Origin of the sequence: Stenotrophomonas sp. S39 (assembly GCF_016624665.1) — a bacterium.
Taxonomy (GTDB): Bacteria; Pseudomonadota; Gammaproteobacteria; order Xanthomonadales; family Xanthomonadaceae; genus Stenotrophomonas.
Window position 1 is genome coordinate 1 of sequence record NZ_JACVTT010000016.1, and the last position, 56,889, is coordinate 56,889.

At 67.3% G+C, this 56,889-nt stretch carries 50 protein-coding genes (1 of these 50 only partly in view); 23 read left to right on the plus strand and 27 right to left on the minus strand.

The genetic code is table 11. From position 1 onward, the window contains the following. Window positions 1-466: 466 nt before the first annotated feature. Entirely contained in the window at window positions 467-1,834 is a 1,368-nt protein-coding gene (gene purB / locus IAE41_RS06580; protein ID WP_108758264.1) for an adenylosuccinate lyase, read from the minus strand. Between the two features lie 232 nt (window positions 1,835-2,066). Between purB and IAE41_RS06585 the strand changes: the two genes are divergently transcribed. Then, complete coding sequence (locus IAE41_RS06585) at window positions 2,067-3,506, plus strand: class II fumarate hydratase (RefSeq protein WP_200732528.1); 1,440 nt, start codon at window positions 2,067-2,069, stop codon at window positions 3,504-3,506. A 76-nt stretch (window positions 3,507-3,582) separates the two neighbouring features. On the opposite strand, the gene IAE41_RS06590 is transcribed toward IAE41_RS06585, so the two are convergent. The 6 genes from IAE41_RS06590 to IAE41_RS06615 all read right to left on the minus strand — a co-directional run bounded on the left by IAE41_RS06590 (window position 3,583) and on the right by IAE41_RS06615 (window position 7,929). Then, the gene (locus IAE41_RS06590) at window positions 3,583-4,008 is read right to left on the minus strand and encodes a hypothetical protein (protein WP_108769290.1); all 426 of its coding nucleotides are present in this window, start codon (window positions 4,006-4,008) and stop codon (window positions 3,583-3,585) included. 106 nt (window positions 4,009-4,114) lie between these two features. Then, complete coding sequence (locus tag IAE41_RS06595; protein WP_200732529.1) at window positions 4,115-4,732, minus strand: hypothetical protein; 618 nt, start codon at window positions 4,730-4,732, stop codon at window positions 4,115-4,117. 31 nt (window positions 4,733-4,763) lie between these two features. Continuing rightward, window positions 4,764-5,651 (minus strand): DUF2807 domain-containing protein, encoded by an 888-nt coding sequence (locus IAE41_RS06600; RefSeq protein ID WP_200732530.1) that lies wholly within the window; start codon window positions 5,649-5,651, stop codon window positions 4,764-4,766. Between the two features lie 21 nt (window positions 5,652-5,672). Continuing rightward, window positions 5,673-6,698 carry a hypothetical protein gene (locus tag IAE41_RS06605; RefSeq protein WP_200732531.1) on the minus strand — a complete coding sequence of 342 codons (1,026 nt, stop codon included), beginning with the start codon at window positions 6,696-6,698 and terminating at the stop codon, window positions 5,673-5,675. Next, window positions 6,695-7,570, minus strand: coding sequence for an ABC transporter ATP-binding protein (locus IAE41_RS06610; RefSeq protein ID WP_200732532.1), 876 nt, complete (start codon window positions 7,568-7,570; stop codon window positions 6,695-6,697). The genes IAE41_RS06605 and IAE41_RS06610 overlap by 4 nt, the downstream gene beginning before the upstream one ends. After that, window positions 7,570-7,929 carry a GntR family transcriptional regulator gene (locus IAE41_RS06615; RefSeq protein WP_079222416.1) on the minus strand — a complete coding sequence of 120 codons (360 nt, stop codon included), beginning with the start codon at window positions 7,927-7,929 and terminating at the stop codon, window positions 7,570-7,572. Before IAE41_RS06615 ends, IAE41_RS06610 begins: the two co-directional genes overlap by 1 nt. Before the next feature lie 618 nt (window positions 7,930-8,547). On the opposite strand from IAE41_RS06615, the gene IAE41_RS06620 reads away from it, so the two are divergent. From IAE41_RS06620 to IAE41_RS06640, 5 genes are all read left to right on the plus strand, one after another. Continuing rightward, entirely contained in the window at window positions 8,548-9,135 is a 588-nt protein-coding gene (locus tag IAE41_RS06620; protein WP_108746983.1) for a glutathione peroxidase, read from the plus strand. A 96-nt stretch (window positions 9,136-9,231) separates the two neighbouring features. After that, window positions 9,232-10,209 (plus strand): FKBP-type peptidyl-prolyl cis-trans isomerase, encoded by a 978-nt coding sequence (locus IAE41_RS06625; protein ID WP_108746982.1) that lies wholly within the window; start codon window positions 9,232-9,234, stop codon window positions 10,207-10,209. Between the two features lie 22 nt (window positions 10,210-10,231). After that, on the plus strand, window positions 10,232-11,581 hold the full coding sequence (locus IAE41_RS06630) for a UDP-glucose/GDP-mannose dehydrogenase family protein (RefSeq protein WP_200732533.1): 1,350 nt from the start codon (window positions 10,232-10,234) through the stop codon (window positions 11,579-11,581). Then, window positions 11,574-11,813, plus strand: coding sequence for a SlyX family protein (locus tag IAE41_RS06635; RefSeq protein WP_079222411.1), 240 nt, complete (start codon window positions 11,574-11,576; stop codon window positions 11,811-11,813). The genes IAE41_RS06630 and IAE41_RS06635 overlap by 8 nt, the downstream gene beginning before the upstream one ends. 10 nt (window positions 11,814-11,823) lie before the next feature. After that, window positions 11,824-12,510 (plus strand): DUF2058 family protein, encoded by a 687-nt coding sequence (locus tag IAE41_RS06640; protein ID WP_200732534.1) that lies wholly within the window; start codon window positions 11,824-11,826, stop codon window positions 12,508-12,510. Between the two features lie 48 nt (window positions 12,511-12,558). Here IAE41_RS06640 and IAE41_RS06645 read toward each other — a convergent pair whose 3' ends face one another. The 4 genes from IAE41_RS06645 to IAE41_RS06660 all read right to left on the minus strand — a co-directional run bounded on the left by IAE41_RS06645 (window position 12,559) and on the right by IAE41_RS06660 (window position 18,539). Next, window positions 12,559-13,746 (minus strand): MFS transporter, encoded by a 1,188-nt coding sequence (locus tag IAE41_RS06645; protein ID WP_200732535.1) that lies wholly within the window; start codon window positions 13,744-13,746, stop codon window positions 12,559-12,561. Window positions 13,747-13,826: 80 nt separating this feature from the next. Next, complete coding sequence (metH, locus tag IAE41_RS06650; protein ID WP_200732536.1) at window positions 13,827-16,511, minus strand: methionine synthase; 2,685 nt, start codon at window positions 16,509-16,511, stop codon at window positions 13,827-13,829. After that, window positions 16,508-17,593, minus strand: a complete 1,086-nt coding sequence (locus IAE41_RS06655; RefSeq protein ID WP_200732554.1) for a homocysteine S-methyltransferase family protein — start codon at window positions 17,591-17,593, stop codon at window positions 16,508-16,510. The genes metH and IAE41_RS06655 overlap by 4 nt, the downstream gene beginning before the upstream one ends. A 16-nt stretch (window positions 17,594-17,609) precedes the next feature. Next, window positions 17,610-18,539, minus strand: coding sequence for a metalloregulator ArsR/SmtB family transcription factor (locus IAE41_RS06660; RefSeq protein ID WP_079222406.1), 930 nt, complete (start codon window positions 18,537-18,539; stop codon window positions 17,610-17,612). Window positions 18,540-18,702: 163 nt separating this feature from the next. Between IAE41_RS06660 and IAE41_RS06665 the strand changes: the two genes are divergently transcribed. Continuing rightward, a complete protein-coding gene (locus tag IAE41_RS06665) occupies window positions 18,703-19,851 on the plus strand; it encodes an acyl-CoA dehydrogenase family protein (RefSeq protein WP_079222405.1) in 1,149 nt (382 codons plus the stop codon). A 234-nt stretch (window positions 19,852-20,085) separates the two neighbouring features. Continuing rightward, entirely contained in the window at window positions 20,086-20,373 is a 288-nt protein-coding gene (locus IAE41_RS06670; RefSeq protein ID WP_200732537.1) for a hypothetical protein, read from the plus strand. A gap of 139 nt (window positions 20,374-20,512) precedes the next feature. Here IAE41_RS06670 and IAE41_RS06675 read toward each other — a convergent pair whose 3' ends face one another. The 3 genes from IAE41_RS06675 to IAE41_RS06685 are packed head-to-tail and all read right to left on the minus strand — an operon-like array spanning window position 20,513 to window position 25,614. Then, the gene (locus IAE41_RS06675; RefSeq protein ID WP_200732538.1) at window positions 20,513-23,683 is read right to left on the minus strand and encodes a multidrug efflux RND transporter permease subunit; all 3,171 of its coding nucleotides are present in this window, start codon (window positions 23,681-23,683) and stop codon (window positions 20,513-20,515) included. Between the two features lie 15 nt (window positions 23,684-23,698). After that, a complete protein-coding gene (locus IAE41_RS06680) occupies window positions 23,699-24,958 on the minus strand; it encodes an efflux RND transporter periplasmic adaptor subunit (RefSeq protein ID WP_200732539.1) in 1,260 nt (419 codons plus the stop codon). Next, window positions 24,958-25,614 (minus strand): TetR/AcrR family transcriptional regulator, encoded by a 657-nt coding sequence (locus IAE41_RS06685; protein ID WP_079222402.1) that lies wholly within the window; start codon window positions 25,612-25,614, stop codon window positions 24,958-24,960. The genes IAE41_RS06680 and IAE41_RS06685 overlap by 1 nt, the downstream gene beginning before the upstream one ends. A 275-nt stretch (window positions 25,615-25,889) precedes the next feature. Between IAE41_RS06685 and IAE41_RS06690 the strand changes: the two genes are divergently transcribed. From IAE41_RS06690 to IAE41_RS06700, 3 genes are all read left to right on the plus strand, one after another. After that, window positions 25,890-30,866 (plus strand): NAD-glutamate dehydrogenase domain-containing protein, encoded by a 4,977-nt coding sequence (locus IAE41_RS06690; RefSeq protein WP_200732540.1) that lies wholly within the window; start codon window positions 25,890-25,892, stop codon window positions 30,864-30,866. Between the two features lie 203 nt (window positions 30,867-31,069). Beyond that, window positions 31,070-31,843 carry an NAD kinase gene (locus tag IAE41_RS06695; protein WP_079222400.1) on the plus strand — a complete coding sequence of 258 codons (774 nt, stop codon included), beginning with the start codon at window positions 31,070-31,072 and terminating at the stop codon, window positions 31,841-31,843. A gap of 48 nt (window positions 31,844-31,891) precedes the next feature. Then, the gene (locus IAE41_RS06700; RefSeq protein ID WP_033831508.1) at window positions 31,892-32,836 is read left to right on the plus strand and encodes a 5'-nucleotidase; all 945 of its coding nucleotides are present in this window, start codon (window positions 31,892-31,894) and stop codon (window positions 32,834-32,836) included. A gap of 132 nt (window positions 32,837-32,968) precedes the next feature. On the opposite strand, the gene IAE41_RS06705 is transcribed toward IAE41_RS06700, so the two are convergent. The 12 genes from IAE41_RS06705 to asnS all read right to left on the minus strand — a co-directional run bounded on the left by IAE41_RS06705 (window position 32,969) and on the right by asnS (window position 43,497). Then, window positions 32,969-33,520 (minus strand): DUF2939 domain-containing protein, encoded by a 552-nt coding sequence (locus tag IAE41_RS06705; protein ID WP_079222399.1) that lies wholly within the window; start codon window positions 33,518-33,520, stop codon window positions 32,969-32,971. Window positions 33,521-33,562: 42 nt separating this feature from the next. Beyond that, window positions 33,563-34,555, minus strand: coding sequence for an aldo/keto reductase (locus tag IAE41_RS06710; RefSeq protein WP_200732541.1), 993 nt, complete (start codon window positions 34,553-34,555; stop codon window positions 33,563-33,565). Further along, a complete protein-coding gene (locus IAE41_RS06715) occupies window positions 34,555-35,241 on the minus strand; it encodes a DUF2461 domain-containing protein (RefSeq protein WP_079222397.1) in 687 nt (228 codons plus the stop codon). Before IAE41_RS06715 ends, IAE41_RS06710 begins: the two co-directional genes overlap by 1 nt. Next, entirely contained in the window at window positions 35,238-36,677 is a 1,440-nt protein-coding gene (gene sbcB, locus IAE41_RS06720; protein ID WP_200732542.1) for an exodeoxyribonuclease I, read from the minus strand. Before sbcB ends, IAE41_RS06715 begins: the two co-directional genes overlap by 4 nt. Next, a complete protein-coding gene (locus IAE41_RS06725; RefSeq protein ID WP_200732543.1) occupies window positions 36,677-38,044 on the minus strand; it encodes an NAD(P)/FAD-dependent oxidoreductase in 1,368 nt (455 codons plus the stop codon). The genes sbcB and IAE41_RS06725 overlap by 1 nt, the downstream gene beginning before the upstream one ends. Window positions 38,045-38,075: 31 nt before the next feature. Beyond that, entirely contained in the window at window positions 38,076-39,350 is a 1,275-nt protein-coding gene (gene kynU, locus IAE41_RS06730) for a kynureninase (protein WP_200732544.1), read from the minus strand. 170 nt (window positions 39,351-39,520) lie between these two features. After that, complete coding sequence (locus IAE41_RS06735; RefSeq protein ID WP_200732545.1) at window positions 39,521-40,042, minus strand: 3-hydroxyanthranilate 3,4-dioxygenase; 522 nt, start codon at window positions 40,040-40,042, stop codon at window positions 39,521-39,523. 19 nt (window positions 40,043-40,061) lie between these two features. Continuing rightward, entirely contained in the window at window positions 40,062-40,724 is a 663-nt protein-coding gene (gene can, locus IAE41_RS06740) for a carbonate dehydratase (protein WP_079222393.1), read from the minus strand. Window positions 40,725-40,795: 71 nt separating this feature from the next. Continuing rightward, window positions 40,796-41,434: an FMN-binding negative transcriptional regulator gene (locus IAE41_RS06745; RefSeq protein WP_200732546.1), complete on the minus strand. Its 639-nt coding sequence runs from the start codon at window positions 41,432-41,434 to the stop codon at window positions 40,796-40,798. A gap of 10 nt (window positions 41,435-41,444) precedes the next feature. Further along, window positions 41,445-41,762, minus strand: coding sequence for a hypothetical protein (locus IAE41_RS06750; protein ID WP_200732547.1), 318 nt, complete (start codon window positions 41,760-41,762; stop codon window positions 41,445-41,447). Between the two features lie 7 nt (window positions 41,763-41,769). Beyond that, entirely contained in the window at window positions 41,770-42,069 is a 300-nt protein-coding gene (locus IAE41_RS06755) for a hypothetical protein (RefSeq protein ID WP_079222390.1), read from the minus strand. 33 nt (window positions 42,070-42,102) lie between these two features. Then, window positions 42,103-43,497 (minus strand): asparagine--tRNA ligase, encoded by a 1,395-nt coding sequence (gene asnS, locus IAE41_RS06760; RefSeq protein WP_079222389.1) that lies wholly within the window; start codon window positions 43,495-43,497, stop codon window positions 42,103-42,105. A 129-nt stretch (window positions 43,498-43,626) separates the two neighbouring features. Between asnS and IAE41_RS06765 the strand changes: the two genes are divergently transcribed. From IAE41_RS06765 to zipA, 7 genes are all read left to right on the plus strand, one after another. After that, a complete protein-coding gene (locus tag IAE41_RS06765; protein ID WP_079222388.1) occupies window positions 43,627-43,965 on the plus strand; it encodes an iron-sulfur cluster assembly accessory protein in 339 nt (112 codons plus the stop codon). Window positions 43,966-44,056: 91 nt separating this feature from the next. Beyond that, the gene (locus IAE41_RS06770) at window positions 44,057-44,599 is read left to right on the plus strand and encodes a CbrC family protein (protein ID WP_200732548.1); all 543 of its coding nucleotides are present in this window, start codon (window positions 44,057-44,059) and stop codon (window positions 44,597-44,599) included. 165 nt (window positions 44,600-44,764) lie between these two features. Continuing rightward, on the plus strand, window positions 44,765-45,202 hold the full coding sequence (gene rpsF, locus IAE41_RS06775) for a 30S ribosomal protein S6 (protein WP_006376493.1): 438 nt from the start codon (window positions 44,765-44,767) through the stop codon (window positions 45,200-45,202). An 11-nt stretch (window positions 45,203-45,213) separates the two neighbouring features. Then, window positions 45,214-45,444 carry a 30S ribosomal protein S18 gene (gene rpsR / locus IAE41_RS06780; RefSeq protein WP_002804494.1) on the plus strand — a complete coding sequence of 77 codons (231 nt, stop codon included), beginning with the start codon at window positions 45,214-45,216 and terminating at the stop codon, window positions 45,442-45,444. A 105-nt stretch (window positions 45,445-45,549) separates the two neighbouring features. Beyond that, complete coding sequence (gene rplI, locus IAE41_RS06785) at window positions 45,550-46,002, plus strand: 50S ribosomal protein L9 (protein ID WP_079222386.1); 453 nt, start codon at window positions 45,550-45,552, stop codon at window positions 46,000-46,002. A 232-nt stretch (window positions 46,003-46,234) separates the two neighbouring features. Then, window positions 46,235-49,738: a chromosome segregation protein SMC gene (gene smc / locus IAE41_RS06790; protein ID WP_200732549.1), complete on the plus strand. Its 3,504-nt coding sequence runs from the start codon at window positions 46,235-46,237 to the stop codon at window positions 49,736-49,738. A gap of 46 nt (window positions 49,739-49,784) precedes the next feature. Further along, on the plus strand, window positions 49,785-50,522 hold the full coding sequence (gene zipA / locus IAE41_RS06795; protein ID WP_079222384.1) for a cell division protein ZipA: 738 nt from the start codon (window positions 49,785-49,787) through the stop codon (window positions 50,520-50,522). A gap of 94 nt (window positions 50,523-50,616) precedes the next feature. Here zipA and IAE41_RS06800 read toward each other — a convergent pair whose 3' ends face one another. Beyond that, window positions 50,617-51,732 (minus strand): pyridoxal phosphate-dependent aminotransferase, encoded by a 1,116-nt coding sequence (locus tag IAE41_RS06800; RefSeq protein ID WP_200732550.1) that lies wholly within the window; start codon window positions 51,730-51,732, stop codon window positions 50,617-50,619. Between the two features lie 232 nt (window positions 51,733-51,964). Here IAE41_RS06800 and ligA point away from each other — a divergent pair, with 232 nt between their 5' ends. The 5 genes from ligA to mtnA form a co-directional block, all read left to right on the plus strand. Continuing rightward, the gene (ligA, locus tag IAE41_RS06805) at window positions 51,965-54,436 is read left to right on the plus strand and encodes an NAD-dependent DNA ligase LigA (protein WP_200732555.1); all 2,472 of its coding nucleotides are present in this window, start codon (window positions 51,965-51,967) and stop codon (window positions 54,434-54,436) included. A 52-nt stretch (window positions 54,437-54,488) separates the two neighbouring features. Beyond that, window positions 54,489-54,974, plus strand: a complete 486-nt coding sequence (locus IAE41_RS06810) for a GNAT family N-acetyltransferase (protein ID WP_079222381.1) — start codon at window positions 54,489-54,491, stop codon at window positions 54,972-54,974. Further along, window positions 54,971-55,927 carry an EF-P lysine aminoacylase EpmA gene (gene epmA / locus IAE41_RS06815; RefSeq protein ID WP_200732551.1) on the plus strand — a complete coding sequence of 319 codons (957 nt, stop codon included), beginning with the start codon at window positions 54,971-54,973 and terminating at the stop codon, window positions 55,925-55,927. Before IAE41_RS06810 ends, epmA begins: the two co-directional genes overlap by 4 nt. Before the next feature lie 132 nt (window positions 55,928-56,059). Further along, window positions 56,060-56,800: a DUF3011 domain-containing protein gene (locus tag IAE41_RS06820; RefSeq protein ID WP_108758456.1), complete on the plus strand. Its 741-nt coding sequence runs from the start codon at window positions 56,060-56,062 to the stop codon at window positions 56,798-56,800. A 47-nt stretch (window positions 56,801-56,847) separates the two neighbouring features. After that, a protein-coding gene (gene mtnA / locus IAE41_RS06825) for an S-methyl-5-thioribose-1-phosphate isomerase (RefSeq protein ID WP_200732552.1) crosses the window boundary here: on the plus strand, window positions 56,848-56,889 show its start. The gene runs 1,023 nt beyond the window's last position; only the first 42 of its 1,065 coding nucleotides appear in the window; it begins with the start codon at window positions 56,848-56,850; its stop codon lies beyond the right edge, outside the window.

The window sequence follows — 56,889 nt, forward strand, 5'->3', positions numbered from 1 at the left end:
CCACCCGCCCGGCCCCTGACAGTTTCCTGCGCGGCCCGCCACGGAATGGAAGAAGAAAAGCAAAGGCAACGCGGGTCGCGCGCTGCGCTTGCTCGTGCTGTCGTTCATGCGACTGTAGATCCACGCCATGCGTGGATGGAGCTTTCCCGAGCAAGTTCATCCACGCATGGCGTGGAACTACATGAGCATCCTCCACCGGAAACCGGAATTGTCAGGCGCCCAAAAACAAAGAGGGACGCGGCGAAGCCGCGTCCCTCTTTCAAGTTCCGTCCCGACAACGTCATCCACGCATGGCGTGGATCTACTCATCCGTCACCGGGAAACTGTCAGAGGTGGGGCGGGTTGGGTTCGCGGGACCGCAGGCGCCATGGATGGCGCCTACGAGCCCCCATGTTTGACGTTAGCAGTTGCTGTTGCAGTTGCCTGCCGCAGGCAGCGCCCGCGGCCGCCGCCGCAAAGGAACCCCTCAGATCTTGCGAGCCAGCGCCTCAGCCAGGCCCGTGTAGCTGCCCGGGGTCATCTCACGCAGCGACTGCTTGGCATCCTCCGGCAGCGCCAGCGTCTCCACGAACGCCCGCATCGACTCCGCCGTGATGCCCTGCCCACGGGTCAGCGCCTTCAGCTGCTCGTACGGGTTCGGCAGGCCGTGGCGGCGCATCACCGTCTGCACGGCCTCGGCCAGCACTTCCCAGGCCGCGTCCAGATCGGCATCCAGGCGCTGCGGGTTCACTTCCAGCTTGCCCAGGCCCTTGGCCAGCGAATCCAGCGCCACCTGGCCGTGGCCGAAGGCGGTGCCCAGTGCGCGCAGCACCGTGGAATCGGTCAGGTCACGCTGCCAGCGGCTGATCGGCAGCTTCGCGCTGAAATGCTCGAACAGCGCGTTGGCGATGCCGAAGTTGCCCTCGGCATTCTCGAAATCGATCGGGTTGACCTTGTGCGGCATCGTCGACGAACCGACTTCGCCTTCCTTCAGGCGCTGCTTGAAGTAGCCCAGCGAGATGTAGCCCCAGATGTCGCGGGCCAGGTCGATCAGGATGATGTTGGCGCGGCGCGCGGCATCGCCGATCTCGGCGATGTTGTCGTGCGGCTCGATCTGCGTGGTGTACGGGTTGAACACCAGGCCCAGGCTGGTCACGAAGCGCTCGGCGAAGGCCGGCCAGTCCACGTCCGGGTAGCTGGCCACGTGGGCGTTGTAGTTGCCCACCGCGCCGTTGATCTTGCCGGTCAGCTCGACCGCGGCGATCTGCCGGCGCTGGCGCTCCAGGCGGGCGACCACGTTGGCCAGCTCCTTGCCCAGGGTGGTCGGCGAGGCGGTCTGGCCGTGGGTGCGCGACAGCATCGGCTGTGCGGCCTGGGCGTGGGCCAGGGTGCGCAGGGTGGCGGCGACGCCGTCCAGGCTCGGCAGCAGCACTTCGCGGCGGGCCTGTTCCAGCATCAGGCCGTAGCTGAGGTTGTTGATGTCCTCGCTGGTGCAGGCGAAGTGCACGAACTCCAGCGCCGGGGCCAGCTCGGCGTCGTCCTTCAGCTGTTCCTTGATGAAGTACTCCACCGCCTTGACGTCATGGTTGGTGGTGCGCTCGATCTCCTTCACGCGCGCAGCCTGGGCCGGGGTGAGGTTGGCGGCGAGGGCGCGCAGGCGGGTGGTGGCCGCCTCGGAGAACGCGGCCAGTTCGACGATGCCCGGCTCGGCGCCCAGGGCCAGCAGCCACTCGACCTCGACCGTGATGCGGGCCTTGATCAGGCCATATTCGGAGAAGATCGGGCGCAGGGCATCGACCTTGCCGGCATAACGGCCATCGAGCGGGGACAGGGCGAGCAGGGCGTAATCGGACATGTCGGCAGGGCTGGGGCGAGCGGCGGGGGCCATATTCTACGACGCTGCGGGCTGCCGCGCTTCGCGCTCGCCGGCCAGCGGCCGGCGCTACCGATCGGACGGTGCGACCCATCGGCGGCGTTCCATGCTGCGGACAAGGGAGTATCGTTGGCACAGCCGCCAGCCCCGGGAAGCGACCCGCTGCCAGCCGCCGCTTCCCTTTCCCCAACAGAAGTAGTGCGGAGTTGATGCAATGAGCAAAGCTGCAAGCAAGGGTGGAACCGCGAAGTTCCGTATCGAACACGACAGCATGGGCGAACTGCAGGTACCTGCCGACGCCCTGTGGGGCGCGCAGACCCAGCGTGCCGTGGAGAACTTCCCGGTCTCGGGCCAGCGCATGCCGCGCGGTTTCATCCGCGCCCTGGGCCTGGTGAAGGGCGCTGCCGCCGGCGTCAACGCCGAGCTGGGCCACCTGCCCAAGGTCGTGGCCAAGGCCATCCAGGTGGCCGCCGCCGAAGTGTCGGCCGGTCAGTGGGACGCGCATTTTCCCATCGACGTCTACCAGACCGGTTCGGGCACCTCCTCGAACATGAATGCCAACGAGGTCATCGCCACCCTGGCCAACCGTGCCGGCAAGGCGGGCAAGACCGTGGTGCACCCCAACGACCACGTCAACCAGGGGCAGAGCTCCAACGATGTGATCCCCACGGCGTTGCGCGTGTCGGCGGTGCTGGCCGTGCATGAGCATCTGCTGCCGGCGCTGGTGCACCTGCGCAAGACCCTGGACAAGAAGGGCCGCAGCCTGCGCAAAGTGGTCAAGACCGGCCGTACCCACCTGATGGATGCGATGCCGCTGACCTTCGAGCAGGAATTTGGCGCGTGGTCGGCGCAGCTGGCCTCGGCACAGGAGCGCATCGAAGACAGCCTCAAGCGCGTGCGTCGCCTGCCGCTGGGCGGCACCGCCATCGGCACCGGCATCAATGCCGATCCGCGCTTCGGCGAGCAGGTGGCCAAGGCCCTCAAGCAGCACACCGGTGTCAAGTTCGACAGCGCGGCGAACAAGTTTGAAGGCCTGGCCGCGCAGGACGATGCCGTGGAACTGTCCGGCCAGCTCAATGCCCTGGCCGTGGCCCTGATCAAGATCGCCAACGACCTGCGCTGGATGAACGCCGGTCCGCTGGCCGGGCTGGGCGAGATCGAACTGCCGGCCCTGCAGCCGGGCAGCTCGATCATGCCGGGCAAGGTCAACCCGGTCATTCCCGAGGCGACCGTGATGGCCTGCGCGCAGGTGATCGGCCACCACACCGCGATCACCGTGGCCGGGCAGACCGGCAACTTCCAGCTCAATGTCACCCTGCCGCTGATCGCGGTGAACCTGCTGGATGGCATCGGCCTGCTGGCCAACGTGTCCGTCCTGCTGGCCGACAGCGCGATCAAGGGGCTGAAGGTGCGCGAGGACCGCGTGGCCGAGGCGCTGGCGCGCAATCCGATCCTGGTGACCGCGTTGAACCCGATCATCGGCTATGAGAAGGCGGCGGCCATCGCCAAGCGGGCCTACAAGGAACAGCGCCCGGTGCTGGATGTGGCGCTGGAGGACAGTGGCTTGGACGAGGCCGAACTGCGCCGCCTGCTGGACCCGACCGCGCTGACCGCCGGTGGCATCCAGGCCGGTGGTGGTGGCGCCGGCGGTTGATCGGGTAGCGCCGGGCCATGCCCGGCGGATTGCCGGATAAACAAAAACGCCGCCCCTCGGGGCGGCGTTTTTCGTGTCAGCGACGGTCGGCGACGATGTTGCCGAAGGTCTCGGTGTAGTCCTTGAACTCCGGAATGGTCTGCACCAGGTCCGGCGGAATCACCTCCATGCCCTCCGGTGGCTGGATCTTCACCGGCTGCATGTTCGGATCGGCCGGGGCCGCCACCAGGGTGTTCTGGCGCAGCACCTGCAGCTTGCCGAACATGGTCTGCAGCATCTGCCGCTGGCCATCGTTCAGCGGGATCTGGATCTCGTCCACCTTCATCGTGCCGTCGGGCAGGATGATGATGTTCGGCGCCGGCTGGCGGCGCACCGTCACCATGCTTTCGCTGACGGAGATCTTGGGCTTGCCGCGCTCGGCGCGGTGGTTGCGGTAGTCCTGGTCGCAGCCGGCCAGGCCCAGGCAGAGCAGGGCGACCAGCAGCAGCAACAGCTTTTTCATGGCGGTTCTATCGGGTGCATCGGGGGCCGCCATTGTAAGCCCGGGCGGCCCGGCACGGCCGGCAACGGGTCAGGTTGCCGGCCGGGTGCGGCGAAGTGTCACAGGGTCAGCGGTTGACCACGGTGTTGGTGTTGCAGTCGTCGATGTCGCGCTGGTCCATGGTGGCGTAGGGCTGGAACGCCGGCAGGTCGCGGGCCAGTGCCTGCTGGCTGGCCAGCATCGCCGGCAGCCGGTTGCACAGCTGCTTGGCCTGGGCTTCGATCTTCTCGGCCTCGGCATTGATGCGCTTCTCGATGCCGTCGGTGTCGCCACTGAATACGCCCTTGATCGCTTCGCTGGCGGCGCTGGCGCCCAGCTTGGCACCGGCCACGCCGATCTCCATGCCGTCCTGGGCGATGCCGGCGATATGGCCGCGATAGTCCAGCAGCTGGCGACGCTGTGCCGGCGTGGTCTCCACTTCCTTGCCGGCGATCAGCAGGCGGCCATCCGGGGTGATCTCCGCACGCGGCTGCTTGTCCGAGGAAATCTTGATGTTGCCCTTGGCGATTTCCTCACGGGCCTTGTCGGTGGCTTCCTTGACGCTCTTGCCGATCTCGCCGGTGGCATCGGCCACGGCCTTGCCCGGCGACGTGTCCGACGGCGAAGAGGAAGACGAGGACGTGCCGCCACAGGCGATCAGCGGCAGGCACAGCAGGACGGCAGGCATCAGGCGCAGCAGGTTCATGGCGTTCTCCTCAAGGCAATGGATGGATGGCTTACTTGCCGCGCGGCAGGGTGACCTTGCCGCCGATGTCGCGATGGCGGACGTCACCGCTGCCACTGTGGTCGACGGTCAGGTTGCCGCCGGCGCCGTTGACGGTGATGTCGCCCGAGCCGTGGCTGCGCACGTGCACGTTGCCGCCGGTCTGGTCGATGTCCACGTCGCCGGAACCGACCACGCCGATCTCCACGTTGCCCTTCACCTGGCGGAAGCCGATGTCGCCCGAGCCGACCGTTTCCAGCCGCGCGTTGCCGCGCACGTCGCTGATCTTCAGGTCACCCGAACCCACGGTGCCGACCACGGCGTCGCCGCCGATGTTGCGGGCCTTGACGTCGCCCGAACCCAGCGACAGCAGGTTCAGCGATGCGGCGCCGTCGATGTCCAGGTCGCCCGAGCCGACCGCAGCATGCACGCTGCCCCGCGTGCCGCGGGCGATGCCATCACCGGAGCCGACATCCATGCTCAGCGACTGCGCGTTGTCCACGCTGGCATCGCCGGAACCGATGCGGAACTGCAGCGGCAGGTTGTCCGGCACGCTGCCACGGATGTCCAGCCAGGCATGGAAGTTGCCCAGGCTGATGCCGGGCTGGCTGTCACGGCGCAGGCTGACCACCAGCTTGTCGCCTTCGCGGCGCTGGTCCAGCCGCAGCTGGTCCAGCAGCTCCTGGCTGGACGCGCAGGCGCGGCCTTCCAGCTGGCCACCGCCGGCATTGGCGACCACCTTCAGGTCGTGCTGGTTGACCTCGAACACCACGGCCTTGGCACCGGCCGTGTCCAGCTTCAGCGAGCGCGGCGCGGAGAGCTTGCAGTTCGGTGCGTCGGCGGCCTGCACCGACAGTGGCAACAGCAGCAACAGGGCACTACAGGCGAGCAGGGTACGCATGGTGGTCTCTCCGGGAAGGGATCAGATTTCGCCGGCGCGCTTGCGCAGGCGGATGGCCAGGATGATGAAGGCGACGCCGAACGCTGCACCGATCCACAGGTCGGGCATGGCCAGGGTCTTCAGCTGCTCGGCCGGGCTCATCAGCGCGGCCAGCGACTCGACGTTCTTGGCCTTGTCGTTCGCGCTGAGGCGGTAGACCAGGTCCACGCCGGGCACCGTGCCCAGCAGCAGGCGGGCGACGATGTGCTGCCAGAACCAGCCGGTGGTCATGTCGAACACATGCATCAGCTTGGTGGTGCTGACGATGATGCCGGCGAACAGCGGCAGCATGACCGCCCACAGGAACGGCTTGCTCTTTGCCCAGGCCGAGCACAGCAGCAGCCAGCCGGCGGTCGGCAGCGCCCACAGCGCGTACACCGGGATGGCGGCGAGCAGGCCGGCGCTCAGGGACACCGGGCTGGCCGGGCCCCAGATCAGCGTGGTCGGGCTGCCGCCGTGGGTGACCGCGACGATACTGATGATCAGCAGGAAGCCGAACATGGTGGCGACGGCGGCCAGGGTGGCCACCAGCGGCGCGATGACCAGGGCGCTGATCACCTTGGACAGCACGGTCTGGGTGTCCGACAGCGGCAGCGACTTCCAGAACAGGATGCTGCGGTCGCGGCGGTCGTCGTAGAGGGCGCCCAGGCAGTAGAAGAACACCACGAAGGCCAGCACCAGGAAGGGCCAGGTGGAGCTGAGCAGCAGGGTCAGGTCCAGGCCGTTGCCGAGGTCGGCCATGTCCTTGGCGCTGATCTTCTGGGTCAGCAGGGCCAGGTCCAGGCCGTTGATGTTCACGTCCTCGCCATCGACGTGCAGGCCGCCGTCGCGGGCGGCGCGGTGCAGGGCGAACAGGCCCAGTCCGATGCCCACCGCGCTCATCAGCAGCGAGACGATGCCGGCGATCAGCGGGGCGTACAGGAAGCCGCCGCGGTTCTCCCAGTATTCGCGCTTGAGCAGCCAGCGCAGGGTGCCTGCGGGGCTGACCGGATGGTTGACGGCATTCATGCGTAGGTCCCCTTCATGACAGCGACGAACAGATCGGCCAGGCCCGCGTTGCGGGTCTCGCCCAGGGTGGAAAGCTGGCTGCGCGGCACGCCGTCAAACAGCAGCACGGTCTTGCCGAAGGCCTGGGCGCGCTCGTCGATCGGCTTCAGTGCGCGGGCGGTTTCCAGCTGGTCTGCACCCACCAGCAGCTCGGTGTAGCGTTCGCCCACCTCGTCCATCTCCGCGCTGAGGACCACGCGGCCATCGCGGATGAACATCACGTCGCTGAGGATGTGCTCGATCTCTTCCACCTGGTGGGTGGTGACGATGATCGTCTTCTGCTCGTCGAAGTAGTCCTCCAGCAGGCGCTGGTAGAACTCCTTGCGGTACAGGATGTCCAGGCCCAGGGTCGGCTCGTCCAGCACCAGGATGCGGGCGTCGATGGCCATCACCAGGGCCAGGTGCAGCTGCACGATCATGCCCTTGGACAGCTCGCGCACGCGCTGCCTGGGCTGCAGCTTGGTGTTGGCCAGGAAGCGTTCGCAGCGTGCGCGGTCGAAGCGCGGGTGGACGCCGGCCACGAAATCGATGGCCTCGCGCACCTTCAGCCAGCGCGGCAGCACGGCCACGTCGGCGATGAAGCAGATGTCCTTCATCAGTTCATCGCGGTGCGCCCGCGGGTCGCGGCCCAGCACCGACAGCTCGCCCTCCACCGAGGTCAGGCCGAGGATGGCCTTCAGTGCGGTGGTCTTGCCGGCGCCATTGGGCCCGATCAGGCCGACGATGCGGCCTGCGGGAATGGAGAAGCTGGCGTTGTCGAGGGCAACGGTGTTCTTGTAGGCCTTGCGCAGGCCCTTGGCGGTGATGACGGTTTCGCTTGCGACGGTACTCATCAGATCTTCCCCTGGGGCAGCAATTCGTCGAGGCTCAGGCCCAGGCGCTGGATGCGCTCCAGGACCGCCGGCCATTCTTCATTGAGGAAGCGCTCACGCTCGCTGCTGCGCAGCTGCGTGGCGGCCTGCTCGGTCATGAACATGCCCAGGCCGCGGCGCTTCTCGACCAGGCCTTCATCGGCCAGTTCCTGGTAGGCGCGCGAAACGGTGATGGGATTGAGCTGGTAGTCGGCGGCCACCTGGCGCACCGAAGGCAGGGCGTCGCCCGGCTTGAGGATTCCGTCGAGCATCATGGCGATCACGCGCTCCTTCAGCTGGCGGTAGATGGGAGCGCCGTCGCTCCACTGGATGTCGCTCATATTCAGCTCCGTGGGGTCAGCGGCTGTGCGAACGAGAAGTACGGCATGGACAGGGAGCTGTGCAGCCGACGCGGGGGAGGGGGAGAGGGTTCGGCGTTCCCGGCCGTGAAGGGTGCTGCGTCCTGCGGGGTGTTGTCGGGGGAGGAGGAGGGCGCCGGCGGTGCCGGCAGGGCCAGCCAGAGCAGGGCCAACAGCGTGGATACGGCCGTGACCGCAGGGGCGGCATGGCGGCGTCGCATCTGGATGTTCATGGTTTCCCCCTGTCTCAGGTGACTGGTGTTGTATGCAACTATAACACCGGCACGCTGTCGTGCAAGACCCGCTGCAACCCAACTGATGGCAGGGGTGGTCACGGGACCGCAATATTACTTCAAGTTATTGATCTGATTGGAGAACGGGCTTCGCACAGCCGTGTTTTCCGGACCCGCGTCCATTCAGCAACATCGATGCTATGTCATCGGCGCTGCGCTGGCGGGCCCCGGGGACGGCAGCCGCCACGCCGCGCAAAGTGAGGCGGCCCCAGCAACGGCAGGCGCTCCGGGCCCCGGTGCTATAGTTCGGCCGATTCCCGGCCGGAGCTGGCCGGAGCCCTGAAACAGCTACCGCGGAACGACCCTCATGCCTCTGCCGACTGCTCTCCCGCGCCGCCTTCGCGGCCTGTCCCTGTTGACCGTGCTGGCCTTCGGCCTGGCCGGGTCGGCCAGCGCCCTGGCCGCCGACCTGCTGGATGTCAGCTACCGCCCGCTGGCCGGCAAGCAGCAGGTCAACCTGGAAAAGCGCTACCACGGCCAGGTGCTGCTGGTGGTCAACACCGCCAGCAAGTGTGGCTACACCCCGCAGTACGAAGGCCTGGAGGCGCTGCACAAGCAGTACGCCAGCAAGGGCTTTGCCGTGCTCGGCTTCCCGTCGAATGATTTCAAGGGCCAGGAGCCCGGCGATGAGAAGCAGATCCAGGATTTCTGCACGCTGACCTACGGCGTCAAGTTCCCGATGTTCGAGAAGGTGCACGTGGTCGGTGCCGAGGCCACGCCGCTGTACCAGCGCCTGACCGCTGCCACCGGCGTTGCCCCGGGCTGGAACTTCCACAAGTACCTGGTGGGCCGCGATGGCAAGGTCATTGCCCAGTTCGCCAGCAAGGTCACTCCGGATGATCCGCAGCTGAAAGCGGCCATCGACAAGGCGCTGGCTGCGCCGGCCACCCATTGAATGACGGCACGCACGCCTCGACATCTCCGGCGTGCGTGCGACAATGATTGCTTTCGCGCCGACGTCGGCGCCCAGACACTTCCAGGAATGCAGCGAATGAAGATGGGAATGCGCGGCGCAGCGGCGTCGGTTCTGATTCTGGCGATGGGCACCTCTGGTGCTGCCCTGTCGCAACAACCGGCCGCACCGGCGGCCGCCAAGGAGACCGCAACCTTGAATTCCCCCAAGCAGAAGCTCGGCTACGCCATCGGTCTGGATGTGGCCAAGTCGTTCGCACCGATCGCCGATGAAATCGACGTGGCCGCCCTGCGCACCGCCGTCGAGCGTTCGTTCGAAGGCCTGCAGCCGCAGATCACCCAGGACCAGGCCAAGGCCACCGACGCGGCCCTGCGCCAGGTCGTGATGGCCCGCAACGGCCAGCAGGTTCCGGGCATGGCACCGGGCTCGCAGCCGGCCAAGGTCGACCGCGTCAAGGTCGCTCAGATGATCGGCTCCTACTCGGTCGGCCCGTCGCTGGCGCAGCTGAAGGACGACATCGATACGGCCTCGCTGTTTGACGCGATCAGCACCGCTCTGAGCAAGGGCCAGCCGAAGATGACCGAAGCTGACGCGACGGCCACCATCCAGTCGTTCATGAGCACCAAGCAGGCTGAAATGCAGGCCAAGGCCGCCCAGGCTGCGCAGACCAACCGTCAGGAAGGCAACGCGTTCCTGGCCAAGAACAAGACCCAGCCGGGCGTGGTGACCACCGCCTCGGGCCTGCAGTACCAGGTGATCCGCCCGGGTAGCGGCGAGCGCCCGCTGCCGAGCAGCAAGGTGCGCGTGAACTACGAAGGCAAGCTGCTGGACGGCACCGTGTTCGACAGCTCCGCCAGCCGTGGCCCGGCCGAGTTCGGCCTGGACCAGGTCATCAAGGGCTGGACCGAGGGCGTGGCCCTGATGCCGGTCGGTTCCAAGTACCGCTTCTGGATCCCGGGCGACCTGGCCTATGGCGAGAACGGCACCCCGGGTGGCCCGATCGGCCCGAACGCCACGCTGACCTTCGACGTCGAGCTGCTGGGCGTTCTGCCGTAAGCCCCCAGGAGTCAGCACGGACATGCGCGTTGCGATTTTCGGTACCGGCTACGTCGGTCTGGTGACAGGGACCTGCCTGGCCGATGCCGGCCACCAGGTGGTCTGCGTCGATATCGACCAGGCCAAGGTGGACGGCCTCAACCAGGGCATCATCCCGATCTACGAGCCGGGCCTGGAGCCGATGGTGAAGGCCAACCACGCCGCGTCGCGGCTGGCGTTCACCACCGATGTCGCAGCCGCCATCGGCCATGGGCAGGTGGTGTTCATCGCCGTCGGCACGCCGCCGGACGAGGATGGCAGCGCCGACCTGCAGTACGTGCTGGCCGTGGCCCGCACCATCGGCCGGCACATGAGCGTGCCGACCGTGGTGGTCAACAAGTCGACGGTGCCGGTGGGCACCGCCGACAAGGTGCGTGCAGCGATCGCCGCCGAGCTTTCCGCGCGTGGCGCGGACATCGCCTTCGACGTGGTGTCCAACCCCGAGTTCCTGAAGGAAGGCGATGCGGTGGCTGACTGCATGCGCCCGGACCGCATCATCATCGGCGCCACCAGCGCCGAATCGGTGGCGGTGATGCGCCGCCTGTATGCACCGTTCAACCGCAACCACGACCGCGTGGTGGAAATGGACGTGCGTTCGGCCGAGCTGACCAAGTACGCGGCCAACGCGATGCTGGCGACCAAGATTTCGTTCATGAACGAAATCGCCAACATCGCCGAGCGCGTCGGCGCCGACATCGAGCAGGTCCGCCAGGGCATCGGCTCGGACCCGCGCATCGGCTGGCACTTCATCTACCCGGGCGCCGGCTACGGTGGCTCGTGCTTCCCCAAGGATGTGCAGGCGCTGGCCAGCACGGCGCAGCAGTACGGCCTGGAGCCGAAGCTGCTCAATGCCGTCGAAGCGGTCAATGATGCGCAGAAGGGCCACCTGTTCGAACTCATCCAGCGCCATTACGGCACGCATGCGGGCGCCAGCCTGCGTGGGAAGACGTTTGCGGTGTGGGGCCTGGCCTTCAAGCCCAATACCGACGACATGCGCGAGGCATCCAGCCGCCGCCTGCTGGCCCAGCTGTGGGACGCCGGTGCGACGGTGCGTGCCTACGACCCGGAAGCCACCCATGAAGCGCAGCGCATCTTTGGGCAGCGCGACGACCTGGTGTTCTGCGGCAGTGCCGACGAGGCCCTGCAGGGCGCCGCTGCGGTGGTCGTGGTGACCGAGTGGAAGCAGTTCCGCAGCCCCGATTTCCAGGCGCTGCGTTCGCAGCTGAAGGACGCGGTGGTGTTCGATGGCCGCAACCTGTACGACCCGTCCGAGGTCGAGGCTGCCGGCCTGGCTTATTACGGCATTGGCCGGGGGCGTTCGTTGCATGTCTGAGTTGCCGAGTGAACGTGAGCAGGCGCTTGAAGCGCGCCTGGTCGAACTGGAGATGCGCGTGTCCTTCCAGGAACACGCGTTGGCCGAACTGAGCGATGCGCTGGCCGCTGCAAGCATGCAGGGCAGCCGCAATGCCGATGTGCTGCGCGTGCTGCTGGAAGACCTGGGCAAGGTCCGCAACGCATTGAATTCTTCCGATCCGGCGAGCGAACCGCCGCCGCCGCACTACTGATCCGATTCCTATGAGCGATACCCTCCGCGACCAGCTGATGGGCCTGGGCTTCAAGCCGGCACCCAAGCCCGAGCGCAAGAACGATGCCCCCCGCCGTGATGGCCGCCCGCAGGGCAAGGGTGGCAATGGTGATGGCAATGCAAGGCCGCAGGGCGCTGGCAAGGGCGAACACAAGCCCGGCGAGCGTCGTGGCCATGGTCGTGGTGGTGCCGGCAAGCCCGGCCCGTCGCGTGGCCCGGGCCAGCAGGGCCCGCGCAAGCCGCGCACTGCCGAAGAGATGGACCTGGCCAAGGCCTACGCCATCCGCGCGCAGAAGGAAAAAGAAGAGCGCATCGAGACCGAGCGCCTGAAGCAGGAAGAAGCGCGCCAGCGCCGCGAGGCCAAGGCCAAGCTGGAAGAACTGCTGAAGGACAAGGGGCTCAATGACGAGGCGGCCGACATCGCCCGTCACTTCCCCTACGGCGGCAAGATCAAGCGCATCTACGTGACCGCCGCGCAGCTGACCGCGCTCAATGCGGGTGAGCTGGGCGTGGTGCAGCTCAACGGCCGTTACCTGCTGGTGACCGCCGAGCTGCTGGCGCAGTCGGAGGCCGTGTTCGCCGCATCGGTGGCGCTGAAGGTCGATCCGAATGCACCGGCCGAAGAAGATCCGTATGCGGATCCGCAGTTCCAGGTGCCGGACGACCTGGTCTGGTAAGCAGGCCTGCAGGATGACGAGGACGCCGGGCATTGCCCGGCGTTTTCGTCAGTGCGTGCCGGTGGCGCTGCGCCGCGCGCGGATCAACGGCAGGCTCAGCGCGAAGAAGCACAGCAGGGCGCCGACCAGGGCAAAGCCGCTGCCGGCGAGGAACGCGGTGCGGCCGTTGTCGATGGGCCACAGCTGGCCGGCGATGAGTGCGCCGAGCACGCCCCCGACACCGGACGAGAATCCGTACAGCAGGCCCTGGCCGTGGCCGTTGAGCCGGCCCGGGAAATAGGTCGCCAGCATCTGCATGGCCGCGGCGAAGAAGGCGGCGAAGCCCAGCGCGTGTGCGGTCTGCGCCAGCAGCATCACCGGCAGGTTTTCCGGGAACAATGCGGTGACCGCCCAGCGCAGGCAGGAGCTGACCAGCGCGATCAGCAGCATCCAGCTTGCGTCGTAGCGGCGGAAGAAGCGGCCGATGGTGAAGAACACGCCCACCTCGAACACCACGCCGATGGTCCACAACAGGCCGAGGGTCGAGGTGCGGTAGCCGTGGTGGTCCATGTAGACCGAGAAGAACGTGTAGTACGGCCCGAACGACAGCTGTTCCATGAACGCGGCCAGGAAGAACGCGAGCACCGGCGGCCGGCGCACGATCTTCCAGAAACCGCTGGCGTCGCCCTCGGCCTTGCCGATGCCGCGTGCGTACTGGTTGCTGAAGGCCGAAGCCACCAGCAGGGCGAACAGCGGCAGCATCATCCACGGCAGCAGCCCGGCGCGGCTGCCGCTGCCGTCGCCCTCGATCAGCCAGCCGAACAGGGTGACAATGGCGATGAAGCCCAGCGAGCCCCAGACCCGGATCAGCCCGTAACGATGGCTGTCGCTGCCCAGGTGGGTGAGGGTGATCGACTCGAACTGCGGCATCACCGCGTTGTAGAAGAAGCAGAACACCACCATCGCCGGGTACATCCACGGCTGCGGCAGCGGCAGCAGGAACACCGCGAAACTCAGCAGCGTCAGCAAGCAGCCCACCCGCAGCAGGCGGATCGGGCGTGGCGAGGCCGCCGCCAGTGATGTCCAGGTGCTGGGCGCGATCACGCGGGTGGCGTACCACAGGCCCATCATCACGCTGATGGCGGTGACGCTCATCCCGCGCGCGGTCAGGAACAGGCTCCAGTACGGCGTAAACGCGCCGAGCGCGGCGTAATAGAACAGGTAGAAGCTGGACAGGCGGGCGGCGGGAACGGTCATCGCGGGAATAATGCACACTGGCGCCGGGCCATGCCCAGCGGACGGGAGATGGCGCCGGGCCTGGCCCGGGCGCTACCGCCTCATTCGGGGTCGTAGTCGAGGTTGGAGGCCAGCCAGCGCTCGGCCTGGGCGCGGTCGACGCCCTTGCGGCGGGCGTAGTCGCTGACCTGTTCGCGGCTGAGGCGGCCCACCACGAAATACTGGCTCTGCGGGTGGCTGAAGTAGTAGCCCGACACGGCGGCGGTGGGCAGCATGGCGAAGCTTTCGGTCAGCTCCATGCCGGCGTTGGCCTCGGCCTGCAGCAGGTCGAACAGGCGGCGTTTCTCGCTGTGCTCGGGGCAGGCGGGATAGCCGGGCGCCGGACGGATGCCGCGATACTTTTCGTCGATCAGGGCTTCGTTGTCCAGCGTCTCGGCGTGGTCGTAGCCCCAGAATTCCGTGCGCACGCGCTGGTGCAGGCGCTCGGCCAGCGCTTCGGCAAAGCGGTCGGCCAGTGCTTTCAGCAGGATCGCGTTGTAGTCGTCGTGGTCGGCTTCGAAGCGCGCGACGTGGGCGTCGATGCCGATGCCGGCGGTCACCGCGAAGGCGCCGATCCAGTCCTGCCGGCCACTGTCGGCAGGCGCGATGAAATCGGCCAGGCAGAAGTCCGGGCGCTCGGCCGGCTTGTCCACCTGCTGCCGCAGGAAGTGCAGGGTGGTCTCGCCCTGCGGGTGCTGCACGCGCACGTCATCGCCGACGCTGTTGGCCGGCCACAGCCCGAACACGGCCTTGGCCTGCAGCCACTTCTCGCCGACGATGCGGCCGAGCATCGCGCGTGCGTCGCGGTACAGCTCGCTGGCCTGGGTGCCGACGATCTCATCGGTGAGGATGGCCGGGTACTTGCCGGCCAGTTCCCACGCCTGGAAGAACGGCGTCCAGTCGATGTAATCGACCAGTTCGGCCAGCGGGTAGTCATCGAACACATGCAGGCCCGGCAGTTTGGGTGCCGGCGGTGTGTAGTTCACCCAGTCACCATGGAACTTCTGCCCACGCGCGTGTTCCAGCGACACCAGGCGCTTGGCATCGCCGCGGTTGCGATGGCGGGCGCGGATTTCGGCGTAGTCGGCTTCGTTGGCGGCGACGAAGGCTTCGCGCAGATCGCGCGAGATCAGCGACTGGGCCACGCCGACGGCGCGCGAGGCATCCTTCACCCAGACGGTCGGCGCCTTGTAGTGCGGGTCGATCTTCAGCGCGGTATGCGCGCGCGAGGTGGTCGCGCCGCCGATCAGCAGCGGCAGGTCGAAGCCCTGGCGCTCCATTTCGCGCGCCACGTGGCTCATTTCTTCCAGCGAGGGCGTGATCAGCCCGGACAGGCCGATCAGGTCGGCGTTGTGCTCGCGCGCGGCGTCGAGGATCTTCTGCGCCGGCACCATAACGCCCAGGTCCACGACCTCGAAGTTGTTGCAGGCCAGGACCACGCCGACGATGTTCTTGCCGATGTCGTGCACATCGCCCTTCACCGTGGCCATGATGATCTTGCCGTTGCTGCGGGCGGTGTCGCCGCTGCGCGCCTTCTCCGCTTCGATGTAGGGCAGCAGGTAGGCCACGGCCTTCTTCATCACGCGCGCGGACTTCACCACCTGCGGCAGGAACATCTTGCCGGCGCCGAACAGGTCGCCGACCACGTTCATGCCGTCCATCAGCGGGCCTTCGATCACGTCCAGCGGGCGGCTGGAGGCCTGTCGCGCCAGCTCGGTGTCCTCTTCCACGAAGGCATCCAGGCCGTGCACCAGTGCATGCGCCAAGCGCTGTGCCACCGGCTTCTCGCGCCAGGCGAGGTCTTCGGTTTTCGCCGCGCCCTTCTTGCCCTTGTAGCGCTCGGCAATCTCCAGCAGGCGTTCGGTGGCATCGCTGCGGCGGTTGAGGATCACATCCTCCACGCGCTCGCGCAGTTCCGGCTCCAGCTCGTCGTAGATCGGCATGGCGCCGGCGTTGACGATGCCCATGTCCATGCCGGCGGCGATGGCGTGGTAGAGGAACACCGAATGGATGGCCTGGCGCACCGTTTCGTTGCCGCGGAACGAGAACGAGACGTTGGAGACGCCGCCGGACACATGGCAGTGCGGCAGGGTCTGCTTGATGATGCGGGTGGCTTCGATGAAGTCGACCGCGTAGTTGTCGTGCTCTTCGATACCGGTGGCGACGGCGAAGATGTTGGGGTCGAAGATGATGTCCTGCGGCGGGAAACCGATCTCATCGACGAGGATGCGGTAGGCGCGGGTACAGATCTCGACCTTGCGTGCGCAGGTGTCGGCCTGGCCGGCCTCGTCGAAGGCCATCACCACCGCGGCGGCGCCATAGCGAAGCACCTTGCGGGCGTGTTCGCGGAACAGCGCCTCGCCTTCCTTCAGCGAGATCGAGTTGACCACGCTCTTGCCCTGCAGGCATTTCAGGCCGGCCTCGATCACGCTCCACTTGGAGGAATCGACCATTACCGGAATGCGCGCGATGTCCGGCTCGGACATGATCAGGTTGAGGTAGCGGGTCATCGCCGCTTCCGAATCGATCAGGCCCTCGTCCATGTTGACGTCGAGGATCTGCGCGCCGCTGGCCACCTGCTGGCGGGCCACGTCCACGGCTTCTTCGTAGCGGCCTTCCTTGATGAGCTTGCGGAACTGCGCACTGCCGGTGACGTTGGTACGTTCGCCGACATTGACGAACAACAGGTCCGGGGTGATGACCAGCGGTTCCAGGCCGGACAGGCGGGTATAGGGCGAAGTGCTCATGCGGCCTGCTGCTCCTGTGCGCCGGGCAGGGCGCGCGGCGGCAGGCCGGCCACGGCCGCGGCGATGGCGCGGATGTGGTCCGGCGTGGAGCCGCAGCAGCCACCCACCAGGTTCAGCAGGCCAGCCTCGGCGAAGCCGCGCAGGGTGGCGGCCATTTCCTCGGGCGTCTCGTCGTACTCGCCGAAGGCATTGGGCAGACCCGCATTGGGGTGGGCGCTGACGTGGCAGTCGGCCACCTGGGACAGGGTTTCCACGTGCGGGCGCATGGCGTCGGCACCCAGCGCGCAGTTCAGGCCGATCGACAGCGGGCGTGCGTGGGCAAGCGACGCATGGAACGCATCGGCGGTCTGCCCCGACAGGGTGCGGCCGGAGGCATCGGTGATGGTGCCGGAGATCATCACCGGCAGGCGCGCGCCGCGTGCATCGAAGGCCTCTTCCAGCGCATACAGCGCGGCCTTGGCGTTGAGCGTGTCGAAGATGGTCTCCACCATCAGGGTGTCGGCACCACCGTCGATCAGACCTTCGATGGCCTCGCGGTAGGTATCGCGGAGTTCGTCGAAACTGGTGTTGCGGAAGCCGGGATCGTTCACGTCCGGGCTGATCGAAGCGGTACGGCTGGTCGGCCCGATCACGCCGATGACGAAGCGCGGCTTGTCCGGCGTGGTTGCTTCCACGGCATCGCAGCAGGCACGCGCGACGGCGGCGCCTGCCTTGTTCAGCTCATACACCAGGTGTTCCAGGTGGTAGTCGGCCTGGCTGACCGAGGTGGCGTTGAAGGTGTTGGTTTCCACCAGGTCCGCACCGGCCAGGAGGTAAGCGGTGTGGATATCGCCGATGACCTGCGGCCGGGTCAGCAGCAGCAGGTCGTTGTTGCCCTTCAGGTCATGGCCTTCTGGCGTGCCGTGGTCGCAGCCGGGGCCATGGCTGTGGTCGTAGCCCCCGGCGAAACGTTCGCCGCGGTAATCCGCTTCCTGCAGGCCATGGCGCTGGATCATGGTGCCCATCGCCCCATCAATGATCAGGATGCGCTCGCGCAGCGCGGCGAGCAGGGCATGGGCACGTTCGGGATGCAGCCAAGGCATGGCGGACACGGCGACCTCAGGGCTTGTTGGCGATCAGCGAGATGACTTCAAAATGCGGCGGGCGCTTTTCACGGGTCACCGTTTCCAGGCTGGAGACCTGCAGCCCGGCCTTGTCGACGAACTTGCGCAGTTCCTTGTCGCTGAAGCCGAGGTTGACGTGGCCATAGGCTTCCACCGCGGCCTTGTGCTCGTGGCGGGCCAGGCTGCACAGCAGCAGGCGGCCACCCGGGCGCAGCACGCGCGCGGACTCGGCCACGGCCTGCGCCGGCTTGCTGGCATAGGTCAGCGCGTGCATCAGCACCACCAGGTCGAACGTGCGGTCCTTGAAGGGCAGGGCGTGCATGTCGCCCTCGCGCACCTCCACGTTGGGCAGGCGGCGCAGGCGCTCGCTGGCGGCGGCCACCACGCGCGCGCTGGTGTCGATGCACACGTAGCGGCTGGCGTGCGGCGCGACCAGTTCAGCCAGCACGCCGTCACCGGAGGCGATGTCCAGCACGTCGCCGGTTTCCAGCAGCGGCAGCGCCGTGCGTGCCAGCGCTTCCCAGGTGCGGCCCGGCGAGTAGTGGCGTTCCATGTCGCCGGCCACGCTGTCGGCCCAGTTCTGGTCGGCGGCACGGCTGGCCATCACCGCAGCGACGCGTTCAGCATCCTGGCGCAGCAGCGGGTCATCGCTTCCGTTGCTCAAGGCATGCCACAATGCGCGCTGCGCCGGGTCCAGCTGGGCATCGTCGAAGCGGTAGTAGGCCGACACGCCGGCACGGCGGTCGCGGACCAGGCCCGCTTCCTTCAGGCGCGCCAGGTGGGTCGACACCCGCGGCTGCGCCAGCCGGGTGATCGCCGACAGCTCGGCCACGGTCAGCTCTTCCTGTTCCAGCAGCGCCAGCAGGCGCACACGGGTGGCGTCGGCGAACACCTTCAGGCGGGTCGACCAGTCTTCCAGATCCATGAATATCTACCTATCGCGATATAGAGATATATTCGCCGACGGCGCCTGTCCCGGTCAAGCCGCCACCGCCCCCAAGTCAGCCGCCGTTGCCCGGCCCCGGTACAATCGGCGCACCTGGGCACGCTGTGCGTGGCCCATATCATCATGTCCCTGGGAGGGTGTTGTGGATTTCAGCTTTACTGAAGAGCAGTTGATGCTGCAGGACGTTGCGCGGCGCATCGCGCAGGAAAAGATCGCCCCGAGCGCGGAGCACCATGACCGCACCGGCGAATTCCCCCTGGAGAACATCCGCCTGCTGGGCGAGAACGGCCTGATGGGCATCGAAGTGCCGACCGAATACGGCGGCGCGGGCATGGACCCGATTGCGTACGTGCTGGCGATGGTGGAGGTCGCCGCCGGTGATGCTGCGCATTCGACGATCATGTCGGTCAACAATTCGCTGTTCTGCAACGGCATCCTGACCCATGGCAGCGAGGCGCAGAAGCAGAAGTACGTGCGCGCGATCGCCGAGGGCGAGGCCATCGGTGCCTTCGCCCTGACCGAGCCGCAGTCCGGTTCGGATGCCACGGCCATGCGCTGCCGCGCGGTCAAGCAGGCCGACGGCACCTACGTCATCAATGGCAAGAAGAGCTGGATCACCTCCGGCCCGGTGGCCAAGTACATCGTGCTGTTCGCGATGAGCGAGCCGGACAAGGGTGCGCGTGGCATCACCGCCTTCCTGGTCGACACCGACAAGGCCGGTTTCGGCCGCGGCAAGACCGAGCCGAAGCTGGGCATCCGTGCCTCGGCCACCTGCGAGATCGAGTTCAACGATTACGTGGCCCAGGCCGAGGACGTGCTGGGCCAGGAAGGCGAGGGCTTCAAGATCGCCATGGGCGTGCTCGACGCCGGCCGCATCGGCATCGCCTCGCAGGCCATCGGCATCGCCCGTGCTGCCTATGAGGCAACCCTGGAATACGTGAAGGACCGCAAGGCCTTCGGTGCCGCCATTGGTACCTTCCAGATGACCCAGGCCAAGATCGCCGACATGAAGTGCAAGCTGGACGCGGCCCTGCTGCTGACCCTGCGCGCTGCATGGGTGAAGGGCGAGGGCAAGCGCTTCAGCAACGAAGCGGCCATCGCCAAGCTCACCGCGTCCGAAGCGGCCATGTGGATCACCCACCAGGCCGTGCAGATCCACGGTGGCATGGGCTATTCCAAGGAAATGCCGCTGGAGCGCTACTTCCGTGATGCCAAGATCACCGAGATCTACGAAGGCACCTCGGAAATCCAGCGCCTGGTGATCGCCCGCAACGAGACGGGCCTGCGCTGAGTTCAAGCGGCCGCGCCGCTGCAATGGCGGCGCGGCCGTGCGTGGATGCCCGCTGACGTTGGGCCGTGTGTAGATCCACGCCATGCGTGGATGGGCCGTGGCATTGGATATCTGTAGAGCCGAGCCCATGCTCGGCTCCGGTACAGGCAGCCGAGCATGGGCTCGGCTCTACAGAAAGCGATCGCGCGCGCAAGCCCCGCTAAAATGCAGGCCGTTTTTATCAAGGTCTGCACGATGATCTATCGCGGTTGGGGATTCATGACGCTGGTGACGCCGATTGCAGGCATCCTGCTGCTGGCGTACTTCTTCCCGCACGACGGCCCGAAGGGCAACATTCCGCTGCAGCAGGTGCTGCTGGGTGGAGGCCTTGGCGCGGCCGTGAACGTACTGCTGGGCCTGTGGTTGAACCGCGCGCCGCGGCAGAAGGGCGAGGCGGCGCCGCATCATGTCTTCTTCGTGCCCATGCAGTGGGCCGCGCTGGTGATCGTGGCGGTGTGTGCCGTGGTCGCGCTGCTGCGCTGAGGGGCAGGGTTGCCTGTAGAGCCGAGCCCATGCTCGGCTCGGGCAGAAGCAGCCGAGCATGGGCTCGGCTCTACAGAAAGCGGCAACAAAAAAGGCCCCGGATCGCTCCGGGGCCTTTTCATTTCTGCCTACTGCCGGATCAACGATCCGGGCGGTGTGCGGCTTCGGCGTCGCGCTGGCGCTCCATGAACTCCTTGGAGGGTTCATCCAGCTTGTCGCCCAGCATGCGGCGCACGACCACGAAGAACACCGGGATCATCAGCAGGCCCAGCAGGGTGGCGAACAGCATGCCGCCGATCACGCCGGTACCGATGGCGTGGCGGGAGTTGGCGCCGGCACCGGTGGAGATGGCCATCGGGATCACGCCCATGATGAACGCGAACGAGGTCATCAGGATCGGGCGGAAACGCAGGCGGGCCGCTTCGATGGTGGCATCGCGCAGGGTCTTGCCCGCGGCACGCTGTTCCACCGCGAACTCCACGATCAGGATCGCGTTCTTTGCGGCCAGGCCGATCACCGTGATCATGCCGATCTTGAAGAAGATGTCGTTGGGCAGGCCGCGGATCATCGACAGGCCGATGGCACCCAGCACGCCCAGCGGCACCACCAGCAGCACCGCCACCGGGATCGACCAGCTTTCATACAGTGCGGCAAGGCAGAGGAACACCACCACCACCGACAGCACCAGCAGCAGCGTCGCGGCGTTGCCTGCCAGGATTTCCTGGTAGGACATGCCCGACCAGTCATAGCCGTAACCGGCCGGCAGGTCGTTGGTGACGATGTCTTCCATCGCGGTCATCGCTTCACCCGAGCTCTGGCCCGGGGCCTGCGAGCCGACGATGTTGATGGCCGAGTAACCGTTGTAGCGGCTCAGCGACGGCGGTGCCGACACCCATTCCGACTTGACCACCGTGTTCAGCGGGATCATGGCGTTGGTGCCGTCGGCATTGGTGGTCAGGCTGGAGGGGCTGTAGAAGCTCTTCAGCGATTCCTGGCCGGTGCGGTACGGCGCGTCGGCCTGCATGGTCACGCGCTTGATGCGGCCCTGGTAGAAGAAGTCGTTGACGTACACCGGGGCCAGCATCAGCTGGATGGTGCTGTACACGTCCGACACCGACATGCCCATCGACTGCGCCTGCACGCGGTCAACATGCAGCGCCAGCTGCGGGGCGTTTTCCAGGCCGTTCGGGCGGACGCCGGTCAGCTTGTCGCTTTCCTGTGCGGCCTTGCCCAGCAGGACGTTGCGCGCCTGCGTCAGCTGTTCGTAGCCCTGGCCACCACGGTCCTGCAGCCACATGTCGAAGCCGCCGAACTGGCCCAGGCCCTGCACGGTCGGCAGGTTGACCACGAAGATCTGCGCTTCCTTGATGCCGTAGAACGCGCCGTTCATGTTCTGGATGAACTCGGGCACGGTGACCTTGCGGTCGGCCCACGGCTTGAGGCGGATGAAGCCCATGCCCACGTTCTCGCCCGAACCGACGAAGCTGAAGCCGGCAATCTGCATCAGGCCTTCGTAGCCTTCCTGGTCCTTCAGGATGCCGCGCATCTGCGAGAAGACTTCGTTGGTCTGGCCCTTGGTCGAGCCCGGCGGCAGCTGCACGATGGCCAGTGCGTAGCCCTGGTCTTCTTCCGGCAGGAAGCTGCCCGGCATGCGGGTGAACAGGAAGCCGCACAGTGCGGTGAGCACCACGGCCAGGATCATCCAGCGCGGCGCGTGCTTCACCGCCGAGGTGATGTGGCCGACGTAGGTCCCGCTGATCTTGTCGTAGTACTTGTTGAAGGTACGGTAGACGATGTTCGGGTTGTCGTTGTGGGTCGGCTTGAGGAAGGTCGCGCACAGGGCCGGGGTGAAGCCCAGCGCCAGGAACGCGGAGAACGCCATCGAGATGGCGATGGTCAGCGCGAACTGCTTGTAGATCTCACCGGCCGCACCGCCCTGCAGGGCCGAGGGGATGAACACCGCGGCCAGCACGACGGTGATGGCCACCACCGCGCCGGTGATCTGGGTCATCGCCTTCTGCGTGGCCGGCTTCGGCGCCAGGCCTTCCTCGGTCATGATGCGTTCGACGTTCTCGATCACCACGATCGCGTCATCGACCACGATGCCGATCGCCAGCACCATTGCGAACAGGGTCAGCTGGTTGATGGTGAAGCCGATCAGCCACATGCCCAGGAACGTACCCAGCAGGGCCACCGGGATGACCAGGGTGGGGATGATCGTCGCGCGGAAGTTCTGCAGGAAGATCAGCATCACCAGGAACACCAGCAACACCGCTTCAAACAGCGTCTTGACCACTTCCTCGATGGAGATCTTGACGAAGGTGGTGCTGTCGTACGGCGAGAACCAGCTGACGCCGGCCGGGAAGCTCGGCTGCAGCTCGTCCATCTTGGCGCGCACGGCATCGGCCACGTTCAGGGCGTTGGCGCCCGGCAGCAGCTGGATGGCGAAGGCACCGGCGGCCTGGCCGTTGTACTGGGTATCGAAGCCGTAGTTGTTGGCACCGAAGGCGACGCGGGCGATGTCCTTGAGCAGCACGCGCGAGCCGTTGGCATTGGCCCGCAGGATGATGTTCTCGAACTCTTCAGGCGAGCTGAAGCGGCCTTCGGCCGAAACCGTGGCAGTGAAGTGGCCATCCGGCGAGGGATCCGAACCCAGCGAACCGGCCGCGAACTGCACGTTCTGCGCGCGCACGGCCGCCAGCACTTCGCTGGCCGACAGGCCGTAGCCCTGCATCTTTTCCGGGTTCAGCCAGATGTTCATGGCGTACTCGGAACCGAACTGCTGGGTGCTGCCGACGCCGGGGATACGCGAGACCTGGTCGAGCACGCGCGAACCGACGATGTCGTTCAGGGCGTCGCGGCTGATCGTGCCGGTGTCCGAACGCAGGCCGACCACCATCAGGAAGCCGGCGTTGGCCTTGGCCACCACCACGCCCTGCTGGGTCACTTCCGAAGGCAGTCGTGGCGTGGCCAGCGACACCTTGTTCTGCACCTGCACCTGGGCGATGTCCGGATCGGTACCGGTCTCGAAGGTCAGGGTGATCTGCGCACGGCCATTGGAGGACGAGGACGAGCTGAAGTACAGCAGGTGATCGATACCGGTCAGCTGCTGCTCGATCACCTGGGTGACCGATTTTTCAGTGGTGTCCGCGCTCGCGCCCGGGTAGGTGGCCTGGACGGTCACCTGCGGCGGGGCGATGTTGGGATAGGACTCGACGCCGAGGTTGAGGATCGCGATCACGCCGCTGAGCGAGATCAGGATCGCTACCACCCAGGCGAAGACTGGATGTTCGATGAAAAATTTAGGCATGACGGAAGGTTCCCGTTACTGCTTGTTCGATTCGGTGGCGGCAGGCTCGGCCTTGTCGGCGGCCTCCGGCTTGGCCGGCGCCTTCTCGGCGCCGCCTGCAGCCGCGGCTGCCGGGGCTGCACCGGCGGCGGGCTGGCCGTTGGCATCCTGGCCCGGGGTCCAGGGCTTGGCCGTGGCCGGCGCCCCTTCCTTGACCTTCTGCACGCCTGCCACCACGACCTTGTCACCGGCGGCCAGGCCGTCGCTGACCATCCAGTTGCCGCCCTGTGCGCCTTCGGTCTTCACGTTCTTGCGCACGACCTTGCCGTCGGCGCCGACCACCATCACGAAGCCGCCGGCGCTGTCACGCTGCAGGGCCTGCTGCGGGATCAGGAAGGCGTTGTTGCGTTCGCCCAGGTTGGCCTGGAAGCTGACGAAGGCACCCGGCAGCAGGATCTTCTGCGGGTTGGGCAGCACCGCGCGCAGCGAAACCGCACCGGTGGCCGGGTCGACCGTGGTGGACGAGAAGTCCAGCGTGCCGGCTTCGCCGTAGGCGGTGCCATCGGACAGCTTGACGTTGACGGTGGCCTTGCCATCGCCGGACAGCGCCAGGGCGCCACGCGCCTGCTGGGCACGCAGCTGGCTCAGCTCGTCCACGCTCAGCGAGAAGTTCACGTACAGCGGGTCGAGCTGGTCCACGGTGGTCAGCAGGGTCACGTCGCCCTGGCCGACCAGGGCACCTTCGGTGACCTGCTGCTTGTTGGCCACGCCGCTGATCGGCGAGGTCACTTCGGCATAGCCCAGGCTGATGCGCGAGGAGGTGACCGAGGCTTCGGCCTGCTTCACCGCGGCCAGCGCGGTGCGCTCGGCGGCTTCGGCGCTGTCCAGGTCGGACTTGGACACGTACTGCTGCGGCGCCAGCGAACGGGCGCGGTCGGCGGCGACCTTGGCGTTGGCGTAGGTCGCGCGGGCCGAGGCCAGCTGTGCTTCCGACGCGTTGAGGCTGGCGCGCAGCGGGGCCGGATCGATCAGGAACAGGGTCTGGCCCTGCTTGACCTCGCTGCCTTCCTGGTAGACGCGCTTGAGCAGCACGCCCGGCACGCGCGCGCGCACGTCGGCGCTGCGGAACGGGGACAGGCGGCCGACCAGTTCACGCTGCAGCGGCAGGGTCTGCGGCTTGGCGTCGATCACGCCCACCTCCGGCGGCGGGGGCGTCTGCTGTTCCGGCTTCTTGCAGGCGGCCAGCGCGACAGCAACGGCGCACGTCAAGGCAAGGGTGCGGAGTGGGGCGGTCATCAGGAGGAACTCCGGGGTTGGTTTGTAGTGGGGGCCACCGACGGCGTTGGCGCAAAGGCGCGCAGGAAGCTGTCGACGGAGAATTCTGCCCAGCGCCGACGCAGCTGCGCGTCATCGCGATGGGGGGTATGGAAACGCTGTTTGTCGAAATCCTGACCGGCGATCATGCTCAGCAGCAGTTCGGCCATGAAGTGCGGGTCGTCATGCCGGAGCTGGCCACGCATGCAAACGGTTTCAATCCATTCAGCAAGATGAAGCGTCAATGCGCCGGCACCATGCCGGTACAGCGTACGCGCCTCTTCGGGAAACTGCGCCGCATCAGCGGCAATCACCCGGCAGGCCTGTCCCACATGCGGCTGGTTGAAATGCTCCAGGAAGTCGGTGGCGAACTGCAGAAGGCTGGCACGCAGGTCGTCAGTGCGGAGTGCACGGACCATGGCCCCGGTAGCGTGGCCGACGTGGCGCTGCATGACCCGCCGCAGCAGATCCTGCTTGCTGCCGTAGCGCGAATACAGGGTCTGCTTCGAACAGCCGGCATGCTGGGCCACCGCATCCATGCTGATCTGCATGCCTTGGTGGGCCAGCAGTTCGCGCACGGCATCGAACACGCGCTGATCGCGCGCATCCAGGGCAGCGGGGAGGTAGGCCGGGTTCACGCGGTGGACTATACCGTCCAGTTCAGGATTGTGGAATCGTGCCGATAGTCCTGTCCGTCCCGACAGCGGGCGCTGCGCGCGCTTATTCCGGTAACACGGTTTGCCGATCCTGTCGGTATCGCGTCGCCGGGTGACGACGCCATACCGGTGCGAACTGAATAGGCGTCTAAACCGGAGCAAACCCGGCATTTCATTATTCCGTCCTGCAGCAAGGCCTTTTCCTGCAACAGGGCTACAATTTCATTTTCCCAACTGAGCAAGCGCATCGCTCTGCCATGAAACCGCAAAAAACCGCAGCCAAGACCGTGAAAAACAAAACCAAGCCAGCTGAGTCGGAGGTCGCAGTGACCGCTGGTTTCTCCCTGGAGCCGGTGTACACGGCCTTGCGCAAGCGTTACCCCGCGGCCGCGCAGGCCGAGGCAGTGGCATTCGCAGCCGATTTCTACAAGCGCATGGAGTCGGACGAGTTCCCGCACCACACCGCTGAAGAGTGGGCGGCGCTGGCAGCAGACACCCTGGAGTTCGCGCGTGCACGCAAGGCCGGCAAGGCCAACGTGCGCGTGTTCAACCCCACAGCCAAGGCCAACGGTTGGGAATCGCCGCACACCGTGCTGCAGATCATCAACGATGACATGCCGTTCCTGGTCGACACCGTCACCATGTCGCTGGCCGAACAGGGCGTGGGCGTGCATGTGCTGGGCCACCCGGTGCTGCGCTTCACCCGCGACAAGGCCGGCAAGCTGGCCAAGGTCGGCGAGGGCGATGCCGAGTCGGTGATGCTGCTGGAGATCGACCGCCAGCCGGCCGAAGCCATGGCCGCCATCGAGCAGGCCATCAACAAGGCGCTGGATGAAGTGCGCGCCATCGTGCGCGACTGGCAGCCGATGAAGGACAAGGCGCTGGCGCTGGCCGACGACCTGGGCAGCCGCCAGCTGCCGGTCGACGATGCCTCGCGTGCCGAAGCGCAGCAGTTCCTGCGCTGGGCCGCCGACAACCACTTCACCTTCTTCGGCTACCGCGAGTACCGCGTGGAGAAGCAGGGCAAGGAAGACGTGCTGGCGCCGCTGAACGACACCGGCCTGGGCCTGATGCGCGGCAAGGACAAGTCCGCCGCACGTCCGGTCAAGACCCTGGCTGCGCAGGGCCTGAACACCACGTCCGGGCTGAAGGACGCGCTGATCCTGACCAAGACCAATGCCCGTTCGCGCGTGCACCGCGCCGGCTACATGGACTACATCGGCGTGCTGGAATTCGACGCCAAGGGCAGGATCATCGGCGAACAGCGCTTCCTGGGCCTGTTCACCTCCAGCGCCTACAACCGTCGCCCGTGGGAAATCCCGCTGGTGCGCCAGCGCCACGAATACGTGATGAAGCAGTCCGGCCTGGCCCCGGCCAGCCACAGCGGCAAGGCCCTGCGCCACATCCTGGAAACCCTGCCGCGCGAAGAACTGTTCCAGTCCAGCGAGGACGAACTGTTCCGCACCGCCATGGGCGTGCTGGGCCTGCAGGAACGCGTGCGCAGCCGCCTGTTCCTGCGCCGCGACAAGTACAGCCGCTTCATTTCCGCGCTGGTCTACCTGCCGCGCGAGCGCTTCAACACCGACGTGCGCCTGCGCATCGAGGCGATGCTGAAGGAAGCGCTGCACGGTGAGTACGTGGACAGCTCGGTGGTGCTGGGCGAATCGCCGCTGGCCCAGGTGCACCTGATCGTGCGCCCGAAGCCGGGCGAAATGCTCGACGTCGATACCGCCGAACTGGAACAGAAGCTGGCCCAGGTGCTGCGCAACTGGCAGGACGACCTGCGCGAAGCGCTGGTGACCCGCCATGGCGAGACCGAAGGCCTGCGCATCGCTGCCCGCATCGGCAAGGCGCTGCCGGCCGGCTACATCGAAGACAACAGCACCGCCGTTGCCGCCAACGATGTCAGCCAGCTTGATGCCCTGACCGGTCCGGACGACCTGCGCCTGAGCCTGCAGGCCGTGCCGCGCGAAAGCGGCGATGGCCTGCGCCTGAAGCTGTACCGCCAGCTGGATGACATCCCGCTGTCGGACGCGCTGCCGATGATGGAAAACATGGGCCTGCGCGTGATCGCGGAGCGTCCGTACCGGCTTTCGGTCGACAACGCCCCGGTGTACGTGCAGGACTTCGAGGTCGAATCGACCGCCGGCGCCATCGATGCCGCCCGCGTCGATGAGGCCTTCGGCGAGACCTTCGCCCGCGTGTGGCACGGCGATGCCGAGAACGATGGCTTCAACCGCCTGGTGCTGGCCGCGGGCCTGCATTGGCGCCAGGTCGCCATGCTGCGTGGCTACTGCAAGTACCTGCTGCAGACCGGCGTGCCGTTCTCGCAGGCGTACGTGGAAGGCACCTTCTCGCGCTACCCGCTGCTGGCCCGCCTGCTGGTGGAACTGTTCGAAGCCCGCTTCGATCCGGCCACCGGCCACGAGAGCAAGGACGACATCGCTGCCGGCCAGGCCCAGCTGAAGGCCCACTTCGATGTGCTGGCTGCCGCCGACGATGCCACCCTGAAGGTGCTCAAGACCGTCGTCGATGCGCGCAAGGGCGACCGCGATGCGCAGATGCAGGCCGCGCGCGAAGCGCTGCTGAAGCTGATGGACCGCGTGTCCAGCCTGGATGAGGACCGCATCCTGCGCTCGTTCATGGGCGTGATCGACGCGACCCTGCGTACCAGCTACTACCAGACCGATGCCAACGGCCAGCATGGCCATGTCATCAGCTTCAAGTTCGATTCGGCCCTGGTGCCGGACCTGCCGAAGCCGCGTCCGTACCGCGAAATCTTCGTCTACGGCCCGCGCGTGGAGGGTACCCACCTGCGCTTCGGTGCAGTCGCCCGTGGTGGCCTGCGCTGGTCGGACCGTCGCGAAGACTTCCGCACCGAGGTGCTGGGCCTGGTCAAGGCGCAGATGGTCAAGAACACCGTCATCGTGCCGGTCGGCGCGAAGGGCGGCTTCTTTGCCAAGACCCCGCCGGTGAACGGTGACCGCGATGCGGTGTTCGCCAACGGCGTGGCCTGCTACAAGCTGTTCATCCAGGGCCTGCTGGACATCACCGACAACATCGTCAATAACAAGATCGTGCCGCCGGTGGATGTCGTGCGCCACGACATGGACGATCCGTACCTGGTGGTGGCGGCCGACAAGGGCACCGCGACCTTCTCCGACATCGCCAACGGCCTGGCCATCGCGCACGGCTTCTGGATGGGCGATGCGTTCGCTTCCGGTGGCTCGGTCGGTTACGACCACAAGGGCATGGGCATCACCGCCCGCGGTGCGTGGGAATCGGTCAAGCGCCACTTCCGTGCACTGGGCCGTGACAGCCAGAGCCAGGACTTCACCTCGGTCGGCGTGGGCGACATGTCCGGCGACGTGTTCGGCAACGGCATGCTGCTGTCGCGCCACATCCGCCTGGTTGCTGCGTTCGACCACCGCCACATCTTCCTGGACCCGAACCCGGATGCGGCCACCTCGTTCGTCGAGCGTGAGCGCATGTTCACCGTGCCGCGTTCGAGCTGGGCGGACTACGATGCCAAGCTGATCAGCAAGGGTGGCGGCATCTTCCCGCGTACCCTGAAGTCGATCGAGATCACCCCGCAGGTGCGTGAAGCGCTGGGCCTGGACGAGAACGTCAAGGCGCTGTCGCCGAACGACCTGATGAGCGCGATCCTGAAGGCGCCGGTCGACCTGCTGTGGAACGGCGGCATCGGTACCTACGTCAAGGCCGCCAGCGAGCAGCACAGCGATGTCGGCGACCGCGCCAACAACGCCCTGCGCGTGAACGGTGGCGAGCTGCGCTGCAAGGTGGTGGGCGAGGGCGGCAACCTGGGCATGACCCAGCTGGGCCGCATCGAAGCCGCCCAGGCCGGCGTGCTGCTCAACACCGACTTCATCGACAACTCGGCCGGTGTGGACACCTCCGACCATGAAGTCAACATCAAGATCCTGCTCAACGATGTGGTGCGCGCCAAGAAGCTGACCGTCGAGCAGCGCAACAAGCTGCTGGCGTCGATGACCGACGAGGTCGCCGACCTGGTGCTCAACGACAACTACCGCCAGAACCAGGCCCTGAGCCTGATGGAGCGGATGGCGGTCAAGCGCCTGGGTTCCAAGCAGCACTTCATCCGCACCCTGGAACAGCAGGGCCTGCTCGATCGCCAGATCGAGTTCCTGCCGTCCGATGCCGAGCTGTCGCAGCGCAAGGCACGCGGCCAGGGCCTGACCCGTCCGGAACTGTCGGTGCTGCTGTCCTATTCCAAGCTGGTGGCATTTGCCCAGCTGCTGGATTCGGACATCCCGGAAGATCCGTACCTGTCCAAGGAACTGCAGCGCTACTTCCCGACCCCGCTGCAGAAGAAGTACGCCGACGCGATGGAGCGTCACCGCCTGAAGCGCGAAATCATCGCCACGGCCGTGACCAACCAGACCATCAACCGCATGGGCGCCACCTTCCTGATGCGCATGCAGGAAGACACCGGCCGCTCCATCGCCGAGGTCGCCAAGGCGTACACCATCAGCCGCGAAACGCTGGATGCACGCGCGCTGTGGGCACAGATCGACGCCCTCGACGGCACCCTGCCGGAGTCGGTGCAGATCGACGCGCTGGAAGTGATCTGGAAGCTGCAGCGTTCGTTCGTGCGTTGGCTGCTGTCGCGCCCGGGCGCGATGCCGGGCATCACTGAAGCCGTCAACCGCTACCAGGGCCCGTTCAACGACATCCGTGTTGCCTCGGGTGTGCTGCCGGATTCGCAGCGTCCGACCTACGAAGCCCTGGTGGCCGAGTGGAAGGAAAAGGGCCTGCCGTCCGCGCTGGCCCAGCAGCTGGCCGAACTGCACTTCCTGGAGCCGGCGTTCGACATCATCGAACTGGCCCGCACCCGCAAGCTGAAGCCGGTGGACGTGTCCAAGATCCACTTCCGCCTGGGCGATGCCCTGCAGCTGCCGTGGCTGTTCGAGCAGATCGACGCGCTGGAGGTCAACGGCCGCTGGCATGCCGTGGCCCGTGGCGTGCTGCGTGACGAACTGGCCGCGCACCACCGCAACCTGGCCGGCCAGGTGCTGGGTACCAAGGGCAGCAGTGCTGAAGCCAAGGTCGCCAGCTGGATCGGCCGCGACGACAGCAGCCTGCGCTTCACCCTGTCGATGCTGGCCGAACTGGCCGAGCAGAAGACCCTGGACTACCCGACCGTGTCGGTCGCGGTGCAGCGCCTGGGCCAGCTGGCCGCACATGGCGCGTAAGTGATGTAGCGCCGGGCCACGCCCGGCAAGCGTGAAACGGAACGGCCCCGCGAAAGCGGGGCCGTTCTGCGTTGGGGGTCTGCCGTTCGCCGGGCATGGCCCGGCGCTACCGGGGCGCGGGGTTCCAGGTAGCGCCGGGCCGTGCCCGGCGAGCGCAGCGGCGCTCGGTTATGCTCTTGGCCAGCCTTCCCCCGGATCCACCGATGAGCGACACCCCCCGCATCGCTTTCCTGGCCAGCACCGCCGAACCGGCGCAGATGGCCCGCGCGGCGATGGTTTCCCGCTACGGCGACCACGCGCCCGACCAGGCCGACGTGCTGTGCCCGCTGGGCGGCGACGGCTTCATGCTGCAGACCCTGCACCGGCATGGCCGCCTGGGCAAGCCGGTGTTCGGCATGAAGCTGGGCACCGTCGGCTTCCTGATGAACCAGTACCGCGCCGAAGACGATGTGGTTGCACGCATCGCCCGCGCCGAGCCGGCCAACCTGCGGCCGCTGGAAATGCTGGCGCTGACCGAATCCGGTGCGAGCACCGGTTCGCTGGCCTACAACGATGTCTCGCTGCTGCGGCAGACCCGCCAGGCGGCGCACATCGGCATCGATCTCAACGGCCAGGAACGGGTGGCCGAGCTGATCGGCGATGGCGTGCTGGTGGCCACCCCGGCCGGCAGCACTGCCTACAACTATTCGGCGCACGGCCCGGTGCTGCCACTGGGGTCGCATACCATCGCCCTGACGCCGTTGGCCCCGTACCGGCCGCGGCGCTGGCGCGGTGCCATCCTCAAGGCCGACACCGAAGTGCGCTTCCGTGTGCTCGATCCCTACAAGCGCCCGGTCAGCGTCACCGCCGATTCGCACGAGACCCGCGACGTGGTGGAAGTCACCATTCGCGAGTCGAAGGAGCACCGGGTGACCCTGCTGTTCGACCCGGAACACAACCTGGAAGACCGGATCCTGAGCGAACAGTTCGTTTTTTGACGACAATACGCTGCCGGCCCCGCCGATCGCTTGAAGGACCCCCCACCGATGGGCGACAACTCCCCCCGCCTGCTGACCGTCGCGGTGACCTCGCGCGCGCTGTTCGACCTGGAAGAAAGCCATGCGCTGTTCGAGAGCGATGGCGTAGCGGCCTATGCCGAGTACCAGCGCCAGCACGAGGACGACATCCTTGGCCCTGGCGTGGCGTTCCCGGTGGTGCGCAAGCTGCTGGCGCTGAACCAGGGTGCCAGCCCGGAGAACCCGCGCGTCGAGGTCATCCTGCTGTCGCGCAATTCGGCCGATACCGGCCTGCGCATCTTCAATTCCATCCAGCACTATGGGCTGGGCATCATCCGCGCGACCTTCACTGCGGGCGAGCCGACCTGGCCCTACGTGAAGCCGTTCGGCACCGACCTGTTCCTGTCGGCCAATCCCGAATCGGTGCGCAGTGCGCTGCGCCATGGCATCGCGGCGGCGACCATCCTGCCCAAGCCCCCGGGTGAAACCGCGGCGGCTGCCGCCGACCAGATCGATATCACGCGCCCGGCCGGACAGCTGCGCATCGCCTTCGATGGAGACGCGGTGATCTTCGGCGACGAGAGCGAGCGGATCTCGCGCGAGCAGGGGGTTGAGGCCTTCGGCCGCCACGAGCGCGAGCGCGCCCGCGAGCCGCTCAGTGGTGGCCCGTTCCGCGGTTTCCTGTCGGCCCTGCACACGCTGCAGGAAGTGTTCCCGGCGGGCGACAGCGCGCCGATCCGCACCGCGCTGGTCACCGCGCGTTCGGCCCCCGCGCACGAGCGGGTGATCCGCACCCTGCGCGAGTGGGGCGTGCGCCTGGACGAGGCCCTGTTCCTCGGCGGCCGCCACAAGGGCCCGTTCCTGCAGGCCTTCGGCGCGGACATCTTCTTCGATGATTCGCAGCACAACATCGACAGCGCCCGTGAACACGTGGCCGCCGGTCACGTCCCGCACGGCGTGGCCAACGAGGGCTGAGCCCGGCGCTACGGATTCGACGGGTGGGTGCCAACCGTTGGTTGGCATCGCCGGGCATGGCCCGGCGCTACCGGATGGGGCGGGCCGCGGTGGTAGCGCCGGGCCATGCCCGGCGAGCGCAGCGGCATGGGGCTACGGGCTTCCCGACATCCCCAACTGCAGGTCCACCACCTTCCAGCGCAGGCCCTGCGGCTCCAGCACCACCTTCATCGGTGGCTCGCCGGGGCCGCGCTGGACGTCAATTACGAAGCGGTCCAGCGCCTCGAAATGGTGTTCGGCGTTCTTCAACGGCCGCGCCGGTTCGGTCGGGCCGAACGCATCGCCGCCCTGCAGTTCATTGCGACCGCGCTTCCACAGCACGTGGCCCTGCAGCATCGCGCCGATGCCGGTCGGCGTGACCATGGTGTCCACCGCCGCACCTCCCAGCTGGTCACCCAGCCCGTACAGCAGCGCGCCGAACGGGCTGGCCGCCACGTCCGGCCCCGCCTGCCGCACCAGGTAATCGTTGAGCTGGGCGCGCAGGCTGCTGCGTACGCGCGGAAAATCCACGTAGCGCTCCAGCCGCGCGGTATCGCGCTGCTCGATGGCCTTGGACAGGCCGTGCACGGTCAGGTACGGGCCACTGAACCACCAGGCGGCCACGGCCAGGACGAGGGCAACCAGAATGCCGATGAGTTTCTTCATGGCGCCCAGACTGCCGCAACTACGGCAGCCGCAGGTTAAGCGTCAGTGACTGGGTGAGCCGCTGCCGTCGCCGAAGGCGGCCACCAGCCGCTGCCGATCGGCGCCATCCAGCGCCTCCAGGCGGGTCTGCAGCACCTGTTCGAGGCTGGCCACGCGGGTGGTGCCGAGGATGCCGCTGGCCACGCCGGGATGCTGCAGTACATAGGCGAAGGCGGTCTGCGCCGGCTGCTGGCTGTGCACCGATGCCACTGCGTGGCGCATCGCGCGTGCGCTGCGCATCAGTGCGCGGCTGCTGGGCTTCAGCCACGTGCGCGCCAGGTACCAGGCGTCGGCCAGCCGGGGCAGGCGTGGCCGGGCCGGGAGCAGGTGGCCCTGGGCGAGTACGGTACCGGCCAGCACGCCGATGCCGGCGGCGGTGAGCTGGTCGATCAGCGGCTCGCGGTCCTGCTGCAGGGCGTTGTAATCCAGCAGTACCACGTCGAAGGCCTCGGGGTGGGCGATCATCCAGCGCAGCGTCACCGCCGAGTGCGTATTGATACCGGTGCAGCGCACCAGGCCGCGCTCGCGCAGGCGCTGCAGCGCCGCCAGCAGGTCATCGTTGATGTCGTGCTCGCTGGCGCCATGCAGCTGGTAGATGTCCAGGTAATCCAGCCCGAGGTTGCGCAGCGACGCCTCGCAGCTGGCGGTGATCGCCGCCGCGGAGAAATCACGCTGCTCGGCACCGCTGATGCCGGCCTGGCCGGTCAGCGTGCCGCCCTTGCTGGACACCACCAGGGACTCACGCGGAAAGCGCGCCAGCAGCGGGCGCAGTATGCGGCCCAGGCGCGGCTCGGCATGGAAGCCGGAATAGTTGTGGCCGGTGTCGAGCAGGTTCACGCCCTGTGCCAGGGCATGCTCGACCACGGCGGCCGCAGCGCCTTCCGCGAAGCGGCGGTGGCCCCAGAAGCCGGAACAACCCAGGCCGATCGGCGACACCTGCAGGCCGGTGCGGCCGAGCACGCGCCGCTGCCGGGCCAGGGGTAGTGCCTGCGCCATCAGAATTCCAGGTCCAGGGCGGCGCAGAGGTAATCGACGAACGGGCCCAGTGCGGCCAGATCCTTGCCCAGCGTGGACAGCAGCCGCGGGCCGGTCATGGTGTCGTCGTCCAGCGAGCGCCACATCACCCAGTTGCGGTGCTTGAGGTCGTCGATGAACTCGAAGTCGGCGGGGAAGCCGCGCGGCGGCCGCACCAGTTTCTCGGTCTGCTCGAAATCAAAGCGCTTGCGCAGGGCCGGCGCATGCGCAGCCGCCTTCCAGCTGCCCGGGTTGTCGAGGATGAAATGACGGATGCGCCGCTGCGTGTCCGGCTCCGGATGCCACAGGCCGGCGCCAACGAAACTCTCGCCGGGCTGCAGGTGGATGTAGAACGAAGGCGCGGCCACTTCGCGGCGACGCTCATGGAACAGGCGGGCGCCCTGCCAGGTCTTGTACGGCGACTTGTCGTTGGAAAACCGCGCGTCGCGGTGGATGCGGAACAGCGAGCCGCCGACACCGCGCGTGTCCGAACGGAAGTGGTCGCTGACTTCGGTCAATGCCGGCTGCAGGTCGCCCAGCAGGCGCAGGAACGGCTGCCGCACATGGTCTTCGTACTGCTGGCGGTGGTCGTTGAACCAGGCCTTTTCGTTATGCCGCGCCAGGCTGCGCAGGAACTTGAAACTGGCGTCGGAGAAATACGTGCTCACAGCGTCTCCTGCAGGTGGTGGCCCCAGTCGCGCAGCGACTGCAGCAGGCCAGCCCGGCGCGCGTCATCGGGCGCTTCGGCGGCCAGCGCGTCGATCTGCTGCTGGTACTGGGGCAGGTTCAGTTCGCCCAGGCCGCTCTCGCCGAGCAGGCGCTGGCGGCGGTAATCCTGCCAGCGCTCGTGTTCATCCGGTGCGAGGCTGTCGGGATGGTTGCGTGCGCGGTAGCGGAACAGCAGCTCGGGCAGGCGCGGGTCGCGGAAGCGGCCTTCCAGCGCGGCCAGCTGCTGCGGTGCACTGGTGCGGGCCAGGGCCAGCAGCGGCTTGTCGCCCGCCCCGAGGAAGCCGTCATACAGCGAGGCGTCCACGTCGGACACGACGGCCGGCCGCGGCTGGTTGAAGATCTGGCGCGCCTTCTCGGCCAGCGGTGCGGCAACCGCGCGCAGGCGCTCGGCCTTGGCTTCGATCGCGGCCACGTCCAGGCCCAGGCGTGCGTGGTCGTCGGCGCGCAGGTGGTTCCAGGCCACCAGCGCCGGCACCTTGTTCAGATGCACTTCCTTCAGCGGCACGCGGGCCACGCCCTCGGGCAGTTCGCTGGCGCGCATGTACAGGCGCTGGGCGATCACTTCGGCCGGCAGCTCCAGCAGGTCATCGATTTCGCCTTCCAGGTCGAACACGATCACCCGGTTGTTGATGGTCGGGTGCATGGCCAGCGGCAGCACCGGCGCCGCGCACAGGCGGCTGGCCGGGTAGCGCATGGAAATGTGCAGCACCGGGTTCATCGCGGCCACGTCCAGCAGGCTGCCGACGAAGCGCTTGTCGCGCAGCTTCAGTGCGTAATCCCACAACCGCGGCTGCGACTGCTTGAACAGCCGCGCCATGCCGATGGTGGCGCGCACATCCGACAGTGCCTCGTGCGCATCGCCTTCGCGCACGCCGTTGGCTTCGGCCAGGTGCTCCAGCTTGAACGAGGTCGCGCCATCTTCGCGCAGCGGCCACTGGATGCCGTCCGGGCGCAGGGCGCGCATCATCCGCAGCATGTCCAGCAGATCCCAGCGCGAATTGCCGTTGCGCCACTCGCGCTCGTACGGGTCGTGGAAGTTGCGGAACAGGCCGTAGCGGATGAACTCGTCGTCGAAGCGCAGGGTGTTGTAGCCCAGCGCGCAGGTGCCCGGGCGCGACAGCTGTTCGTTGATGCGGTCGAAGGCCTCGGCTTCGCTGATGCCCTCGGCCATGGCCTGCTGCGGGGTGATGCCGGTGACCAGGGTGGCCATGGGCGACGGCACCAGGTCATCGGCCGGCCGCACGAAGAAACTGACCGGCGTGTCGATCACGTTCAGATCGGCATCGGTGCGCATCGCCGCGAACTGCGCGATGCGGGTGCGGCGCGGGTCCTGGCCGAAGGTTTCGAGATCGTAGAACAGGAAGCTGTCGGCCATCAGTGTGCGCCCTCCAGGACCGGCAGCTGCGCATGGATCTGCGCTTCCAGCGTGGCCCAGTCGATGTTGTACAGGGTTTGGTGGCCTGCGGTGGCCGCCACCAGCATGTCGCGCTGGATCTCCGTGCGGCGCAGCGCTTCGGCATACGGCGTGTGCAGGAAGGTGACCATGGTGTAGTGCGGCACGAAGCGCGTGGGCCAGCGCCGCTGCAGTTCCTGTTCCAGCTCGCGCTGCAGCAGGAAGGCCGGATCGGCGACGCGGTCGCGCATCTCCAGGTAGTTCTCCAGCGCCATCTGCTGGATGGCACGCGCATTCGGCTTGCGCTCGGCCTCGAAGGCGGCGAAGGCGCCTTCGAGGTCGTCCGCCTCCTGCAGGTGGCGGGCCAGTGCCACGCAGTCCTCGAAGGCGCAGTTCATGCCTTGGCCGTGGAACGGCACCATTGCGTGCGCGGCATCGCCGATCAGCACGGCGCGGCCGGCCTGGTGCCAGCGCTGCAGGGTGAGCGTGCCCAGCAGGCCGGGCGGATGCTGTTCCCAGTCCGCGCGCAGGTCCGGGATCAGCGGCAGCGTGTCGGCGAACTCACGGGCGAACAGCGCCTCGGCCTGCGCACCGGTATTGACCGTGGCAAAGCTTGGCTCGCCCTTGTTGGGCAGGAACAGGGTGACGGTGAACGTGCCTTCGTGGTTGGGCAGGGCGATGCACATGTAATGGCCGCGCGGCCAGATGTGCAGCGCGTTGCGCTCGATGCGGAAACCGCCGTCGGCCGCAGGCGGGATCTCCAGTTCCTTGTACGAGTGGTCGAGGAAGGCAATGTCCTCGCCCAGCGGCGCACGCCGGTTCATGGCTGCGCGCAGTGCCGAACCGGCCCCGTCGGCGCCGATCAGCGTGTCGAAACGGATGTCGTGCGGGCTGTCGTCGCGGTCATCGATGAAGCGCGCGTAGCCGGCATCGAAATCGACGGTGTGCAGGCGGCGATGGAAGTGCACGGTGGCGCCGGCCTGTTCGGCCAGTTCCAGCAGCGTGGTGTTCAGGCCGCTGCGGTGGATCGACCAGATCACTTCGCTGTCGTCGCGCCCGTAGCGCTGCAGCTGCGGTTCGCCCTCGCGCGGGTGCACCATGCGGCCGCGCATCATCACCGCGCGGGCCATCACTTCGTCTTCCACCCCGGCCTGGCGCAGCGCGTTGCGGCCGCGTTCGGCCAGCGCCAGGTTGATCGAGCGGCCGCTTTCATAGTCGGCCACGCGCGGGTCGCCACGGCGTTCGTACAGGGTGATCCGCCAGCCCTGGCGGGACAGCAGGATGGCCAGCAGGGAACCGGCCAGGCCGGCACCGATGATGCTCAACGAGCGGGATGCATGTGCGATCAACGAACTGTCCAGCAAGAGGTGGGGGAGCGGCTTACAGGCCGGCCCAGGCTTCCACTTCCTCGACGAAGTGGTGCACGTCCAGGTAGCGGTTGTAGAGCGGGGTGGGCGAAATGCGGATCACGTCCGGCTCGCGCCAGTCACCCAGCACGCCGATGGCGCGCAGGTGTTCGAACAGGGCGCGGCCACGTTCGCGGCCGGCGAGTACCCGCAGCGAGAGCTGGCAGCCGCGGCGTTCCGGTTCGGACGGGGTGACGATGTCCAATACCTGCGGCAGGCGTGCACGCACCAGAGTGTCGAGCAGGCCGGTGAGGGCCAGCGACTTGCGGCGCAGCGCTTCCATGCCGGCCCGCTCGAACAGGTCCAGCGATGCGCGCAGCGGCGCCAGGCCAAGGATCGGCGGGTTGCTCAGCTGCCAGCCTTCGGCGCCGATGGCCGGGTTGAACTGCGGCGCCATCTGGAAGCGGGTCGCTTCATCGTGGCCCCACCAGCCAGCGAAGCGGGGCAGGGTGGTGTCGCGGTGGTGACGTTCGTGCACGAAGGCACCGGCCACGGCGCCCGGGCCGCTGTTGAGGTACTTGTAGTGGCACCACACCGCGAAATCCGGCGCGACATCGTGCAGGTGCAGCGGCAGGTTGCCGACCGAATGGGCCAGGTCGAAGCCGATCCGGGCGCCCTGCAGGCGCGCGATGCGGGTGATCGCATCGAGGTCGAATGCCTGGCCGGTGCGGTACTGCACGCCCGGCCACAGCACCAGCGCCAGGCGCGGGCCGTGTTCGCCGATGGCGCGTTCGATGGTGGCCATCGAGATCGTGCCGTTGGCTTCATCCGGCTGCACTTCCACCAGGCAATCGGCCGGGTCGAAACCGTGGAAGCGGATCTGCGCTTCCACCGCATGGCGGTCGGTCGGGAAGGCGCCGGCTTCCATCAGGATGACCGGGCGCTCGGCAGTGGGCCGGTAGAAGCTGACCATCATCAGGTGCAGGTTCACGCTCAGCGTGTTCATCGCCACCACTTCGCTGGGCAGCGCACCGACCACGCGGGCCAGCTGCGCGCTGACCAGGCGGTGGTAGGACAGCCACTGGGTGGGGCCGGTGAAGTGGCCTTCCACGGCCAGCTCGCCCCACTGCTTCATCACTTCCTGCACGGCGGCCTGCGCGCCACGCGGCTGCAGGCCCAGCGAGTTGCCGACGAAGTAGGTCTGTTCGCCGCCGCCATGGCGCGGAATCAGGAATTCATTGCGCAGCGGGCGCAGCGGATCGGCGGCGTCCAGGGCGATGGCGTGGGTGCGGCTGAGCAGGTCGGACATGGTCGGGCAACAGGCTGCAACGGGGCTGCCAGTGTAGCGCCTGGGATGGTGGGACCGACGCCCGGAACGCCTGCGTGCCGGTTGAACTGTAGAGCCGAGCCCATGCTCGGCTTCGCGGCCTGGCAGCCGAGCATGGGCTCGGCTCTACAAGGGCCATGCCCGGCGAACGTTCAGCCCGCCGCCGGTACCGGCAGCGGATCCACATGCCCACATTCGCTGCAGGTGCGCAGTTCCAGGCTGGCCTGGTAGCGCGCGAACACCTTGGGCAGGTCGGTCTCGATGTTCTGCAGCGGGAAATACTCTTCGTGCAGCTTGTGGTTGCAGCGCTCGCAATGCCAGATCACGCCGTCCTTCTCATGCGGCAGGCGCTTGCGCTCGACCACCAGGCCGATGCCGCCAGGCGGGCGCCGCGGCGAATGCGGCACCCTGGCCGGCAGCAGGAAGATCTCGCCGGCGCGGATGGGGATGTCACGTACCGCGCCATCCTCCTGCACCTTCAGCACCATCTCGCCTTCCAGCTGGTAGAACCACTCCGGGCCTTCGTCGTAATGGTAGTCGGTGCGCGAGTTCGGCCCGCCCACCACCATCACGATGAAGGCGCCGTTGTCGATCATCTTGTTGCCCACCGGCGGCTTCAGCAGGTGGCGGTGTTCTTCGATCCAGGCGTGCAGGTTGATCGGCGAGGCGAGCATGGTCGGTTCCCCTGGGAGGTCAGTCGCGCTTGCCCTTGCGCGGCACGTAGGACAGGGCCTTTTCGTAAGCCGGCTGCAGGTCTTCCTGCGAGCCCACGTCGATGCCCATCTCGCGCACGCGGCCGTCCTTCAGGCTGTACACCCAGCCATGCACCATCAGCTTCTGGCCGCGGGCCCAGGCGTCCTGCACGATGGTCGAGCGGCACAGGTTTGCGACCTGTTCGATCACGTTCAGTTCGCACAGGCGGGCGTGCTTGAGCTCATCAGTCTCGATGGCGTCGATGATCGCGGTGTGCTTCTGCATCACATCACCCACGTGGCGCAGCCAGTTGTCGGCCAGGCCGACGCGGGTGTTGTGCAGGCAGGCGTGCACGCCGCCGCAGCCGTAATGGCCGACGATCAGGATGTGCTTCACCTTCAGCTGGTCCACCGCGTACTGCACCACGCTCAGGCAGTTCAGATCGGTGTGGGCCACGACGTTCGCCACGTTGCGGTGCACGAACACTTCGCCCGGGGCCATGCCGATGATCTGGTTGGCCGGCACGCGCGAATCGGAACAGCCGATCCACAGGTATTCCGGGTGCTGCTGCTTGGCCAGCTGGTGGAAGAACTCGGGGTCTTCCTTCTCGATGCGGTCGGCCCAGTCGCGGTTGTTCTGCAGCAGCTTGTGGATGTCTTTCATGTTCGGGTCCCTGGCGTCGGGTGGGCGAGGGGCGTGGCCGTCCGGCCGCGCCTTCGCGGGAAACAATGCGCTCAGTCGCTGGCGGCGGTCTGCGCGCGGTGCCAGCGCATCCACTGCGCCAGCTCGGTGAAATGCGGGGTGTCGAGCTTTTCCAGTTCGGCGATCACTGCCTGCTGGTTGGCCTCGGGGTGGTTCTGGCTCAGTTTCAGCTTCAGCTGTACCTGTTCGACCTGGAAGCGGAAGCCGATGATGCCGCGCAGCTGGCGACGGTGGTCGTCACGCTGCGGCTCGAACTGCCAGGCCTGGCCGACGCTGGCTTCGAAGCGGTCGCCGATGTCGGAGACCAGCTGGGCCAGCTCGTCGGTATCGTCGAAACGCTGCAGCTGGCCGCGCAGTTCGGCCGCGGCATAGTTCCAGGTCGGCACGCGTGAGGCGGCTTCCTTGTCCGGGTACCAGCTGGCCGACACATAGCCATGCGGGCCGTCCACCAGCACCTTGGCTGCGCCGTCATGGCGCGCCTGCGGGTTGGCCCGGGCCCAGTGGCCGCGCAGTTCGATCTGGTCGCCGTCGCGCCGGTACAGCACGGGCACGCGGGTCAGTTCGGGCAGGCCATCGTCACCGGTGGTCAGCACGGTGACGAACGGATCACGCGCCAGCAGGCGATCCAGCCAGAGCAGGTCGGTCGCGGCGAAGTCGCGTGGGGTGAACATGGTTCGCGCCTTACGCGCGCGCGCCCAGCGACTGCACCATGCGCCCACGCAGGCCTTCATCGCTGCCGGCCTGCGGCGGCTGCACTTCGTGCAGGCTGAAGCCGCGCACCAGGGCGTCTTCTTCGTCCAGGCCGTCGTACTCGACGAACTCGGCGTCGAACAGCTGCGAACGCGCGGTGTCTTCGCTGTCATAGCTCAGCGTATTGCCATCGCTGTCGAGCACTTCGGCGGTGCCGGCCGGGCGCACGCGCAGGCGGGCCCAGATCAGGGTGTTGCCGAGGCTGGCCAGCCACCAGCTGTCGCGCGCGTCGTGGTTGTTGTCGTTCATGTGTGTGTTACCAGAGCGAAGCCACCCAGAGCAGGGCAGCCATGCCCAGTCCGGCCAGCAGGGTCAGCAGCGATACCCAGGCCGGCGTCGCCAGCCCAGACAGCGAACGGTCCGGCTGCTGGCGGTAATCGCGGCGCAGCAGCCAGGCCAGGGCATCGGGCTTGAGGAAGGCGCCATTGCCGAAGCGCGCGGCGAGCGCCGGATGGCGGTCGCGCACGTGCACCAGGGTCAATGGCCAGAAGATCACGAAGGCACTGAACCCGGCCACTGCGACGCCGACGAAACAGAGGGCGAAGAACAGGGTCATGGGGCAGTACCTCCGTGGTCGTTGGGGGTGGGCTTAGAAGTCCGCGCTGCCCGGGGCGCGCGGGTAGGGGATCGCATCGCGGATGTTGGACAGGCCGCAGACGTAGACCACCAGGCGCTCGAAGCCCAGGCCGAAGCCGGCGTGCGGCACCGAACCGTAGCGGCGGAAATCGCGGTACCAGCTGTAATGCTCGCGATCCAGGCCGAACTGGGCCATGCGCGCATCCAGCACGTCCAGGCGCTCTTCGCGCTGGCTGCCACCGATGATCTCGCCGATGCCCGGGGCCAGCACGTCCATTGCGGCGACGGTCTTCCCATCGTCGTTCAGGCGCATGTAGAAGGCCTTGATGTGCTCGGGATAGTTGGTCACCACCACCGGGCGGCCGACGTGTTCCTCGGTCAGCCAGCGCTCGTGCTCGGTCTGCAGGTCCAGGCCCCATTCGACCGGGAAGTCGAACTTCTTGCCCGACTTCTGCAGCAGGCTGACCGCATCGGTGTAGTCGATGCGCTCGAACGGTGCGTTGATGAAGTCTTCCAGCTTGGTGATCGCGTTCTTGTCCACGCGCTCGGCGATGAAGGCCAGGTCGTCACCGCGCTCGTTCAGCACGGCACGGAACAGGTACTTCAGGAACTCTTCGGCCAGGCGCGCGTCTTCGGCCAGGTCGGCGAAGGCGATTTCCGGCTCGATCATCCAGAACTCCGCCAAGTGGCGGGTGGTGTGGCTGTTTTCGGCGCGGAAGGTCGGGCCGAACGTGTAGACCTTGCTCAGCGCCAGGCAGTAGGCCTCGACGTTCAGCTGGCCGGACACGGTCAGGAAGGTTTCCTTGCCGAAGAAATCGCGGCTGAAATCGATCGCGCCCTTCTCGTCGCGCGGCAGGTTCACCATGTCCAGGGTGGACACGCGGAACATCTGGCCGGCGCCTTCGGCGTCGGAGGTGGTGATGATCGGGGTGCTGATCCAGTTGAAGCCGTTCTCGTGGAAGAAACGGTGCACGGCCTGGGCCAGGCAGTTGCGGATGCGGGTGACCGCGCCGAACAGGTTGGTGCGCGGGCGCAGGTGCGCCACTTCACGCAGGAACTCCGGCGACATCGGCTTGGGCTGGATCGGGTAGGTAAGCGGGTCTTCGACCCAGCCGACCACCTCCAGCGCGCTGGCCTGGATCTCGAACGACTGGCCCTTGCCCTGCGACTTCACCAGGGTGCCGGTGGCGATGACCGAGCAGCCGCTGGTCAGGCGCTTGATCTCGTCGAAATTGGCCAGGGTGTCGTTGGCCACGACCTGGATCGGCGCGAAGCAGGAACCGTCGCTCACATTGACGAAGGCCAGATTCGCTGAACCGCGCACCGTGCGCACCCATCCGCGTACCGTGACTTCGCCGCCTTCCGGGATCTTCCCGGCAAGCGCATGTTCAACGCTGACCACCGTCATGACTTGAATCCTCTGCTGATCGACTCGATCTGTGAACACGGGAGTTTACCGGTTGCAGCGTTCTGCTTGCGAGGCATTTCTGCGCCCCTTGGCTCCTTATAATGTCCCCGTACCCTTGGAGTAAGCCTCATGGCCGTCAGCCTGACCCCCATCGCCTTCGAGCGCGTGCAGCGCTTCGTCGCCCAGACCCCCGGCGCCCTGGGCCTGCGCTTCGGCGTGACCAAGACCGGCTGCTCCGGCTGGGGCCACGTGACCGACCTGGCCCGTGACGAGCGTGACGGCGACACCGTGTTCGACCAGGACGGCGTGAAGATCTATGTCGACGCCAAGAGCCTGGCCCTGGTGGACGGCACCGTGATCGACTTCGGCAAGCACGGCCTGAGCGAGACCTTCACGTTCAGCAACCCGAACGCCACCGCCGAGTGCGGCTGCGGCGAGAGCTTCACCACCGACGCCGACAAGGCCTGAGCCTCGCCAGCGCCTGCCGGGCATGGCCGGGCGCTACCGGAGCCTGCTCGGGTAGATGCCGGCCCTGGTCGGCAGGGAAGGAATCCACGGAATGGAACGACCGGTATTCACCTATCACCCCAACGCCTACGCGCTTTCCTTCGAGGATATCGACGGGGTCTGCGACTGCTGCGGCGAGCCGCGGGCGCTGCGCTACCGGGGGCCGTTCCATACGCCCCTGCGCCCGGATTACCTGTGCCCCTGGTGCATTGCCGATGGCAGGGCCGCAGCCAGCTATGAGGGCGAATTCACGGCCTGGAGTGATATCGAGGGCGTGTCGCCGGACCCGGCCGCCCCGCCGCCGACCATTGCCCGCGAGCTGCTGCTGGAAATCTGTGATCGCACCCCGGGCTATGCCTCCTGGCAGCAGTCGGTCTGGCTCAGCCACTGTGAACGGCCCTGCGCCTTCCTCGGCTATGCCGGCAGCGAAGACCTCCAGCCCATCCTCGATGAGGTCCGGCCGGACGTGGCCGAGGTCAACCCGCGCGACGCCGACTGGGTGCTGGAGCATCTGAGCCGGGATGGCGGGATGGTCGGGTGCCTGTTCCAGTGCCTGGAATGTGGCCAGCACCGCCTTCATGTCGATCTGGGGTAGCCCGGGGCGGGTTCAGGTTGCCTGGCCCCGGCCGGTTGCCCGGCACCCCCCATCTGCGCCATAATGCGCGGCTTCCTGCCTTCCTGGCGGGAACCCTTGCCCCACCGCGGTAACCACGGCGGGGGGCTGTCCGGCCGCAAGGCCACATCCGAAAGGTAGAAAAACATGAGTCGTCATTACGAAATCGTGTTCATGGTCCACCCGGACCAGAGCGAGCAGGTCCCGGCCATGATCGAGCGCTACAAGTCGCTGGTCGAGAACGGCAACGGCACCATCCACCGTCTGGAAGACTGGGGCCGCCGCCAGCTGGCGTACCCGATCCAGAACCTGGTGAAGGCACACTACGTGCTGCTGAACATCGAAGCCGACCAGGCCGTTCTGAACGAACTGACCGAAAGCTTCCGCTTCAACGACGCCGTGCTGCGCAACCTGGTCATCAAGCGTGACGAGGCTGACACCGAGCAGTCGCTGATCATGAAGAGCAAGGACGAGAAGGGTGACAAGCCCGAGCGTGGTGAGCGTCGTCGTCGTGATGACGAAGAAGGCGAAACCACCCCCGCCGCTGACAACGATGCCGGCGACGACGCCGCTTCGGCCGCCTAAGGAGCACTGACATGTCCAAGTTCTTCCGTCGCCGCAAGTTCTGCAAGTTCACCGCTGAAGGTGTCAAGGAGATCGATTACAAGGATCTCAACACCCTGCGCCAGTACCTGACCGAGAACGGCAAGATCGTGCCGAGCCGCGTCACCGGTACCAAGTCGAAGTACCAGCGCCAGCTGGCGACCGCCGTCAAGCGCGCTCGCTTCCTGGCCCTGATCCCGTACACCGACAACCACGACGTCTGATGCCCGGCGGGGCGGCCCGGTGCCGCCCCCGCTGTGCCAGCTATTCGGACAGCCTTTGTTGCGGGGCATTGCCTCGCTAACGAATAACTTATCTGGAGCAATACCATGCAGCTGATCCTCCTGCAGAAAGTCACCAACCTCGGCAACCTGGGCGACCTGGTCGACGTGAAGCCGGGCTACGGCCGTAACTTCCTCGTGCCGCAGGGCAAGGCCGTTCCGGCCACCGAGAGCAACAAGGCCGAGTTCGAAGCCAAGCGCGCCGAATACGAAGCCAAGGCCCAGGCCATCCACGCCGACGCTGACGCCCGCAAGGCCAAGCTGGAAGGCGCGAGCGTGACCATCGCCGCCAACGCTTCGACCGAAGGCAAGCTGTACGGCTCGGTCGGCGCCCGCGAAATCGCTGATGCCTTCACCGCTGCCGGCTTCGAGCTGAACAAGAGCGAAGTCATCCTGGGCGAAGGCGCCTTCCGCAACATCGGTGAGTACGACGTCCTGGTGCACCTGCACGCCGACGTCGAAACCACCGTCAAGGTTGTGGTTGAAGCCGAAAAGGCCTGATCCCAAGCCGCAAGGCCTGGTGTCACCAGAACGGGCGCCCGCAAGGGTGCCCGTTTTGTTTTGTGGGCCCCTGTCCGCGCGGCCGGGCCCGGGTAATGTTCCACGCCCCTCGTAGAACACAGCCACATCGGTATACTCAGGGCGTCACACCCGTTCCACGGCCAGCGATCCCAGCAGGATCAATGACTTGGAGGGTAAGCAGGCCGCTCGCCGGCCCCAGTCCGGAACCTCTATGCGTCTTTCCACGATCAAGCTGTCCGGCTTCAAGTCGTTCGTCGATCCGACCACCCTGCACCTGCCGACCAACATGACCGGCGTGGTGGGGCCCAATGGCTGCGGCAAGTCGAACATCATCGACGCCGTGCGCTGGGTCATGGGCGAAAGTTCGGCCAGCCGCCTGCGCGGCGATTCGCTGACCGATGTGATCTTCTCCGGTTCCAACGCCCGCAAGCCGGTCTCGCAGGCCACCGTCGAGCTGATCTTCGATAATTCGGACCACACGATTTCCGGCGAGTACGCCTCGTTCAACGAAATCTCGGTCAAGCGCACCGTCAGCCGCGACGGCAGCAGCAACTATTATCTCAACGGCACCAAGTGCCGCCGCCGCGATATCACCGATCTGTTCCTGGGCACCGGCCTGGGGCCACGCAGCTACTCGATCATCGAGCAGGGCATGATCAGCCAGATCATCGAGGCGCGGCCGGAAGACCTGCGCGTGTACCTGGAGGAGGCCGCCGGCATCTCCAAGTACAAGGAGCGCCGCAAGGAAACCGAAACCCGCATCCGCCATACCCGCGAGAACCTCGACCGCCTGGGCGACCTGCGTGACGAGATCAGCAAGCAGCTCGAACACCTCAAGCGCCAGGCCCGGCAGGCCGAGCAGTACCAGGCCCTGCAGGAAGAGCGCCGGGTCAAGGATGCCGAGTGGAAGACCCTGGAGTTCCGCGGCCTTGATGGCCGCCTGTCGAAGCTGCGCGAAGGCCTCTCGCAGGAAGAAACCAAGCTGCAGCAGCTGATCGCCGACCAGCGCGAAGCCGAGGCCCGCATCGAGACCTCGCGCGTGCGCCGCGAAGAGGCTGCCGACGCGCTCAATACCGCGCAGGCCGCCGTCTACCAGGTGGGCAGCACCCTGGCCCGCGTCGAGCAGCAGATCCAGCACCAGCGCGAACTGTCGCAGCGCCTGCACAAGGCGCGCGATGAAACCCGGCAGGCATTGTCCGAGCTGGGCCAGCACATCAGCGGCGACGAAGCCAAGCTGATGGTGCTGCGCGAGGCGGTCGACGATGCCACCCCGCAGCTGGAAGCGCTGCAGGAAGAGAACGAGATCAAGCAGGAAAGCCTGCGCGAGGCCGAAGACCGCCTGGCCAGCTGGCAGCAGCGCTGGGAGCAGCACACCTCGCAGAGTTCGGAAGCTTCGCGCGCCGGCGATGTCGAGCGTACCCGCGTGGACTACCTGGACAAGCAGATCCTCGATGCCGACCGCCGCCGCGAGGCGCTGGCCGCCGAGCGCGCCGGGCTGGACGTGGATGCGCTGGAGGAGGCCTTCGAGCAGCTGCACCTGCAGCACGAAACGCAGAAGACCGCGCTGGACGAACTCGGCGAGGACGTCGAGCAGCGCAAGCAGGGCGTGGCCGCCGTGCAGGAACAGCAGCGCACGGGCCAGAGCGAACTGGCCGAACTGCGCAAGCAGGCCAATGGCCTGCGTGGCCGCCTGGCCTCGCTGGAAACCCTGCAGCAGGCCGCACTCGGCCAGGAGCAGGGTGCCGCCGTGGCCTGGCTGAAGGCGCAGGGGCTGGATTCGGCCGCGCGCGTGGGCGAGCGCCTGGACGTCGACGCGGGCTGGGAAAATGCCGTGGAAAGCGCGCTCGGCCAGTTGATCGAAGGCGTGCTGGTGGATGATCCGGCGCGCCTGGTCGATGCACTGGGCGAGCTGGGCGACGGCCGCATCGCGCTGGTGGCCGACGATGCCGGTGAGTTGAAGGTGGCGCCGACGTCGCTGGCGGCGCGCGTACGCGGCCCCGTCGCGATCCGCCGCCTGCTGGCGCACCTGCACGGTGCCCGCGACCTGGCCGAAGCGAAGACGCTGCAGGCCGGCCTGCCCGACGGCGATTCCATCATCACCCAGGGCGGCGAGCGCCTGGGCCAGGGCTGGCTGCGCGTGTCGCGCTCCGGTGCGGCCGAGCAGGGCGCGCTGCTGCGCGAACGCGAGATCAACGAACTGCGCGAGCAGATCGAGCAGCTGCAGGACCGCGAGGCCGAGCTGGAAGAACAGCTCGCTGGTTTCCGTGACCAGCTGCTGGCAGCGGAGCAGCAGCGCGAGGACGCGCAGCGCTCGCTGTACCAGGCCCATCGTGCGGTATCGGAGCTGGCCGGCCAGCTGCAGGGCCAGCAGGGCAAGGTGGAAGCGGCGCGCACGCGCATCGATCGCATCGAAGGCGAGCTGGCGCAGTTGCTGGAAACACTGGACATCAACCGCGAACAGGCGCGCGAGGCGCGCTCGCGGCTGGAAAACGCCGTCAGCAGCATGGGCGACCTGGAGTCGACGCGGCAGGGCCTGGAAGGCGAGCGCCGCCAGCTGACCGATGCACGCGACCTGGCCCGCGAAGCGGCGCGCTCCGTGCGCGAGCGCTCGCATGCCCTGGCCCTGACCCTGGAATCGCAGCGTGCCCAGGTGGCATCCCTGAGCCAGGCGCTGGAGCGCATGAGCACGCAGCGCGGCCAGCTGGATTCGCGCCTGGGCGAACTGCATTCGCAGCTGGACGAAGGCGACTCGCCGGTCGAATCACTGCAGTCCGAACACCAGAACGCGCTGGAAGAGCGTGTGCGCGCCGACCGCGTGCTGACCGAAGCCCGTACGTTGCTCGATGGCATCGACGCCGAGCTGCGCAATTACGAACAGACCCGCCACCAGCGTGACGAGCAGGCGCTGGCCCAGCGCGAGCGCATTTCGCAGCGCAAGCTCGACCAGCAGGCGCTGGTGCTCAGCGCCGAAACCCTGCAGGGCGCGGTGGAAAAGGCCGGTTTCGTGCTGCAGGACGTGCTCAACGCGCTGCCCGATGATGCCCGCCTGGGCGACTGGGAACAGGCGGTGCACCAGATCGATGGCCGCATGCGCCGGCTGGAGCCGGTCAACCTGGCGGCCATCCACGAGTACGGCGAGGCCTCGCAGCGCTCGGACTATCTGGACGCGCAGCACACCGACCTGACCACCGCGCTGGAAACCCTGGAAGACGCCATCCGCAAGATCGACCGCGAAACCCGCGGGCGCTTCAAGGACACCTTCGACCGGGTCAACGCCGGCGTGCAGGCGCTGTACCCGCGCCTGTTCGGCGGCGGCCATGCCTACCTGGAACTGACCGGTGAAGACCTGCTCGACACCGGCGTGACCATCATGGCGCGCCCGCCGGGCAAGCGCGTGTCCAGCATTTCGCTGCTGTCCGGTGGCGAGAAAGCCATGACCGCGGTGGCCCTGGTATTCGCCATCTTCCAGCTCAACCCCGCGCCGTTCTGCCTGCTGGACGAGGTGGATGCGCCGCTGGACGAGGCCAACGTCGGCCGCCTGGCCAACATGGTCAAGGAGATGAGCGAGAAGGTGCAGTTCCTGTTCGTCAGCCACAACAAGGCAACGATGGAGGCGGCCCACCAGCTTTCGGGCGTCACCATGCGCGAGCCGGGCGTCAGCCGCCTGGTCAGCGTGGACCTGGAAGAAGCCGCGCGATTGGCGGGCGCGGCATGACGTGCCATTCTAGTTACCTGAATGAACTAGCCGGAGTACCTACCGAATGACCGACACGGCACTGTTGCGCATCGGCATCCTGGCCGCCGGCCTGCTGCTGGTTGCTGCGATCTTCCTGTTTGGCCGTCCGAAGAAGAAGCCGCAGGGACGTCGCGTGGAGAGCGCCGAACCGACTGCCGGCGAGCGCCGCGAGCCGGTGCTGGGCGAAGACGGCGTGGCCCTGGCCGAGACCCGCAGCGAGCCGGGCCTGGGCGATGAAGGCCAGCAGGCCGAGCTTGGCCTGGCCGATACCGATGCCGGCAGCAGCGATCTGGGCAAGCGCGCGACCCAGGACTTCGACAAGATCGTGTCGTTGTTCGTGGCCGCCCGCGCCGGTGAGCAGCTGCGTGGCGAGGACATCGTGGTGGCGGCCGAGAAGACCGGCCTGGTGTTCGGGCACATGAACGTGTTCCACCGCCTGGTGGAAGGCCATCCCGAGCGCGGCCCGATCTTCTCGATGGCCAGCATCATGAAGCCGGGCAGCTTTGACATGGCCAACATCCGCGCCATGGAAACCCCGGCCATCGCCTTCTTCCTCACCTTGCCGGCCCCGCTGACCGCGCTGGATGCCTGGGAAAAGATGCTGCCGACCGTGCAGCGCATGGCCGAGCTGCTCGATGGCGTGGTGCTGGATGACAGCCGCAACGCCCTGGGCCGCCAGCGCATCGCCCACATCCGCGACGAGCTGCGTGCCTACGACCGCCAGCACCAGGCCCCGCCGCTGACCAAAACCCCGCGCTGGTAAGCGCGTTTTTTCCGGTGTGCCGACCAACGGTCGGCACCCGCCCCGACCAACGGTCGGCACCCACCCGGGTAGATCCACGCCATGCGTGGATGGGTTACGCCGGCACGCCGGTGACCTTCGCGAATGCGCGGCGGAACGCGGCCATTTCCTCTTCGGTGCCCACGGTCACCCGCACGCGTTGCGGCCAGATCGGCCAGCTGCGGCCGATTACCACGCCGGCGTCGGCCATCGCCTTGGCGAACGCGTTGCCATCGCGCTGCACATTTACCACGAAGCAGTTTGCTTCCGACGGCACGCAGCTGAAGCCGCGCTTGCCCAGCCAGGCGATGGTGGCCTGCCGGGCCTTGGCATTCTGCAGTCGCCGCTGCGTGATCAACCGGGGATCCTGCAGGCTGGCCAGCGCGGCCGCCAGCGCCGGCACCGGCAGCGGGTTCTCGCCCAGGCTGGCCAGTTCGCGCAGCCGGTCGGGGTGGGCCGCCGCCACGCCCAGGCGCAGGCCGGCCATGCCGTAGAGCTTGGAGAACGTACGCAGCACGATCAGGTCATCACGCTGGGCCACCTGTGCGATCAGGCTCGGCTGCTCGCTGTACTGCAGGTAGGCCTCGTCCACCAGTACGCGGGTGCTGGTCGGCTTGTTGGCCAGCAGCCAGGCCAGTTCGGCCGGCGGGCTGATCGAGCCGGTGGGGTTGTTCGGATTGCACACGTACACCAGCCCCGTCGGCTGCGCATGCGCCGCAGCCACCATCGCGCGCAGGTCGTGCGCACCATCGGCGCGCAGCGGCACCTTCTGCACATGAGCGCCACGCGCAGCAGCCATGTCACCGAGGGTTTCGAAGGTGGGGTCGGCCACCACCAGCGCGGCCTGCGGGCCGGTCCACAGCGTGGCGGCGCGGCTCAACGGCTCGCTGGAACCCGGGTAGAGGCGCACATGATCGGCCGGGATGCCGGCCTGGGCGACGAAGGCATCGCGCACCTGCCCCGCCAGGGCGAACTGATACCGGCCGCTGCCGGCAACGCTGTCGCGTGCCGCCTGCTGGGCGGCGGGCGAGGGGCCATACGGGCACTCATTGAAATTGAGCAGGACCGGGCCGGCGGCAGCGGGTGCCGCGGTGGGCTGGGCATGGCCGAGGCGCGGCAGGCTGCTGCCGGCGGCGACAAGGCCGACCCCGGCCAGTTGCAGGAAGTGGCGGCGGGAAGCGGGCAGGGACACGGGCAGGATTCCGGAGGGCAACCGCAGCACGCTAACGCTGGTGGGGGCGGGCGGCAACCCGTGGTCTGTAGAGTCGAGCTTGCTCGACTGCTCTTGCCTGGCCAGTCGAGCAAGCTCGACTCTACGAGGTCGGGGTCAGAGCCCCTTCGGGGATCCGACCCCGAGAGGTGCCAGCATTACGAGGCCTGGCGCCCGGGCGCGGTAGAATTCACGGCCATCCCAGAAACACCGGATCCCGATGAGCCCCAGCCCCGCCGAACGCGCCGAAGACCTCCGCCGGCAGATCGCCCAGGCCAACCGCGCCTACCACGAGCTGGACGCGCCGGAGATCCCCGACGTCGACTACGACCGGCTCGTACGCGAGCTGGAGGCGCTGGAACGCGAACACCCGGAACTGGCCGTGGCCGACAGCCCCACCCAGCAGGTGGGTGCGCGCCCGTCCGGCCGCTTCGCCGCGGTGCGCCATGCGGTGCCGATGCTGTCGCTGTCCAACGCCTTCAGCGATGAGGAAGTGGCCGATTTCGTGCGCCGCATCGACGAGCGCCTCGGCCGCCGCAGCCTGCAGTTCTCGGCCGAACCGAAGATGGACGGGCTGGCGATCAGCCTGCGTTATGAAGACGGCGCGTTCGTGCTGGGCGCCACCCGTGGCGATGGCAGCACCGGCGAGGACGTGACCGCCAACCTGCGTGAGATCAACGACATTCCCAAGCGCCTGCAGGGCCAGGACTGGCCCGACGTGCTGGAAGTGCGCGGCGAGGTCTACATGGCCCGTGCCGATTTCGAGGCCTACAACGACCGCGCGCGCCTGCACGGCGGCAAGGTGCTGGCCAACCCGCGCAATGCCGCGGCCGGTTCGCTGCGCCAGCTGGATGCGAAGATGAGTGCGCAGCGCAGGCTGAGCTTCTTTGCCTACGGCACCGGCGACGTGCAGGGCGGTGAACTGCCCGACACCCATTCGGGCACGCTGGCGCAGCTGGGGGCCTGGGGCTTCCCGGTGAGCGAGCTGTGCAAGGTGGTGGACGGCACTGACGGCCTGCTCGGTTACTACCGTGACATCGGCGAGCGCCGCGACGGCCTGCCATTCGATATCGACGGCGTGGTCTACAAGCTCGACGATCGCGCCGGCCAGCAGGCCATGGGCTTCGTCTCGCGCGCGCCGCGCTGGGCCATCGCGCACAAGTTCCCGGCGCAGGAACAGAGCACCACGGTCGAGGCGATCGAGATCCAGATCGGCCGCACCGGTGCCGCAACACCGGTCGCGCGCCTGGCGCCGGTGGCAGTGGCCGGCGTGATCGTCTCCAACGCCACGCTGCACAACGCGGACCAGATCGCACGCCTGGACGTGCGCGTGGGTGACAGCGTGATCGTGCGCCGCGCCGGTGATGTCATTCCCGAAGTGGTCAGCGTCATCCTCGACCGCCGCCCGCAGGGCACCACACCGTGGCAGATGCCGACCCGTTGCCCGGTATGCGGCTCGGAAATCGTGCGCGAAGAAGGCGCCGCCGCGTGGCGCTGCTCGGGCGAACTGAGCTGCCCGGCGCAGCGCAAGGAAGCCATCGCGCACTTCGCCTCGCGCCGTGCGATGGACATCGATGGGCTGGGGGACAAGTACATCGAAACCCTGGTCGACGCCGGCATCGTCAAGCGCGTTGCCGACCTGTACCAGCTGACCCGCGACCAGCTGCTGCATCTGAAACTGGTGCTCGATGCCGAGGATCCCTCGGCGCTGGCCAACAGCCTCAAGCCGCACCTGCCGGCCGAAGGCAGTGGCGATGTGCTCAATGCCGTGCTCAAGCTGGACGGCCAGGACCCGGCATGGCGCGCGCAGGCGCTGGTGCAGCCGGTGGTGTTCGAATGGAACACGAAGAAGATCGCGACCAAGTGGGCCGACAACCTGATCGCCGCCATCGATGCCAGCCGCGAGGCCAGCCTGGAACGGCTGCTGTTCGCGCTGGGCATCGAGCACGTGGGCGAAAGCACGGCCAAGGCGCTGGCGCTGTGGTTTGGTGATCTGGCGCTGATCCGCCGCCTGCCGTGGCCGCTGTTCAAGCGCGTGCCGGATATCGGTGGCGAAGTGGCGCGCTCGCTGGGGCATTTCTTCGAGCAGGACGGCAACCAGCAGGCCATCGATGCGCTGCTGCAGGTCGGCCAGGTCCGCATCCGCGATGGCCACCCGCCGAGCGCCAAGCTGCGCGAGGGCCTGGACCTGGCCCAGTTGCTGGTGGAAGCCGAGATTCCCGGCATCACCCGCCTGCGTGCGGAAAAGCTGGTGGCCGTGCTGCCCAGCGCACAGGCGGTGCTGGACGCCGAGCATGGCCAGTTCGTCAATGCCGGCCTGCCCGATGACACCGCGCGCGGCGTGGCCCAGTGGCTGGACACGGATGGCCATGGCGCGATGCTGCTGGCGGCGGAGACCGAGATGCAGCACATCCTGGCCAAGGCGCCGGCGCTGGCCGAGGTCGTCGCTGGTCCGCTGGATGGGCAGACCGTGGTGCTCACCGGCACGCTGGCCCAGCTCACCCGCGATGTCGCCAAGGATCGCCTGGAAGCGCTGGGGGCCAAGGTCTCCGGCAGTGTCTCCAAAAAGACCAGTTTCCTGGTGGCGGGCACCGAGGCCGGCTCCAAGCTGGACAAGGCGCAGTCGCTGGGGGTGCCGGTGTGGGATGAAGACCGCCTGCTGGCCTATCTGGCCGAACACGAGTAATGACCCCGCCGGGCGCTGCGTGCGCCCGGTCTGACGCATGAGAGGACAACCGATGCAGACCGCCCCGCTGGACTTCCGCCTGGCCACCCGTGCCGACGAGGCGCTGCTGATCGCGCTGATGCGTGAGTTCTACGCCGAAGACAAGATCGAATTCGACGACGCACGCGTGCGCCGTGGCGTCGATGCACTGCTGGCCGACCCGCGCAACGGCGAAGTGCTGCTGTGGCTGGACGAGGCAGGGGAGGTCTGCGGCTACGCGGTCATCGCCATGGGCTTCAGCCTGGAGCAGGGCGGCCATTTCATGCTGCTGGACGAGCTGTACCTGGCGCACCGCGCGCGCGGCCGCGGCCGTGGCAAGCAGGCGCTGGCCACCTGCGAACAGCGTGCGCGCGGTCGCGGTGTCAGCCGCCTGCGCCTGGAAGTGAACCACCACAACGAACTGGCGCGGCGCCTGTACCTGGCCAGCGGCTACATCGATGACACCCGCGATCTGCTGACCCTGCCGCTGGACCACCCGCGCCCGGAGGGCATCCTGTGAGCGAGACCCTGCTGCGCGCGCTGCAGCAGCGTGCCGCGCTCAATGCGCTGGTGCGCCGCTTCTTCGCCGAGCGCGATGTGCTGGAAGTGGAAACGCCGATCCTCTCGGTGGCCGGCAACACCGAACCGAACATCGACAGCTTCCATACCGATTTCAGCGGCCACGTCGATGCCGGTGGCCGCCGCCGCTGGCTGCGCACGTCGCCGGAATTTCCCCTCAAGCGCCTGCTCGCCGCGGGCGTGGGCGACTGCTACGAACTCGGCCGGGTGTTCCGCAATGGCGAGGCCGGTGGCCGCCACAATCCCGAGTTCACCATGCTGGAGTGGTACCGCGTGGGCTGGGACCACCATCGCCTGGTGCAGGAAACCGCCGAGCTGGTGCGCCAGGCGCTGGCGCTGGTCGGGCGCGCGGCAACACTGCGCGTGCTCAGCTACCGTGAACTGTTCCAGCAGCATGCCGGCGTCGATCCGTTCGATGCGGACGAAGGTGCGCTGCGCACTGCGCTGGGTGACGTGCACATCGATCCGGTGGGCCTGACCCGTGACGACTGGCTCGACCTGCTGATGACCCACCGCATCCAACCGCACTTCGATGACGCGGTCATGACCGTGGTGCATGACTGGCCCGCCAGCCAGGCGGCGCTGGCGCGCATCCGCCCGGGCACGCCAGCGCTGGCCGAGCGGTTCGAGCTGTACCTGGGGGCGGTCGAGCTCGCCAACGGCTATCACGAGCTGAGCGATGCAGGCGAGCAGCGTGCGCGCTTCGAACGTGACCAGCAGCGCCGGCACGAACGCGGCCAGGTGCAGCCGGCGCTCGATGAGGCCTTGCTGGCGGCATTGCCTGCGATGCCCGCCTGTGCAGGTGTCGCGGTGGGCGTGGATCGCCTGCTGATGGCGATGAACCGCACGCCGCGCATCGCCGATGTGCTGGCCTTCGATTTCGCGCATGCCTGAACGCATGCGCGTGCGTTGCGCCTGAACAAAACCGACGGATTTCGCGCTTGATTCAGCAAGCACGATGATGGTCTTATCACGCCTGATGCGGGACACTGGCATCGTGATTCATCCGCTCCGTTGGGGAATGCTTTGGTCAAGTGGTTTGCGGTCGTGGCGGCACCGGTGTACTCCATGGCGATATGGGGCGGCGTGCTGCCGTCGTCGGCGTCGGCCCAGCCGGCCGGCTACGAGGGCGAAGTGGTGACCTGCGAATCGCGCGACATGGGCTGGGTGCACTGCGATATCGACGTCAGCAACGGCGTCGACCTGGTGCGCCAGTTGTCGAGCAATACCTGCATCCGTGGCAGCGAGTGGGGCACCGACCGCAGTGGCGTGTGGGTGACCCTGGGCTGCCGTGCTGAATTCCGCGCGCGTTCCGCGCAGGGTGCCGCCGGCACGACTGCTGCCAGCGACGGCAAGGGCAAGCGCCTGGTGCGCCGCGTGGTGCGCTGCGAATCCAACGGCCGACCGCAGAGCTGCCCCGTGCGGCTGGATGGCGCGCCGGTTCGCCTGCTGCGCCAGCTTTCCGTGCTGCCATGCCGCGAAGGGCAGGGCTGGGGCTACAAGCGCAACGAGGTCTGGACCAGCCGCGGCTGCCAGGGCGATTTCGAGGTGGCCGACGATGACGGCCGGTTCGTCGACGTGGCACGCAAGCTGACCTGCGAATCCAAGTCCAAGCGGCGGCGCTTCTGCGGTGCCACCATCTCCACCGAGGCGAAGGTGATCAAGCAGTTGTCCGGCACGCCCTGCGAGGAAGGCAGGACCTGGGGCTGGAGCCGCAACGGCATCTGGGTGGATGGCGGCTGCCGCGCCGATTTCTCGGTGAATTGAGCCCGCGCAGGCTCCAACCGCGCCGGGCGTGGCCCTACAATGGGCCCATGAACACTGCCACCGACCTCGACTACGCCCGCTACGACCAC

Excerpts from the sequence above, each read along its gene's own strand:
- IAE41_RS06670 (WP_200732537.1), top strand. The coding sequence starts at position 20,086 with ATGATCTATCGCGGTTGGGGATTCATGACGCTGGTGACGCCGATTGCA.
- IAE41_RS06660 (WP_079222406.1), bottom strand. The coding sequence starts at position 18,539 with ATGGATCTGGAAGACTGGTCGACCCGCCTGAAGGTGTTCGCCGACGCC.
- kynU (WP_200732544.1), bottom strand. The coding sequence starts at position 39,350 with ATGTCCGACCTGCTCAGCCGCACCCACGCCATCGCCCTGGACGCCGCC.
- IAE41_RS06635 (WP_079222411.1), top strand. The coding sequence starts at position 11,574 with ATGTCTGAGTTGCCGAGTGAACGTGAGCAGGCGCTTGAAGCGCGCCTG.
- IAE41_RS06600 (WP_200732530.1), bottom strand. The coding sequence starts at position 5,651 with ATGCGTACCCTGCTCGCCTGTAGTGCCCTGTTGCTGCTGTTGCCACTG.
- IAE41_RS06590 (WP_108769290.1), bottom strand. The coding sequence starts at position 4,008 with ATGAAAAAGCTGTTGCTGCTGCTGGTCGCCCTGCTCTGCCTGGGCCTG.
- rpsR (WP_002804494.1), top strand. The coding sequence starts at position 45,214 with ATGTCCAAGTTCTTCCGTCGCCGCAAGTTCTGCAAGTTCACCGCTGAA.
- IAE41_RS06700 (WP_033831508.1), top strand. The coding sequence starts at position 31,892 with ATGGGCGACAACTCCCCCCGCCTGCTGACCGTCGCGGTGACCTCGCGC.
- IAE41_RS06605 (WP_200732531.1), bottom strand. The coding sequence starts at position 6,698 with ATGAATGCCGTCAACCATCCGGTCAGCCCCGCAGGCACCCTGCGCTGG.
- asnS (WP_079222389.1), bottom strand. The coding sequence starts at position 43,497 with ATGACGGTGGTCAGCGTTGAACATGCGCTTGCCGGGAAGATCCCGGAA.
- IAE41_RS06745 (WP_200732546.1), bottom strand. The coding sequence starts at position 41,434 with ATGTTCACCCCACGCGACTTCGCCGCGACCGACCTGCTCTGGCTGGAT.
- sbcB (WP_200732542.1), bottom strand. The coding sequence starts at position 36,677 with ATGGCCGACAGCTTCCTGTTCTACGATCTCGAAACCTTCGGCCAGGAC.
- IAE41_RS06640 (WP_200732534.1), top strand. The coding sequence starts at position 11,824 with ATGAGCGATACCCTCCGCGACCAGCTGATGGGCCTGGGCTTCAAGCCG.
- IAE41_RS06615 (WP_079222416.1), bottom strand. The coding sequence starts at position 7,929 with ATGAGCGACATCCAGTGGAGCGACGGCGCTCCCATCTACCGCCAGCTG.
- metH (WP_200732536.1), bottom strand. The coding sequence starts at position 16,511 with ATGAGCACTTCGCCCTATACCCGCCTGTCCGGCCTGGAACCGCTGGTC.
- IAE41_RS06695 (WP_079222400.1), top strand. The coding sequence starts at position 31,070 with ATGAGCGACACCCCCCGCATCGCTTTCCTGGCCAGCACCGCCGAACCG.
- IAE41_RS06645 (WP_200732535.1), bottom strand. The coding sequence starts at position 13,746 with ATGACCGTTCCCGCCGCCCGCCTGTCCAGCTTCTACCTGTTCTATTAC.
- smc (WP_200732549.1), top strand. The coding sequence starts at position 46,235 with ATGCGTCTTTCCACGATCAAGCTGTCCGGCTTCAAGTCGTTCGTCGAT.
- IAE41_RS06630 (WP_200732533.1), top strand. The coding sequence starts at position 10,232 with ATGCGCGTTGCGATTTTCGGTACCGGCTACGTCGGTCTGGTGACAGGG.
- can (WP_079222393.1), bottom strand. The coding sequence starts at position 40,724 with ATGAAAGACATCCACAAGCTGCTGCAGAACAACCGCGACTGGGCCGAC.
- IAE41_RS06620 (WP_108746983.1), top strand. The coding sequence starts at position 8,548 with ATGCCTCTGCCGACTGCTCTCCCGCGCCGCCTTCGCGGCCTGTCCCTG.
- purB (WP_108758264.1), bottom strand. The coding sequence starts at position 1,834 with ATGTCCGATTACGCCCTGCTCGCCCTGTCCCCGCTCGATGGCCGTTAT.
- IAE41_RS06810 (WP_079222381.1), top strand. The coding sequence starts at position 54,489 with ATGCAGACCGCCCCGCTGGACTTCCGCCTGGCCACCCGTGCCGACGAG.
- zipA (WP_079222384.1), top strand. The coding sequence starts at position 49,785 with ATGACCGACACGGCACTGTTGCGCATCGGCATCCTGGCCGCCGGCCTG.
- IAE41_RS06755 (WP_079222390.1), bottom strand. The coding sequence starts at position 42,069 with ATGACCCTGTTCTTCGCCCTCTGTTTCGTCGGCGTCGCAGTGGCCGGG.
- IAE41_RS06690 (WP_200732540.1), top strand. The coding sequence starts at position 25,890 with ATGAAACCGCAAAAAACCGCAGCCAAGACCGTGAAAAACAAAACCAAG.
- IAE41_RS06680 (WP_200732539.1), bottom strand. The coding sequence starts at position 24,958 with ATGACCGCCCCACTCCGCACCCTTGCCTTGACGTGCGCCGTTGCTGTC.
- IAE41_RS06710 (WP_200732541.1), bottom strand. The coding sequence starts at position 34,555 with ATGGCGCAGGCACTACCCCTGGCCCGGCAGCGGCGCGTGCTCGGCCGC.
- IAE41_RS06625 (WP_108746982.1), top strand. The coding sequence starts at position 9,232 with ATGAAGATGGGAATGCGCGGCGCAGCGGCGTCGGTTCTGATTCTGGCG.
- IAE41_RS06585 (WP_200732528.1), top strand. The coding sequence starts at position 2,067 with ATGAGCAAAGCTGCAAGCAAGGGTGGAACCGCGAAGTTCCGTATCGAA.
- IAE41_RS06770 (WP_200732548.1), top strand. The coding sequence starts at position 44,057 with ATGGAACGACCGGTATTCACCTATCACCCCAACGCCTACGCGCTTTCC.
- IAE41_RS06610 (WP_200732532.1), bottom strand. The coding sequence starts at position 7,570 with ATGAGTACCGTCGCAAGCGAAACCGTCATCACCGCCAAGGGCCTGCGC.
- IAE41_RS06750 (WP_200732547.1), bottom strand. The coding sequence starts at position 41,762 with ATGAACGACAACAACCACGACGCGCGCGACAGCTGGTGGCTGGCCAGC.
- rplI (WP_079222386.1), top strand. The coding sequence starts at position 45,550 with ATGCAGCTGATCCTCCTGCAGAAAGTCACCAACCTCGGCAACCTGGGC.
- IAE41_RS06735 (WP_200732545.1), bottom strand. The coding sequence starts at position 40,042 with ATGCTCGCCTCGCCGATCAACCTGCACGCCTGGATCGAAGAACACCGC.
- rpsF (WP_006376493.1), top strand. The coding sequence starts at position 44,765 with ATGAGTCGTCATTACGAAATCGTGTTCATGGTCCACCCGGACCAGAGC.
- IAE41_RS06595 (WP_200732529.1), bottom strand. The coding sequence starts at position 4,732 with ATGAACCTGCTGCGCCTGATGCCTGCCGTCCTGCTGTGCCTGCCGCTG.
- IAE41_RS06655 (WP_200732554.1), bottom strand. The coding sequence starts at position 17,593 with ATGCCTTGGCTGCATCCCGAACGTGCCCATGCCCTGCTCGCCGCGCTG.
- IAE41_RS06675 (WP_200732538.1), bottom strand. The coding sequence starts at position 23,683 with ATGCCTAAATTTTTCATCGAACATCCAGTCTTCGCCTGGGTGGTAGCG.
- IAE41_RS06705 (WP_079222399.1), bottom strand. The coding sequence starts at position 33,520 with ATGAAGAAACTCATCGGCATTCTGGTTGCCCTCGTCCTGGCCGTGGCC.
- IAE41_RS06765 (WP_079222388.1), top strand. The coding sequence starts at position 43,627 with ATGGCCGTCAGCCTGACCCCCATCGCCTTCGAGCGCGTGCAGCGCTTC.